Genomic DNA, 57,671 nt, shown 5'->3' with positions numbered 1-57,671 from the left:
AGGCCGTCCTCGTCGTGCACAACGAGACCTCGACCGGCGTGACGAGCCGGGTCGCCGAGGTGCGGAAGGCGATCGACTCGACCGGCCACCCGGCACTGCTGCTCGTCGACACCATCTCGTCCCTGGGATCCATCGAGTACCAGCACGACGCGTGGGGCGTCGACGTCACGGTGGCCGGCTCCCAGAAGGGCCTGATGCTGCCGCCCGGGCTCAGCTTCAACGCGGTCAGCCAGAAGGCACTGGAAGCGTCGAAGAGCGCGCGGCTGCACCGGTCGTTCTGGGACTGGCAGCCGATCATCGAGGCCAACAGGCGCGGATTCTTCCCCTACACGCCGGCCACCAACCTGCTCTACGGGCTGCGGGAGGCGCTGCGCATGCTCGACGAGGAAGGCCTGGCCAACGTGTACGCCCGTCACCAGCGGCACGCCGAGGCGACCCGACTGGCGGTCCGCGGCTGGGGCCTCGAGGTGCTCTGCGCGGACGAGCGCGAGCATTCGGGGTCGCTGACCGCCGTGATCGTCCCCGACGGGTACGACGCCGACAAGATCCGTGCCGTCATCCTGGACCGGTACAACATGTCGCTGGGCGCCGGTCTCGGCAAGCTCGCCGGACGGATCTTCCGGATCGGCCATCTGGGTGACTTCAACGATCTGATGCTCGCGGGCACCCTCGCCGGCGTCCAGCTGGGCCTCGTCGCCGCCGGGATTCCGATCGACACCACCGGGATCAACGCGGCTCTCGACCGCCTGCAACGTCCCTGAGTCGGGCGACACGGACTTCAGAGAGGACAGGGCCTTGACCATCAGTCAGAACCGTCTCGGCAGGGACGTCGAGGAGCTCGGCAGGGACCTTGCGCGGGACCTCGAGCGTGCCCTCGATGGCGAGACCGGCTTCGATGCGTACACCCGCCACCTGTTCTCCCGGGACGCGAGCATGTACGCGATCCAACCGATCGGCGTGGTGTTCCCGCGACACGCGGACGACGTCGCGGCGGCCGTCTCACTGGCCGGGAGGTACGGCGTACCGGTGGTGCCGCGCGGCGGTGGCACGAGCCTCGCCGGGCAGACGATCGGCCCCGGCCTGGTGCTCGACCTGTCCCGGCACATGCACCGCATCCTGGACATCGACGCGGACGCCCGGGTGGCGCGGGTGCAACCCGGGGTCGTGCAGGACCAGCTCAACGGAGCGGCCGCCGCGCACGGCCTGATGTTCGGCCCGGACACGTCCACCAGCAACCGCGCCACCATCGGTGGGATGCTCGGCAACAACTCCGCCGGTAGCGGGTCCGTCCGCTACGGGATGACGATCGATCACATCCGCGAACTCGACGTCGTGCTCGCCGACGCCTCCCGGGCCCGCTTCGCCCCGCTGGATCCGGCGGAGCGGACCCGTCGCGCCGCCCTGCAGACGCTTGAGGGGAGCCTCTACCGGCAGTTGCCGCACCTGCTGGAGACGTACGCGAGCGTCATCTCGACGGACTTCCCGGCGTACTGGCGACGGGCCTGCGGCTACCGCCTGGACCGGCTCGCCGGCGACCCGTCGTTCAACCTCGCCCCGTTCGTCGTCGGGTCGGAGGGAACCCTCGTGATCGCGACCGAGGCCCTCGTGGACCTCGTGCCCAAGCCGCGCCGGACGGTGATCGCGGTCGGCCACTTCACGTCGGTCCTCGGCGCCATCGAGGCGACCGAGGACGCCCTGGCCTGCGACCCGGCGGCCGTCGAGATGATGGACCGCACCATCCTCGACCTGTCCCGACAGAAGATCGAGTACGCCGACCTCGGGCGAACCCTCGAAGGCGACCCGGAGGCGCTGCTCTTCGTCTCCTTCAGCGGGGACGACGAGCGCCAACTCGTCGGTCAGCTCGATCGCCTGGCCGCGCTGTGGAGCAGGCACGGCCACGGGTACCACACGCTGCGCGCCGAGACGCCGCAGCAGCAGGCACCGCTGCTCAAGGTACGCAAGTCCAGCCTCGGCCTGCTGATGGCCGCCGGCAGCGGGACCCGGCGTCCGCTCGCGTTCGTCGAGGACACCGCGGTCGACCCGAAACACCTCGCCGACTACACCAGACACTTCCGGGAGGTACTCGACCGGCACGGCCTCGAGGCCGGCTTCTACGGGCACTGCTCGGTCGGTTGCCTGCACATCCGGCCGTTCGTGGACGTCAGCAGACCCGAGCAGGTCCGCGCGATGCGCGCGGTCGCGGAGGAGATCAAGGATCTTGTCCGGGAGTACGGCGGGGTCAACTCCAGCGAGCACGGCGACGGCCTGGCCCGCAGCGAGTTCAACCGGGAGATCTTCGGCGAAGAGCTGTACGAGGCGATGCGAACCGTCAAGCGCATCTTCGACCCGGAGAATCTCATGAACCCGGGCAAGATCGTCGACGCGCCGTCGATGACCGAGAACCTGCGTGACGCCGCGCTCCCCCCGGCGCCGCCGATCCGGACGCGGTTGACCTTCGACGTTGTCGGGGGCATGCGGGGGGCCGCGGACCGGTGCATGAACATCGGGCTGTGCCGCAAGAGCGCGACCGGTGCCATGTGTCCGTCGTACATGGCGACCCGGCAGGAGGAGCACGCCACCCGGGGACGGGCGAACGCGCTGGTCAAGGCGCTCTCCGAGCCGGACCCCGCGGCGGCGCTCGGTGACGAGCGGCTGCACGAGATCCTCGACCTGTGCCTGATGTGCAAGGCGTGCAAGAGCGAGTGTCCGCTCGGGGTGGACATGGCGTCGCTCAAGGCCGAGGCCCTCGCACATCACCACGACGTTCACGGCGTACCGCTGCGCTCGCGGCTCTTCGGCGCCATCCGGCTGCTCAACCGCCTCGGCTCGGCCGTGGCTCCGCTGTCCAACCTGCCCGGCCGTGTCCGGCCGCTGCGCGGGCTGATGGACCGAGCGGCCGGCATCACGCCGCACCGTCCGTTGCCCGCCTTCCAGCGGCGAAACCTCGTCCGCTGGTTCCGCCGCCACGCCCGCCCGGTGGACGGGACGGCGCCGCTGGGCGAGGTGACCCTGCTCGCCGACTCGTTCACCACCTTCACGGAGCCGGGAATCGGCCGGGCAGCGGTGGAGCTGCTGGAAGCCGCCGGCTGGACGGTCCGGCTGGAGAGCGGGGGATGTTGCGGTCGGGCCAGCTTCTCCAAGGGCCTGCTCGACGACGCCAGAAGAATGGCGGGGTCGCTGGCCAGCAGGCTGGTGCGCTCGTCGGCGCCCGGATCTCCGATCGTCGGGTGCGAGCCCTCGTGCATCCTGACCCTGCGCGACGAACACCGGCAACTGCTTCCCGACGACCCCGACGTGCGGGATGTCTCCGGCCGGGTGCGTCAGGTCGAGGAACTGCTGGTCGAGGCCATCGACTCCGGCCGGCTGCGGCTCGCCGAGTCGGAGCTGTCCGGCCGACGCATCCTCTACCACGGGCATTGCCACCAGAAGGCCGAGGTCGGTACGGCCGCCACCGTGGCGTTGCTGCGCCGCATCCCCGGCGTCGAGGTGGTCGAGCTGGACGCCGGATGCTGCGGGATGGCGGGTTCGTTCGGGTTCGAGTCCGAGCACTACGAGCTGTCGATGGCGGTGGGCAACGACCGGCTCTTCCCGGCCGTTCGGGCGGAGTCACCCGACACCGTGGTGGCTGCCACGGGCGTGTCCTGCCGCCAGCAGATACGGCACGGCACGCAGCGGGTCGCCTGGCATCCACTCGAGCTGGTCCGCCAGTCGTTGGCCGCGGGCTGACGATCGGCAGCCGGTGCCCCCGGTGCGCGGCCGCCCCCGGCGGCGCTGCTGTCGCAGCCCCGCCGGGGTTCAGCTGCACGTGCTCACTTCTGGGAGGAAACCTGGTACGCGGGAAGGGTGAGGAAGTCGGCGTAGTCGTCGGCCAGAGCGACCTCGAGGACCAGCTGCCGGGCCTGGGCGAACCGCTCCTCGTCGAACTGCTCCTTCCCCAGGGCGTCGCGGATCGTGGCCAGCTCCTCGTCGAGGATGCGCTCGACCAGCTCGCCGGTGACGGTCGTACCGGTGTCGAGCTCGACGTGGTTGTGCACCCACTGCCAGATCTGCGAGCGGGCGATCTCGGCGGTCGCCGCGTCCTCCATCAGGTTGTTGATGGCCACCGCGCCGTTGCCGGCCAGCCACGAGGCGAGGTACTGCAGCGCGACGCTGATGTTGTTGCGCAGCCCGGCCTCGGTGACGGCGCCGGGGGTGCTTCGCACGTCGAGCAGCTGGTCCGCGGTGATCGAGACCTCCTCGCGCAGCCGGTCGAGCTGGTTCGGCCGGTCGCCGAGCACCCGGTCGAACACCTCCTGGCAGACGGGCACCAGGTCGGGGTGCGCGACCCACGAACCGTCGAAGCCGTCCCCGGCCTCCCGCTCCTTGTCCTCGCGGACCTTCGCCAGCGCCACCTGGTTGACCTGCGGATCACGTCGGCTGGAGATGAAGGCCGCCATCCCGCCGATCGCGAACGCCCCGTGCTTGTGGCAGGTGCGCACCAGCAGTTCGGTGTAGGCGCGCATGAAGGGGGCGGTCATCGTCACCGAGTTCCGGTCCGGCAGCACGAAGTCGGCGCCGGAGTCGCGGAAGTACTTGATGATGCTGAACAGGTAGTCCCACCGGCCGGCGTTGAGGCCCGACGCGTGCTCCCGCAGCTCGTAGAGGATCTCCTCCATCTCGAACGCCGCCGGCATCGTCTCGATCAGCACGGTCGCGCGGATCGTGCCGTGGGCGATGCCGAGCCGCTGCTGCGCGAAGGTGAACACCTCGTTCCACAGCCGCGCCTCGAGGTGGCTCTCCATCTTGGGCAGGTAGAAGTACGGGCCACTGCCCCGGCGCAGGAGTTCCTCGGCGTTGTGGAAGAAGTACAGGCCGAAGTCGACCAGGGCGCCCACGACCGGCCTGCCGTCGACGAGCAGCTGGGTCTCGTCGAAGTGCCAGCCGCGCGGTCGCACCACGATCGTCGCGAGCCGCCCGTCCTCGCGCAGCGCGTACTCGCGGCCGTCCGGGGAGGCGAAGGAGATCGTCCGGCGCACTGCGTCGTACAGGTTGAGCTGCCCGCCCACGACGTTGCCCCAGTGGGGCGTGTTCGCGTCCTCGAGATCGGCGAGCCAGACCCGGGCGCCGGAGTTGAGGGCGTTGATCGTCATCTTGCGCTCGGTCGGTCCGGTGATCTCCACCCGGCGGTCCCGCAGGTCGTCGGGGGCGGGAGCGACGGTCCACCCGGCCTCCCGCACCTCCCGCGTCTCGGGCAGGAAATCGAACCGGTGGCTGCGGGCGACCGCGGCCCGGCGCTGGCGGCGCAGGTCGAGCAACTCGTCGCGGCGGCCGGCGAACCGCTCCTGCAGCTCGGCGACGAAGGCCAGCGCCTCGGGGGTGAGAATCTCCTCGCCGCGCGCCACCGGGCCGCCGGTCACGTCGATCTCGGGCATCCGGATCACCTTCTCCTGTCTCCCGCGGCCATCTGGCCGAAGTCTTCGGCGCGGCAAGAGCCGACGCATGGACGCCGGTGCCACCTCCAGTGGCACCCCGCCGGGCGCCGATCCGCGCCCTTTCATCATTGTGGATAATAATTTCCGCTCTACGGAAGTCAAGTGGAGAGCCGCGCGGAGGGTCCCCGGTCGCGCCGGATAGACTTCTGCGATGCGGAAATAGCGCGGCGTGACCGGTGACCCTCCCAGGCGCATCCGGGCAGAAGGAGGATCTGAGTGACCGAGTCGACCCCGGACCTGGCTGCCGACGGCACGCAGCCGAGAGGTCGGGTGCCCGGTGGCGTCCAGTCGCTGGAAAGAGCTTTCGAGCTGCTCGAGATAATGGCGGACGCCGGTGGCGTGATCGGACTGTCCCGGCTCGCCCAGGAGTCCGGGCTCGCGCTGCCCACCATTCACCGGCTGATCCGTACCCTGGTCGACCTCGGCTACGTCCGGCAGGAGCCGTCCCGGCAGTACTCCCTGGGTCCCCGCCTGATCCGGCTCGGCGACAGCGCGAGCCACCTGCTGGGCACCTGGTCCCGGCCGTACCTGTCCCGGCTCGTCGACGCCCTCGGCGAGAGCGCGAACCTCGCGATGCTGGACGGTGACCGCGTCGTGTACGTGGCGCAGGTCCAGTCCCGGCAGTCGATGCGGATGTTCACCGAGGTCGGACGGCGCGTCTATCCGCACTGCACCGCCGTGGGGAAGGCCCTGCTCGCCCACCTGCCGCCGAGCGACGTGCATACGCTCCTCGAGCGCACCGGCATGCCGGCCCAGACCGAGCACACCATCACCGAACCACGCCGGTTCGCCGAGGAGATCGACCGGGTACGGGCCCAGGGCTACGCCATGGACGACGGCGAGCAGGAAATCGGCGTGCGCTGTGTCGCCGTACCGGTGCTCGGCACCTCGAACCGGCTCGCCGTCTCGGTCTCCGGGCCGGCGCCACGCATGACGCCCGACGTGGTCGAGCGGGCCGTGCCGCTGCTGCGTCAGGCCGCCGCGGACCTGGCCGACGAACTCAGCGTCCCGCGTACCGCGACAGCGGATCGCATCGCCGGCTGACCCGCCCGGCGTGCTCGTCAGAGCAGGGACATCGCTGCGGCGTGCGCACGGGCGCGATCCGCGTACCCCTCGGCGTCGCGCACGATGCTCGCGCGTTCCTCCGCCGTGAGGTCACGCCGCACCCGGGCGGGCAGCCCGGCAACGAGCGAGCCGGGCGGAACCACCGCCCCCTCCAGCACGACCGCGCCGGCGGCGACCAGCGAGCCGGAACCGATCCGTGCGCCGTTGAGGACCACGGCTCCCATGCCGATCAGGACGTCGTCCTCGATCGTGCAGCCGTGCAGCACGGCGCGGTGCCCGACGGAGACCCCCGAACCCACGACCGTCGGAAAGCCCGGATCGGCGTGCACGACGCACCCGTCCTGGATGTTGCTGCCGGCGCCGATGCTGATGTCCGCGGTGTCGGCGCGCAGCACGCAGCCGTACCAGACGCTGGCACCGGCCGCCAGCCGTACGGAGCCGATGATCGTGCAGCCCGGGGCCGCCCATGCCGCGGGGTCGATCTCCGGCCTGCGGTCGCCGAGGTCGACGACGAGCGGTTGCGTGCTCACGATCGGGGCCTCCAGGTCTACGGTGCGGTGTCGGAGCGGGAACGGCCGAGCCGTTCCAGCCAGGCCTCCGCCTCGGCCGAGCGGCCGTCGAGTGAGTGGCCGAGTTCGAGGACGAAGGTGTGCTGCCCATGGTCGGTGAGCACCTCGAGGGCCTCCTGCGGGTCCCCGCGCTCCAGGGTCTCCAGGATCGCGCGGTGCCGTTCGACAATTCCCCACAGCCCCTCGCCGGCCACCCTGGCCCGCTGGTTCATGCCCATGCAGAGCCGCATCTGCAGAGACAGGGAGCGGTAGGACTCCTCGAGCCTGCGGTGGCCGGCCAATCCCACCACGGCCAGATGGAAGTCGAACGCGCGATCCGTGACGGTCGCGGCGTCGCCGGCCCGGGCGGCATCCTCCAGGTCACGTAGCGCCGCCCGGCAGCGCTCGAGACGATCCGGCGATCGCACGGGTACGCCGAGCTCGACCGCCATCCGCTCAAGCTGATCGCGGAGCGTGAAGATCTCGTAGACGTCGTGCAGGGTGATCGGGACGACGATCACCCCGCGCCGGGGCTGCTGGACGAGCAGGCCCTCCTGCTCCAGCACGCGCAACGCCTCGCGCAACGGCGGCCGGGACACCCCGAGCTGGTGGGTGAGCTGGTTCTCCACCACGCGGTCACCCGGCTGCAACTCGCCCGTGAGGATCATCTTCCGCACGGCGTCCGCGGCGAGCCGCGCCAGGCTCGGCGGGTGCGCTATCCGGCGGGCCGTCCCGTCCGGCCTCGTCACCGTCGTCCGCTCCGCCATCGGAACTCCTAACTACGGGCTTGTCTTCTGTAGACAACGGTTAAACTCTACCGGTAGCTTTCCCATCCGAACACCCTGTGCTCCCCCGTGCGGCACGGGTTGTCCCGCGATCACGTACCGGCGCCGATCACCCCGGAGGCAGGTCGATGACCAACGAACGCACGCCGCCCCTGACCGGAGTGACCGTGTTGGAGATCGGGGCGTTCATGGCGGCGCCGTTCGCCGCCCTGCAACTCGCCGACCTCGGTGCGAACGTCATCAAGGTCGAGCACTCGACCGGCGGTGACCCGGTACGCCAGACCGGTCCGTTCCTCGGGACCGAGAGCTCGCCGTTCGTGCGCATCAACCGCAACAAGCGCTCGGTCGCCCTGGACCTCAAGTCGCCGGATGCGCGGTCGGCGTTCCTCCGACTGGTCGAGCGGGCCGACGTCCTCGTCGAGAACCTCCGTCCCGGCGCCATGCGCCGTCTCGGTCTCGGTTACCAGGACCTGCGGGAGATCAACCCCCGCCTGGTGTACGCCTCCGCCTCAGGCTGGGGGCAGGACGGGCCGCTCGCGAATCTGCCGGGGTTGGACATCATGGCGCAGGCGCGGAGCGGGCTGATGAGCATCACCGGCCACCCCGGCGGTCCACCGGCGAAGGTGGGCGTGCCGATCTGCGACCTGGTCTGCGGCCTCTACCTGGCGCTCGCGGTCACCGCCGCGCTCAGGGAGCGGGACCGCTCCGGAGCGGGGCAGCACATCGACGTTTCGCTGTTCGAGGCCGGAGTGTCCTTCGCCGTCTGGGAGGCGGGAAAGTACTTCGCGACCGGCGAGGTGGGCGGCCCGATGGGCTCGGCGCACCAGAGCAACGCTCCGTACCAGGCGGTGCACAGCAGCGACGGCTACGTGACGATCGGCGCCACCACCCCGCGCAACTGGCAGGCGTTCTGTGAGGCCCTCGGGCTGACCCGGCTGCTCGCGGACCCGCGCTACGCGGACGCGTTCTCCCGGCTGGAGAACCGCGCGGAGCTGATCGAGAGCATCGAGACCGTGACGAGCACAATGAGCACGGCGGAGATCATCGAGCGGCTCAACAAGGCCGGCGTGCCGTGCGCCCCGATCGCCGACTACGGCGAGGTCTTCACCGACGAGCACCTTGCGGCCCGCGGCTTCTTCTGGGACGCCCCGCACCCGACCCTCGGGTCGGTGCGCCAACTCGGCTCGCCGATGCGCATGTCCGAGACCCCGGTCCAGCGCGCGGGCGCGGGCCCCGTCCTCGGCGCCGACACCCGGGAGGTGCTGCTCGCCGCCGGTTGCGGCGCGGCGGAGATCGATCACCTCGTCGCCTCCGGTGCCGCCCTGGCCGCCGACGTGGGCGGCGCCACGACCACGAGCTCCGCCGCGACAACGACGACCAGGAGGTAGGCCATGCCCTCGTCGCCCGATTCCCGCTCCGAGGTCCTGGTGGAACAGCAGGGCCCGGCCCTCGCCGTGACCTTCAACCGACCCCGGCAGCGCAACGCGATGACGTGGGCGATGTACGACGGCCTGTACCAGGCGTGTGAACGGGCCGACGCGGACGACGACGTGCGGGTGCTGGTGCTGCGCGGGGCGGGCGAGGACGCCTTCGTCGCCGGCACCGACATCAGACAGTTCGCGGACTTCACCGGCGGCGCCGACGGGGTCGAATACGAGAAGAAGATCACGCGGGTGCTGGACCGGCTGGAGGATGTCAACGTACCGACGGTCGCGGCCATCCGCGGATACTGCGTCGGTGCGGGCCTGGCGATCGCCGCCGTGTGCGACCTACGACTCGCCACACCCGACGCGCGGTTCGGGATTCCCATCGCCAGGACCCTGGGTAACTGCCTGTCGATGCCCACCTATGCGCTGCTGCTGCACCACCTCGGGCCGGCCCGTACCCTGGATCTGCTGCTCAACGCGACGTTCTACTCCGGTCGGGAGGCGCACGCGGCCGGGTTCGTGGCCGAGTCCACGGAGGATCTCGACGCGGCCGTCCAGCAGACCGTCGACCGCCTGGCCGGGCATGCCCCGCTGACCATGTGGGCGACGAAGGAGGCGATCCGACGGCTACGCAGGGGCCGCGCCGACGGTGACGACATCGTCTCCCGGGTCTATGGCAGCGACGACTTCCGGGCCGCCGTCCAGGCCTTCACCGCCAAGCAGCCGACGACATGGACGGGACAATGACCACGATGCGACACGGGAGCGAATCCCTGCTGCTGCCGGCCTTGTCCGGCGCGTTCGGTGACGACGCGGACGCGATCCGGGTCGGGGACCAGCGGGCGTCCCGGGAAGCGGTGTTGTCCGCCGCCACCGCCCTCGCCGACCGCATCGCCGGCAGCGACGCGGTGGCGATCTGGGCGACCGCCAGCATGGAGACCGTGGTGGCGGTCGTGGCCGGCCTGCTCGCCGGGGTACCCGTCGTGCCGGTGCCGCCGGACTCCGGTCCCGCCGAGCGGGACTACGTGCTGCGGGACTCCGCCGCCTCGCTGTTGCTCGTCCCCCCGACCAGCGAGGGCACCGCGCCGCTGGCGGAGGTGCGGGTCCCCGTCGCCGCTGTCGACCTGAGTGCGCGCTCGGCCACCAGCTGTCCCGAACCCGCGCCGGAGAGCACCGCGCTGATCCTCTACACCTCCGGCACCACGGGAGCACCGAAGGGAGCCCTCATCCCGCGGCAGGCGATCGCCGCCGACCTGGACGCGCTCGCGGACGCATGGTCGTGGACTCCCGACGATCTGTTGGTGCACGGTCTCCCCCTGTTCCACGTGCACGGCCTCGTACTCGGTGTCCTGGGAGCACTCCGGGTCGGGTCCCGGCTGGCCCACACCGGCCGACCCAGGCCGGACGCCTACGCCGCCGCCGCCGGAACCCTGTACTTCGGCGTCCCGACCGTGTGGTCGAGGGTCTGCGCCGATCCGTCCGCCGCCCGAGCCCTGTCGTCGGCCCGGCTGCTGGTCTCCGGCAGCGCACCGCTGCCCCTGCCCGTCTTCGAGCAGCTCGCCGAGCTCACCGGACAACCGCCCGTCGAGCGCTACGGGATGACCGAAACGCTGATCACCGTCAGCAGTCGCGCGGACGGAGAGCGCCGGCCCGGGTTCGTCGGCACGCGACTTGCCGGGGTGGAGAGCAGGCTGGTCGGCGAGGACGGCACCCCGGTCGCGCCCGACGGTGAGTCCCCGGGCGAACTCCAGATACGTGGGCCGATGATGTTCAGCGGGTACCTCAACCGGCCGGAGGCCAACCGGGAGTCGTTCACTTCCGACGGCTGGTTCCGCACCGGGGACGTCGCCACCATCGACCCCGACGGGTGGCACCGGATCATCGGCCGCGCCTCCATCGACATGATCAAAAGTGGCGGGTACCGGATCGGCGCGGGCGAGGTGGAGAATGCGCTGCTCGCCCACCCCGCGGTCCGGGAGGCCGCGGTGATCGGCGCGCCCCACCCCGACCTCGGGCAACAGGTGGTCGCCTACGTGGTCGCCGACGCGGTGACCGAGGCGCAGCTCATCGAGTTCGTGGCCGGTCGGATCTCCGCGCACAAACGCCCGCGACAGGTCCATCTGATCGAGCAACTACCTCGCAACGCGATGGGCAAGGTGCAGAAGAAGCTGCTCGCCGGCGGGTGAACGCGGCCACGGCGCGGCCGGTCATGACGGCACGGTCACGGAGATGTGTGCCCACGTCTGGGTGAACCAGAGCTCGTCGTCCACAGTGAGCGGGCGCATGCCGGTCGGATCGGCGCCGGAGAGCTCTTCGGACAGCTCCTGCTCGATCTGACGAGCGACGTCGCCAGCCGTACCGGCCTGCTCGAGCCAGGGACGAAGCGGACGCTCGACGTCGAAGACGTCGGACGTCTCGACCGCTGCCCCGGCCGACGTGAGCAGCCGGACGATGGCCTCGGCACCGAGCATCGCGCCGTGGGACGGGTCGCGCAGCCGCTCCACCCGGTCGGGGTCGCCGGGCAGCTCCGGCTTGATCACCATGTCGGCAACCACCACCCGCCCGCCGGCGCGGCACACCCGGACCATCTCGGCCGCGACCTTGTCCGGCTCGGCCACGTGGTGCAGCGAGAACCTGGAGATCACGAGCGAGAACGAACCGTCGAGGAAGGGCAGTCGCGCCGCGTCGCCCCGCTGGAACACCACGTTGGACATGCCTTCGGCGTCGGCCCGCGCCTTGCCCGTCTCCAGCATCTCGGGAGTGGCGTCAAGCGCGGTCACGTGCCGGGTGCGCACGGCGAGCGCGCGGGCGACCAGTCCGGTGCCGCAGGCGACGTCCAGGCAGACGTCCTCGGGGTCCGGCCCCGCGAAGTCGACGAGGCGCTGAAGATGTCTGGTGAAGGCGCCGTTGAGGCGCGCGTCCTCGAAGGTGCCAGCCTGCCGGGCGAACTCCCGCAGGATCAGGTCATGGCGTACCACGTCGTTGTCTCTTGACCGCATCGCAGACCCTTTCTCACAGGCCGGAACGAGACCTGAGACCTCACGGTACCGACGTTCACAAGGTCCAGGTCCGGCGCCGCGGCGTCAATGCGACGGGCCGAAGACGAGTCCGTGTGCACGCCCCTCCCCACATAGGTCGGCCGGCCAGGCGAAGGAGGCCGCCGATCACCGCTCGGCCGCCACCCGGTATTGTCGCCGGTCGTGCGTTGGCTGCCGGTTGCGGTGTGGTGGCTGTTCTGGTCATCGGCCGGAGTAGCCGCGATCGCCGCGCCCGACCAGGATCGACTCATCACGTTCAGTGCGGCCCATGGTCCGGGCACGCTCGACCTCATCGGCGCGACCGCGTTGCTGGTCGGGGCGCTCGGGCCGTGGAGCTACCTGTGGCGCGGCCGGGCCGTGCTGCGCGGATCAGGCAAGCGCGTCACGGCGTGCCTGACCTTCGCCCTCGGGCTCGGCGTGGGCCTCCTACTGGCTTCGGTCTTCGGCGACGTCGGCGCGTGGTGGGCGGTCGGAACGGGCCTGCTCACCCTGGTACAGGCAGCCGCTTTCGCCGCCATCGCTCGCGATCGCGCGACAGCGTGAGCCCGCGTACCCTCATGCTGTGACCTATCGGCGATACAGCCGCATCGCGGCGGTCGTGTTCCTCCTCTTCACGGCGTATCCCGTCGTCGCCAAGCTGACTGATGGAGGGTGTGCCACTGCTGGCTGGTTGGCTTGGCGATCCTATGTGGTATTTCCGGTCGCTGGTGGCCATGTTCGCCGGCCGGATCTGCGGGATCCGGTCCCGTATGGTGAAGCATCGACTGTTGGTAGCTGCGGGTAGGGGTGTGGGGCAGTGGCTGGCGCGTGGTTGACGTCGACCGCGACGTGCACCGCGTACCGGGCGGTGTGCGGCGGTAAGCCCGACGTGCCCGGAGCTCAGAGGCCTGTGGCGCGGGTGTTTGCCGAACGGGTGGGGTGGCTGGCGGACCTGGTGCGGGGGATGGCCGATCAGGTGATCGCTGTGCATTGGTCGGATGCTGATCTTGCGGTGCTTGCCGGTGGGGTCGGCGCTGATGGGAGGCGTCTGCCGGCCAGTGGGTGGATGGCGTTGCGGCGGCTCGGTTGGGGTGCGGTGGCGGCGGCGGGTGTGGTGGTGTCGGACCGGGTTCGTCGCATCGCCGAGGAGGAAGCCGCCCGCGCTCTGCGGCTGGGATGTCACCGTCGTGCGGTGGTTGCCGCGCTGCTCGCGACGTGGCCGGCCGATCCGGTCGCCCGGACCGGTGAGGAATGGTCGGCGTTGCGGGCGGCGCTACCCGAAGGCACCGATAACGCGACGATCCGCAACCGCACCCGGCAGATCACCGCATACGTGGGCGTGCATGGGCGGCTGCCGGCGGGGTTGTGTGAGTTGGAGGGTCCGCCGGTTGTGGCGCGGCAGGTGAGCCTGGCCGCTGCCGATCGGCAACAGGTCGTCGTCGACCGGGTCGACGACCGCATGATGCGGGTGTGGTCGCAGCTTCCGACATGTGCGGCGCCGGCCTCATACCGCGACTGGGTGTGGCATGCCTTCGAGGTGGTGCTGCCGGCCGCCGTGCCTGCCGGGGTGAAGGTGTGCAGCCCGACGTTGCGGCCCCGCGACGGCAGGGTTCGGGTCGACCTGCCCTGGCAGACCCCCCACACGCCGCCGCCGGTGGACGGGCACACGCGTGGGCTGGGTGTCGACTGGGGGGTGAACACCCTGCTGACCGCCACCGTGGCCGACCTCGACCAGGACGGCTCCGTCGTGGTGGACGGGCGTCCGTTGCGGTTCGACGCGACCGGCGTGTCGGCGAGACTGGTGCGACTACGCCGCCACCGCGAACACCTCAAAACCAAAGCCGACCACCTGTCCCGGCTGCGTGACGGCCGGCCCGCCGACGCCCCCGCCGACCCGGCCCTGACCGGCAAGCTTGCCTGCTTGGAGGCTGAGCATGCGGCGGTGTGCGCCCGGATCCGGCATCTCAACCACGCGCTTGCCTGGTCGGCGGCGCGGTGGCTGGTCGACCACGCGACCGCGGTCGGCGCCACCGTCATCTACGTCGAGAACCTCGCCACGCTCGAGGCGGGTGGCCGGTCACGCAGCCTCAACCGGCGACTGTCCGGTGCGGTGCGCGGCACGGTGTTCACCGCCGTCGCTCACCTCGCCGCGCAAGCCGGTACCGCAGTCGTGACTGTTCCGGCGCGTGGCACGTCGTCGGGCTGTCCCCGCTGCGGCGCTGCGGTCACGCACGTCAAAACCCCACAGGGGCGCGTGGCCGGGTACCGGTGGGCGATTTGCTCGTGTGGCCTGTCACTGGACCGCGACCACGCCGCCGCGGAGCGCATCGCCGCCCGAGGTCTGGCCAACCAGACCAAAACCCGCCGCGACCGCAGCGGCAACGCCGCGATCCGCACAGCCACCGACACACCAGTCCGTCAGCGCACACGTCGACCAACCCCAGCCGCGACGACCAGGCCGGTGCGGGACCGATGCAAGACCGCACCCACCCGCAAGCAGACCCGACCTACAGGTGCCAAAACTGCACGCCTGCTGCCCTTGCGACGGCAGGTTCCCGCCCCGACAGACGCCCCCTTGCGATCTGCCGGCAAGCGTCCGGCGGGACGGACACCCCAGGAGACCAACCCGCCAAGGACGGTCCGCCAGGTGCCGCACACGGTTCCCACCACCGCCCCGCGACACCCCCACCGGGTCCGCGGGGCAATCCTCGGCCGCGGCTTCCACCGCCACGTACACGCCACCCCCATCACCCACCGGGACGGCGGTACAGGCGGGATGTCCGGCTCGATGAGGATCACATAGGAAACCAGAGACGCTGGCCCACGACTGGTTGCACAGCACACTGCACCTTGCCTCGGCCCTCGCCGCGATCTACACCGGCTGGGTGGCACCGAAAGAGCTCCCGGCCAGGATCTACACCTGGGGTATCGGGCTGATCTACCTGGTCCTCTGCGTAGTCGGGTGGTTCATCGAAGGGCTCTTCCTCGACTCGCACCTGGCGGTCCCGCTCGGTCCGGTGGACAACGTCTTCCACCTCGGCCCGGGCGTCTTCGCCCTCGCCGTGATCGGAACGAACGCCGCGCGTCGACCTGCCGAAATGCCGACCGCGTGATCCGGTTCGACTCCCTCAATCGCTGACACGCTGGCGTCTACTACAGACGCTCAACGCTCGCTGCCGCCGCAGGTGTCCTGCCTTCCGCCCGGAGCACGCGATCACAACCCTGCCGCGCCGACATCTGCCGCTGTGTCATGTCCCACCGGGTGGGGTCGTGCACGAGGCGGGGACTCGTGAGGGGCGCTCGCCGGCCGCGGACCTCCAGCTCAGAGGCGCCGGCCGCCAGCACGCTCCTCGCCCAGTCGGTGAGCCCGTGGGTCAGGGCGGCGACGTAACCGTCGGACGTCCGCAAGATGTTGATCGGCGTGCGGTACTCGCGACCGGAGCGGCGGGCCCGGTGGATGATGACGCCGAAGCCGGGCAGCCACCCGGCCAGCGGACCGGTCAGACGGTTGGTGACGACCCGGTTGAACCACGGTCGCTGCCCCGCTGACGACCTCCGACCCCAGGCACCGGCGCTTCTGCAGTCCTGAGCACCCCTCGCCGGGTTCGGCGTGGTGTCCGGGGCGGCGGCCCACCCCGGACACCACCATGCGGGTCACGCCGTACGCAGCCAGCCGAGGGTCTTCATGGTGGAGAGGCTGGTCGCCTTGAGGCCGGCGTCGGAGACGGTCCAGAGCACTCCGTCGACCACCAGTGACCGGCGGATCGGCGCCAGATGCTCGGGACGCCCCGTGCGCAGCGTGTGGTCGACCGTGCCGACCTCGGTGAACCCGCCGTCTCCGACCCGCAGAGCCACGGCCACGTTGGTCGGCAGGCCCGGGCTGCCCGCGACTTTCTTGTCGTTCACCGCACCAGGGCTGCTCACGGCGCCCGTGCCGTAGACGGTCAGTGGGACCACTACCAGGCGTTCGGCCGGCCAGTAGAGGAACGCGTGCGGGTCGAACTCCGCCTCGGAGTGCCCCTGCTTGACGTGATACTGGGCGATCCGGGTCGGCTTGGTCGGATCGGAGACGTCGAAGAGCGAAAGCTGGGTGCCCTGGACACGGCCCCGGTCGGACGCCTCTTGCCCGACACCGAGCAGCCGTCCTTCGCCGGCCGGGTGCAGGTACGCCGAATACCCGTTGATCTTCAGTTCGCCGCTCACCTTCGGCGCCGTCGGATCACGCAGATCGACGGTGTAGAGCGGGTCGGTCTGCCGGAAGGTGACGACGTACCCGGTGCCGCCGACGAACCGTACGGCGTGAATCCGTTCCCCCTTGCCCAGTCCGGTGACCTTGCCGACCTGGGTCAGGCTTCTGCCGTCGGCGCGCAGGACGTACACGCTGGACGTCGAGTCGGGCTTATTGCCCCAGGTCCGGCCACTGGTGGTGGCCACTCGCAGGTGCCCGTCCCACTCCGACATGGCGTACTGGTTGATCAGCCATCCCGGTACGGACGCGGCGGCGACGTACCGCGGGGCGTCCGCCCCCGAGGTGTCGAACTGGTAGATCTCGGTGGTCTCGTCCTTGGGATCGGGTGCGACGTTCCGCGTGGTCAGCATCGGCAGCACGCGCCAGCGCTGGTCGTTGGCGACGTACAGCCGGGGTCCGTTGCTGTAGACGGTGTCGCCGTCGGCGATCACGGTGACCGGGTCGCCGGCGCCGAGCGTGGCCACACCGAGGTCGAAGCTGAGCACGGTCACCAGCGACGTGCCGGAGTAGCTGGCCGGCCGTCTCACCCGGTCGCAGCCGACCCGTCCGGTGCTGGTTCGTCCGCCGGAGGTGACCTCGTACCGGGGCAGCCAGTCGTCGGCGGTGGCGTTGTCGATGATCTCGCGGTTTGCGGCGGTGCGCTGCTCGTCGGTGGCCTGTTCCCGGTACGGCAAGTTCAGCCGCGGGGCGGAGCGGACCACGACGCGGACCGTCATGCCCACCTGGCGCGCGTCCACCAGATTGCCGTCGATTCGGTATTCGCCGATGACCTTCGGCGCGCCGGAGAGGTCGACCATGACCAGCCGGGGACCGACGATGTCGTCCGGCACCGGGGCAAAGCCCCCGTCCGGAGCGGGGCGCCCGCCTCCCTGCGGGACGGCGGGTTTCGCAATCCCGGCCCACCTCTCGCGGAGCAGCACCAGCGCCCGGTCACCCTGTAGCAGCAGGCTGTCTTCAGCCCCGCCGAACCCGTCGGCACCGGGTGCCAGTTTCAGTTCCCCGGTCAGCTGGCGGGTGGCCGGGTCGATGACGTAAAGCTTGCCGCGGTGGACGGTGACGATCCGCTTGCCGTCCGTCTTGACCAGGTCCGGTTCGTCGACCCCGGCCTCGTGCGTGTTGGTCCCCGAGTAGCTGGGGGCGGCAGCCCCGGCCGCCATGTCGCCCGGAGCTGGCGCGTTGCCCCCGGGCCCCGCATCCGCCCGCTTCGCTGCGGCCGGCGCCCCGGCCTGTTCCCCATTGTCGAAGGTACGGATGCCCCCGTTCGGCCCAAACCCCCAGGGCCCGACATACGCCTTGGCAGCCGTCTTGAGCTGCTGCAGCGCCTCCGCGCAGGAGTCGAACGCGACGAGCCGGAACCCGCCGGCCGGCACTCCCCGGTCACGTGGTGGCGCGGGGACCCGCTCCGCCGTACAGCCGCAGAGCAGGGCCAGGCTGACGACCAGGGCCAGTCCCATGACCCGCGCTGGAGTCATGACTCGGGGAACGCCGATGGCGTCCGTTCGACGGCGTGCGTGGACGCTGCTACCTGTCATGCGTCCTCCGACGTGTCTGCCCCGGCCTGGGTTCCCAGTCCCCGGCCACGTTGAGTGGTTGACCTGGCGTGCGGTGCGCGGGTCGGTCATCATCGGCCGGTGCGTATCGACACGTGGCGGAACAGGGAACGGGCACTGAAGGGAGGTTCGAGTCCGGCGCACGGTGACGCCAATCCGAACGCCCGCGAAGCCGGGAGGTGACCGCGCCGTGGCGTACGGCGGCCGCGTCAGACGTGCCGCCGAGCACGCGCGTCGGCCGCCAAACCGTCGTCACGGTCCGTATGACCCGGGTCCTTGATCGCGTGCGCAGATCTGCCGGTGAAAATGCACTGGCATCTGGCTGGCGCCAAGGGGCGTGAGCGACGCTTTCGGCATGCTTGAGCGTCGGCTCGAAGCGGAGGGGATGCGAATGCCCTTGGCCACTGGCGCCCAAGAAGAGCCCAGCTCCGGCCGGTGCCCCGGGCGGCGGTGACATGGACTTCTGAGTCCAGTCGTAAGAACGAGCGGGTCGCTGCGGCGGTCCGCCCGTTCTGTTGCGCGGTTCACACCCGGGCTTCGGCGGGTTTCGGGGCGTCGAGCGGCAGGTCGCGCAGCCGGCGGATCGGGGTCGACAGATAGATGATCGGGGACAGCACGGTGAGCGCCCCGAAGATCAGCAGAGTGGTGCGGGCACCGATCAACCCGGCCAGGATGCCGGCGAGCAGGCCGCCGAGCGGGATGGCGCCCCAGGAGACGAACTTGACCGTGGCGATCACCCGCGACAGGAGGTCTGGCGGGCTGGCGAGCATCCGGTAAGTGCGGGTGGTCACGCTGAGCACCACCGTGGAGCCGGCGAAGATGAGGTTGCCGGCGGCGAAGGCGAGGTAGGCGGCGGTGCCTGTGCCCAGCGGGATGATAAGCGCGCCGGCCACGCCGACGAAGGCCGCGACGATCAGGCCGCGTGCGGTGCCGACCCGATCGGTGAACCGGGTTGTCAGCGCGGCGCCGATGAGCGTGCCGAGGCCGTCGGCGGCGAGCAGCAGCCCGACCATGAGCGGCGACGCGTGCAGCTCGCGCACCAGGTAGTACGGGAAGAGGGCCAGCATCGCGCCGCAGACGAAGTTCGTCGCGGTGGCGTCCCACATAGCCGGCCCGATGATCGGGTGTCGGAGCACGAAGTGCCAGCCCTCGCGGATCATCGTGACCATCGGTGGCCGCTCGGCCGGTCGCTGCACCCGCCGGGCCGGAAGGGTGCGCAGCAGCACGGCGGAGATCAGATAGCTGACGGCGTCCACGAACAGCGTCGGCACCGCACCCAGCAGCTGCACCGCGAGTCCGCCCAGGGACGGCCCGCCCAGCTGGGTGGCGGCATGCGTGCCGGAGTTGAGGCTGTTGCGCGCCTGCAGCTGCGTGGCCGGCACGATCTCCGGCAGGAAGGTCTGGTTCGCCACGTCGAACAGCACGTTGGCGAAGCTCACGACCAAGGCGACCGCGACCAGCTGGGCCACCGTCAGGGCGTCGAACCACCAGGCCAGGGGGACGGACGCGATGGCGAGGGCCCGGATCAGATCCAGGGCGACCTGCATGCCGCGCAGCGGCACGCGCTGCACGATCACCCCCGCCGGCAGGCTGATCAAAAGGTACGCGAGATAGCCGGCCGCCGTGATCAGACCCATCTCGAAGGCCGACGCGTCCAGCACGGTCAGCGCGGTCAGCGGCAGGGCCACCCCGCCGACCGCCGAGCCGAGGTGACTGGTCGTGCCGGCGACCCACCAGCGCCAGAAGACAGTAAGTTTCATAATGGAACTGACTATAGTGGTGGGTGTGAGAAGAGTCGACCTCGCCGATGCGGACTGCGGCATCGCGCAATCCCTCGGCGTGCTGACCGACTGGTGGACCTTCCTGCTCATCCGCGACATCGTCGGCGGCGTGACCCGCTTCGACGGCCTGCAACGTGGGCTCGGGATGAGCCGCCGCGCCCTGACCGAGCGCCTCGCCGCCCTCATCGAGCACGGCGTGCTGCACCGCCGGCGGTACACGGATCGCCCGCCGCGCTACGACTACCTGCTCACGGACAAGGGCGCGGGTCTGCTGCCGGTGCTGATCGCGCTGCAGGAGTGGGGCGACCGGCACGTGCTCGGCGACGGGTCGCTTACCGCCACGGCGGCGGCCGGGTCGGCGGAGGCCCGCCGGGTCCACGCCCTCGTCGGACGCCGACTCCCCGAGCTGACACTGGTACGCCACGACGGCGTACCGGTTCCGCCCGCTGGCCCGGATGCCTGGACGGTGCTCTACTGCTTCCCCGGCGCGTTCGTACCCGGCGTACAGGGTCTCCCGCCGTACTGGGTGGACATCCCCGGCGCTCCCGGCTGCACGCTTGAGTCCAGCACCTATGCCGCATGGGCCGCCGATTTCGCCGCCGCGGGTGCGCGGATCCACGGGGTCAGCACGCAGCGTCCGGACCAGCTGGCTGCCTTCGCCGCGCACGCCGAGCTGCCGTTTCCGCTGCTCTCCGACGCCGACGGGCGGCTCGCCGCGTCGCTGTTGCTGCCCACCTTCCGAGCCGCTGGCGCTGACCGGCTCAAGCGGGCCACGCTGCTGCTCGACCCGGCCGCGACGGTGCGCGCCGTCCAGTTCCCTGTGACCGATCCGACCGGCTCGGTCAATGAGATGCTGCGCCTGGTCCGGGATCACGTTCCGGTCGCCGGATAGGGCGGCCACCGAGCGCGTACAGGATGCTGGGGAGCAGCAGAGCCCATGCCACTGGTGGCGGCCGCGACGATCAGGTTCTCGCCGGTGGTGAGCTTGCCTGCTGGGTCGCAGTCTTTGTGTTGAACGATCGCGGCGATCGTTCGCCGGCTGATCCGTTAGCCGCGGCAGCGTCGCACTGGCGCCAGCGCCGGGCTCTGCGTAGGAACCGTTACCCCTGCGGACAGGCGTTGATCTGCTCGGCCGGTGGGAGCCGCCGAAGGGGTTCGTCACCGATGGAGTAGACCTCCAGGCAGGACAGATAGCCCTCACTCGCCGTCGCTGATGTCAGCCGACACTGGCGCACTGGACAGCACCGGGGCCGGCCGTCGCGCTCGGGTGCGGCATGTCGAACGCGGAGATCAGCGCCGAGTTGGGCATGAGCAAACCGACCGTCAAAGGTCACGTATCCCGGCTGCTGACCAAACTGGAACTCAACAACCGCGTCAAGGTTGCCCTGCTCATCCACGATGCCGAGCTGCCCTGGTAGGCGCGGGGACGACACCGGAGGCGTCGTGTGACCGGACACTTATGACTGAGAGAAGTTCGTTGAGCTGCGGGGCGGGCTCAGCGCTCCCGCGCTGGGATCGTGGAAGGTCCTACGTGCCGATCGAGCCAGTCGCCGAGCGGCCGCGTTGTGTGCAGGAACTCCACGATCCGCCGCTTGGCCGCGGCCGTACCCAGCCAGCTGGCCACCGGCCACTGTTTCCAGGCAACCAGGCCCTTGTTGCGAAGCAGGTCGACCCGCGGGTGATCGCGCGGATATCCCCGCGGCGCGGTCTTGAGCGCCTCGTGGCCACCGACCTCGATCCGGTGACGCTCAATCTCCGCAATGATCCCTTGCAGGTCTCCGCCGCTGGCGTCGTCGGCCACCGCCCGGCGGTACCGCTCCAGCTGGTCGGTGGCCATCATCCACATCCCGTTGCCGGCGGCCAGGCCGTCGGCGGATAGCTGGACGTACCCGCGGTGCTCAAGCACCGCCCCAATCGCGGTCTTGTACGGTGATTTGTCGGCGTTGAACCGGACGTCTCGATTCGGCCGGAAGATCTTGCCCTTGCCGAACTCCGGCTCCAGCTCGGCGAGCAACTCCGTCATCGGAGCCCGCACCTGATCGTCGTAGATCGTCTTGTGCGCAGTCCAGTACGTCTTTGAGTTGTCGGCCGCAAGTCCCTCGTAGAACTCCAGCGCCTCGGCTGGCCATCCCTTGAACACCACGATGCCGAGGGTATCGCGCGGACCCGTAGTCGGCGGGATGGTTGAAGCGTGCGCGATGGGCGCCTCGGTGGTCCTCCGCACCACCCCTCAGCCGCCACGCGGTCACGTCGAGAAGGGGACGGACTCAACCCAGCAGCCGGCCAGCCAAGCGCTCACCAGTAATTCATTGGCAGCCGGCGTCGACGGAGGCGTTACGCGATCCGGGGCTCGGCCGCGACGATCGCTTGGTGCAGCCCCGGGAAGCGGGCCTCCAGGTCGTCGACGCGCAGCAGATTCAGCTTGGCGTTGCCCGCGTCCCACTGCCGCACCACGCCGGCCTCGCGTAGCATTCGGAAGTGATGGGTACGGTTGCTCTTCGCCAGCGTCAACCCGAACGAGGTGCAGGTGCGGCGCTGTTCGACGTCCGCCGCCAGCATCGCCACGATCCGGCGCCGGTGGGGATCGCTGAGCGCGTGCAACACAGCGTCCAGGCTCATCTGCGCCCGCGTCGGCTCCGGCAACCAGTCCCCCATCGCCACCCCATCCTCTTATGAAGGTTCGATGACTATCGCCGGGGCTCGGGGCGCCTTCGTCGCCCGGCCCGGCCAGCGGCTGCTTCCCGTGGGCCAGCCACCCGCGATCACCGGCCCCGACCTGCTCGACGTCGCCCGCCAACTCGTCGCGGCCGCCGGGCGCGGGAGGTGAAACATGCCGGAAGCTTTTCCATCGCGTTGCCCTCTAACATGCCGCCATGCCGACACACCTGAGCTTGGAAGATCACCTTGCGGCTCTTGTCCGCAGCGGCGCCGCCCTGCGCGAGGCGGCTGCCGCAGCTGGGTTCGATGCAACGGTCCCCACATGTCCCGGCTGGGATGTCACCGAGCTCGTGACCCATCAGGGCATGGTGCACAGATGGGCGGGGGCGAACCTGCGCGGCGACACCGACCACGACACCTCAGCTTCACAGGCCGAGGGCAAGGCCGCCGCCGATCTGCTCCGCTGGTACTCGGACGGCCTCGCCACCCTGGTCGATACATTGCACGCGAGGGCGGAGGACGCCCAGGCGATGGTGTTCCTCAAGGACGCCCCACCGCCGCGCCGATTCTGGGCGCGGCGCCAGGCCCACGAGACGACCATCCACAGCGTTGACGCGATCTCGGCCGTGCATGGACGGTGGCCGGGAGCGTCGGACGTGGACATCGATCCGGTGCTGGCTGCCGACGGGATCGATGAGCTTCTGACCGGCTTCATCACCCGAGGGAAGGGCCGGCTCCACTCGGTCGAGCCGTACAGCGTGATGGTGAGGACCGACGACACCGGTCACGCCTGGATGGTACGGATCAGCGAAGGCCCGATCGTGACGACGCCAGGGGAGGCGGAGCGGGCGGACGTGGTGTTCTCCGGCACCGCGGTGCAGGTCTACCTGAGCCTCTGGAACCGGGCGGACGAGCTCGCCACGGAGGGCCGATCCGACGTCGTCGACCAGTGGCGATCACAGATCCAGATTCGCTGGAGCTGACGTAACGAACGATCCCACAGCCGGCTGTCGATGCAGCTCGTCTGCCCTGTCGCCACCGGGTACGACGTGACCGCCACCTCGTACCAGGCGGCGGTCACGGTCGCCGCGCTACTGCAATGGTGGTAACCCTTTGACGGCACGCCTAATCGACGTGGTCTGCGTCGGGCGCGGTTCGGAGATAGAGGAAGCCCACCATGTTCCCCCAAGCGCGATCGAAGGCGTCGGCCATCGTCTACGAACGCACCTGAGGTGAATCGGCGCTGCATGCGGCATTGCTCAGGGGAAATTGGCAGGATGGGGCCATGGCCACGGTCGCGGTGATCGGTCTGGGTGGGATGGGTAGCCGGATGGCGCGCCGGCTGCTCGATGCCGGCCATGACCTCGTTGTCTGGAACCGCACACCACAGCGGGCCAGCGATCTTGTGGCGCGTGGCGCCGTCGCTGCCGGCAGTCCGGCAGAGGCTGCCCGCCGCGCCGACATGGTGATCACCATGCTGTCCGACCCGGCCGCGCTCCAAGAGGTGGCCCAGGGTCCGCAGGGCGTCCTCGCCGGTGCCACCGCGCCGACGACACTCGTTGAGATGTCCACGGTCGGGCCGGCTGCCGTGCGACGGTTGGCAGAGATGCTGCCGGATGGCGTTGCCCTGCTCGATGCGCCGGTGCTGGGCAGCGTCTCGGAGGCCGAGTCGGGTTCGCTGCGGATATTCGTCGGAGGGCCGGAGCCGCTTGTCCAACGGTGGATGCCGGTGTTGGGCGCGCTGGGCTCGCCGCTGCATGTCGGGCCGCTCGGTGCCGGCGCGGCCGCCAAACTGGTCGCCAATTCGACTCTCTTCGGGGTGCTCGCTGTTCTCGGTGAGGCGCTCGCTCTCGCGGACGGGCTTGGGCTGCCACGTGACATCGCGTTCGAGGTCCTGTCCGCGACTCCCGTGGGCTCGCAAGCGGATCGGCGGCGGCCAGCGATCGAGTCCGGTCAGTTCCCGCTGCGGTTCGCGCTGTCACTCGCCCGTAAGGACGTCGATCTGGTCGTCTCGGCCGCCGAGTCGGCAAGTGTCGAACTGCCGGTCGCGGCGGCCGCCCGGCAGTGGGTCGTGGCAGCCCAGGAAGCCGGCCTCGGCGACCGGGACTACTCGGCCGTACTCGCGCACATCACCGACACTGCCCGATCAGCCTGAAACCCGCCGTGCGACCGGCCCGTCAGGTGGCGGGTGAACTCCCGGCTGCACGGTTCAACGGGGTCGGCTCAGCCGCTGCCAGGCGCGGCGCAGGTCCGCCTGCACCGGGTTGTGATCCGCGTTCTCGACCTCTCCGGCCGGCGGGTCGTCGCCCGGTTCGTGCATCTCGGCACCGGGTACCGACAGCACGACGCCCCGCTCGTACAAGTCGGCGATCTGCTCCCGGTGGGCGAAGCGGTGGGACTGGTCCGGCCCGGGCGGTGCCACGATGACGCCGTGGAAGATGTCCTGCCGTTCGTCGGCGAGCACGTGCTCAACCACGCCGACGGGTGCCGAGTCGACGTCGTACACCCGGGTGCCGACGGCGAGCGCGAAGTACGAGACCTTCGCGCCGAGATCCTCCACGACGTTCACGGTACCCGCCGCCTGATCACCATGGGCCCGATCACGACGGCCGGTCTGGCCATGACCAGGCTGCCGACCGCGCCGATCTTCAGGCTCAGGCGGAGGCTGGCCGACCCATCTCGGCGAGGATCCCGGTGCCCTGCCCCAGCTCGATCAGATAGCCATCCGGATCCCGCAGGTAGCACCGGATCTCGACGCCATGATCCTTCGGCTCGGTCAGGAACTCCCCACCCCGTGACCGCCACTGCTCATAGACCGCTCGGACGTCAGTGACCCGGATGTTCATCGCGCCGCTGAGCGTGTTCGGATCCGGCGGCGCCTGTGCCCGTACGCCCGGCTTGTCGTCGGTCGGACCGCCTTCGCTGTTGATCACGATGTAGCTGTTGTGGAACCGCAGGATCGCCGGCTGGCGTTCCCGCACCACCGTCGCTCCCAGCACCCGCCGGTAGAACTCCCGTGAACGGTCCACATCCCGCACGATCAGCAGATGCGTGAGCACCAGCCCACCCTCGGGCTGGAAGTAGTCCGGCGCCTCGATCGCCATCCACGCCTCCCCCGGTCCCAGTCGGCTGCGGACCTCATGCCGCCGATCCGTAGCGGTGGTCGCGACGCAGTTTGGGTGCGGTCGGTACGGGAAGGCCGGAACCGGACCGCGGACCGAGACGTCAACAGGCGGGGACCCAGGCAATCCGGACAGGCGCTTTGCGAAGGGACCAGCGTATGCGGGCGATCACACTTCAGGAGCTTGGAGCGGCACCGGCCCTGGCCGGCGACCTGCCCCAGCCCGGCCCTCGCCCCGGTGAGGTGCTCGTGCGGGTGCGCGCGTCCTCCGTCAACGGTTTCGACAAGATGGCGGCGGCCGGAATGCTCAAGGGCAGGATGGAGTACCGCTTCCCGGTCGTGCTCGGCAAGGACTTCGCCGGCACGGTGGAGGCCGTCGGCGACGGGCCCACCCGGTTGGGCATCGGCGACACGGTGTTCGGGGTGGTCATGAAGCCGTACCTGCGAGACGGCGCGTGGGCCGAAATCCTGGCGGTGGGCGACCAGTACGGGATCACCTGGGTCCCCGAGGGCTTGGACCTGCCGATCGCGGGCGCGCTCGGGCTGGCGGGCACCGCCGCAGTCGACGCGGTCGACGCCGTCGCCCCCAGGCCGGACGAAACCGTCCTGATCGCCGGCGCGACCGGCGGTGTGGGGGCGCTCGCGATCCAGTACGCCGCGGCGGCCGGCGCCCGCGTCATCGCCACCGCTCGCCCCGGTGCCGCCACCGACTTCGTACGACAGCTGGGCGCTGCCGAGGCGGTGGACTACACCGCCGACCTCAGCGGCCAGGTCCGGGCGCTCGCCCCGGACGGCGTACCCGCGGTGGTGCACCTGGCCGGCGACGGCGCGCAGCTGGCCGGGCTGCTCACCCCCGACGGGCGCCTCGCCTCCACCATCGGCTTCGGCCCCGACCAGCACCCGGCCGCCACCTCGATCATGGCCAGCCCGGAGCCGGCAACCCTCGACCGGCTCGCCAGCGACGTCGTAGCCGGTCGACTGCGCGTACCGATCACCAGACGCTATGACCTGGCCGAGGTGCCCCAGGCACTCGCCGACTTCTCCGGTGCACTCGGCAAACTCGGCATCACCGTTCCCTGACCGAACGTCAGGGTCCGCGCCACGTCGACGTCAGTTCGCGCGAGCGGCGGCCGTACCGGTCTTTCAGTGGCCAGTTGGCGGAATCGCCGAAGGTTTGTCCGCATGCTTGGCCTTCTTCGCCGCCCGCTTTTCCTTCAAAGTCATGGCTGGCTTCTTCATATTGCTCTTCTGGGGAGACTTGTCGGACATATCGACCCTTCCCACACAACGTCAGGATGGCGGTCCGCTGCGGCGACTTCGGTGCTCTGCCAACCGCGATCCGCCGGACGAAACCATGAACAACAGGCGGTGCCCGCCGGTTGGCCACCCTGAGTCAAGAAACATGGTCAGACGACCACGTCCCCTAGCCTACTCCAACAGGACGTTGTGACCGTGGTCTTCGTCCACGCCGGGCATCGCGGTCACCAGCGCTTCCCCACGTTCCTCGGCTGGTCGATGCGATCCACCGCGCTACGGAACCAGACCAACCCGACGCGGCCAGCGACGTGACGGACAACCGACACGCCCGCGGAGTTGTCAGCGGCGCAGGCGGCGGGCGCAGGGGCCGTCGTGGTCGGCGCGGAGCAGGCAGCGCCGGCCGCCGGGCATCAGCAGGTCGCAGTAGACCCGATGGCGCACGTTCTGGTCGTCCTCGGCCGAGACGGTGGTCTCCCCCGGGTCGGCCTGCGGCAGGACGAGCAGCCAGCAGCCGACCACCCGGGCCAGGCGCTGCGCGGCGGGCAGGTCGTTCGCGACGACCGGCAGGTGGATGACGTACCGCTGGGTCACCGCTCGTTTCCCCGGGCGTCGCGGGCGCGGGCCTGGTCGGACTGCCAGCGGCGCAGCGCGTCCTTGATGACCGCGGTCTCCCGGCGGCTGGCGGCCAGGGCCGCGTAGACGGCGGCCAGGTCGCCGGCGACCCGGTCGAGGAAGGCGTACACGTCGTCGGGCTCCAAGCCGCGGCGTCCGAGCCCGGCCAGCTTGAAGCGGCGCTCGCGCACCTGCCACGGCAGCAGACTGGGGTACGCGCCGGAGCGGTAGGTCGCTGCGTTCCCCCGCGTCGGTCGCGGGTTGCGGACGCTCATTCGCTGGCCTGCCTCTCGTCGTGATTGGAAGGGGTGGGCCACCCGCCCTCCCCGCACGGGCGGACCCACCCCGCCCTGCCACCGCAGCTTCGATCAGCGGTACGGCACCAGGGCTGCTCATGGACTGTGCTTGTCGGTCCTGGTAGCTACCGTCGGCGCCGCACCGAGCCGCGTCCTTGTAGTCAGCATGTGACAGTGCGAAGTGGAAGCGCAACGTTCCACGGCAGAATTCTTGCCAGAAGTATTGACTTCTTTTACTGAAACCTGTACGTGTTGCAGAGCGGCGTCACGCAGTGTTGCAGGACGGAATCAGGGAGTGCTCGGATGGCAGAGGACATCGGATCGACCGTGCCGCGCCGGCAGCTCGGCCGGCTGCTGCGCCAGTTCCGCACCGAGGCCGGCGTGACCCTCGACGCCGCCGCCGAGGCGCTCGAATACAGCCGGCAAAAGATCTGGCGCATCGAGTGCGGCTTGGGCGCGGTCCGGGTGCTCGACGTCAAGGCGATGTGCGAGCTGTACAACGTGTCGGCTGAGATGACCGAGGCGATGCGCGGGCTCGCCGCGGAGACGAAATCGAAGGGCTGGTGGCACGCGTACGGGGACGCGGTACCGAGCTGGTTCGAGCTGTACGTCGGCCTGGAATCCGCCGCCGCCCATCTCCGCCAGTACGAGGAGACCTTGATCCCCGGCCTGCTCCAGACCCGCGAGTACGCCCTCGGGCTCGCTCGGCTCGACCGGCCAACCGCAAGCGAGGAGGATCGGGAGCGGGCGGTGGAGGTGCGGTTGCAGAGGCAGAGCCTGCTCACCCGCCGACTGCCCAAGCCACCCCGGCTGGACGCGGTGCTGTCGGAAGCCGTGCTTCGTCGCGCGGTTGGCAACCGCGGGGTCATGGTCGGCCAGCTCAGCCGGCTTATCGAGGCCGCCGGGCTGCCGAACGTGTCGGTGCGCGTGCTGCCCTTTGCCGCCGGGCCGCACTCGGGTGCAGTTGCGGGCTCCTTTGTGATCCTGGACTTCCCCGTCACGAAGGGCGGACGGGCCGGGCCGGAGCCGTCCGTCGCCTACAGCGAGTCGCTGACCGGCGCGCTGTACCTCGACAAGCCCGATGAGCTAGCGGCCTACCGGTCGGCGTGGAAGAGCCTGGAGACGCTGGCCCTCGATGAGGCACAATCGACGGACATGATCAAGCGGATCATCGGGGAGCTGCGGCATGACTGACCTGACCGGCGCCGTCTGGCGCAAGACCAGCCGCAGCGGCGGCAATGGCGGCAACTGCGTCGAGGTCGCCGATAACCTCCCCGGCATCGTCGCCGTACGCGACTCCAAGCACAGCGCCGGACCGGCGTTGGCCTTCCCTGCGGAGGTCTGGGGAAGCTTCGTCAGCGCGATCAAGGCGGAACGCTTCCACCCGGACGAGGCGCGCTCGTAGCGGCACCCGCCGTCGCCTCAGCGCGGTGACGCCGCTCAGCGCCCGTCAGAGGTGAACGTCAGGAACGGGCTGGGCGTTCCGCTCCATGACACGTGCAGGGCCTCTCGGGCTCGGGTGCTGGCGACGAATAGCAGGCAGCGCTCCCTGAGCATGTCGCTCTCGTGCTGCAACTGGTCCACCTCGGGCGGCGTGACCTCCTTCGCGAACGGGACCGCCCGTGCCGTGGCCCCGACCACCGCCACGCAGCGGAACTCCAGGCCCTTCATCGCGTGCATGGTGGCCAGCCGCACCCCGTCGATATCCGCGCCGGGATGGTCCCGCACCCAGACCGATGGGATGCCGGCGGCGATCAGCTCGTCGCGCACGGTGCTCAATGTCGTGTTGAAGCGTGCGCAGACGGCGATCTCGCTCGGCCGGACGTCCTGCCCCATCCACTCCCACACTCGGGCCACGAGCGCCGCGACCTCGGCCTGGCTCGTCGGGTAGCCCTTCGCCTGCGGCCGCTTTCCGTGCAGCAGCGAACGGTGTCCGGTGAGGCTGTCCTCGCCCTCGCCGGCGAGGTCGTCGACCCGCGACCCGACCAGCACCCCCGTGGACCAGGACAGGATCTCTTCCGTGCTGCGGTAGTTGATACGCAGCCGGCTGCTACGCCCCGCGACGGAGATGCCGAGGGAGCTGAGCGACACCCGGGAGTCGTAGATCCGTTGGTGCGGGTCGCCGGTGATGAACAGGTCGTCTGCGCCGGGCTTCACCGCGGCGCGCAGCACCCGCCACTGGGCCGGGTGCAGGTCCTGTGCCTCGTCCACCACCACGTGGTCGAAGCCGTGGACGCCGAGGTCGGCTTCCTCGAGCAGCTGCGCAGCTCGCGCGCACACCTGGAGGTGGGTGATCGTGCCGGCCGCCGCCAGCTCGGCCGAGAACATGTCCACCGCCTCCCACACCCGGTCACGTTGTCGCGGGCCCAGCGCTGACCCTCTCCCCCGCCGGCTGACGTCGCGGTACTCCTCGCGGTCGTGCACGTCTTGAGCGAGGATGACGTGCCGGTACTCTTGGGCGAGGAACTGCTCGGTCCAGGGCAGGGTCAGCCGGCGGCACACCCGTCGCCAGACCTGCCGCTCGTCCACGTCCCCAATCGGGGTGGGCACTCGCCCGGCGAGGGTGCGCACGGCGCGGTTGGCGAAGGCGTTGACCGTGGTCACCTCCACCCGCGCCAACTGCTTCTCGTCGCCGAGGAGCAGCGCCAGGTTCTCCCGCAGGGCGGCGGCCAGGGCATTGGTGTACGTGGTGAGCAGCACCCGGCTGTCGGCCGAGCGGGACAGCAGATGCTTGACCCGGTGCAGGGCAACCACCGTCTTCCCCGTTCCCGGTCCGCCCGTCACCTGCGCCGGCCCCTTGTGCGACACCCGGTAAGCGAGGCGCCGCTGCGACGGATGAAGGAACACCCGCCACGCGGCGAACGGCTTGTCGAGGATCTCGGCCAGCTCGTCGGGCCGGGTCACCAGCATGATGCGGCTGGTGGTGTTGGCGATCGCCGCCGCTAGGCTCTCGCTCGGCTCCGGTGTCGCGGCAGCCGGCCGGCGCTCAACGACGAGGTCGCGGTAGACCTCGTCGGGCGAGAAGCCCTCGGCGAGGTACTGCAGGACTTCGAACTGGTCCTCGGGCAACAGCGTACCGAACGCCTCGAGCTGCGGCTTGTCAATGATCGTGCGGACCGCCCGCAGCACCTGGTCGTCGATACCGAGGTCACGCAGCACCCTGTCCGAATGACGGGCAAAGAGCAGCGTCGGTGCCTGCGCCGCCGCCTTCTCCAGCGCCGGCGTGAGCTGTTCGATGGCGGCGACGTTGCGGACCTCCAGGGCCCGCGTCGCCGTGTTGACCGTGTAGAGGCGTTTCGCCGCCCACGTGTACGCGCCGTCGTGCGACACCACGCTCAGCAGCAGGAAGGTGTCGCTGCTGTCGTCCGGCGCCAGCACGACCCCGCGCCAGAAGTCGTTGATGCGGATGGTCCGCATCCTCGGGTCCCGGGCGTTGTTCACCGACTCCAGGTGCAGGCCCTTGTCGGCGTGCAGCTCGGCGATGGTGAGCTGCTGGAACTTCTCCATCGCCTTGCGTACGCCGGCCTTGACCGGCTTCTCTAGGACGTCGAAGCTCTGCCAGAAGCTGTTGGCGAAGGCGAGCTGGGGCACGAGGGGTCTCCAACGGGTGGCGCGCGGTGGAAAGGGCGAGGCCGAAGGATAGGGCGAGAGTCAGACCTCGGGATGCACGGCCTGCCCGTAGAACCAGCGGAGATGCTCGGTGAGCGCCTCGCGAGCCTTGACGTTGACGAGGACGTCCAGGGGGAAGCCGGGGCGGAGCGCGAGCTTGGCTGCCGCGATCTTCACGCCCGGCAGCTCGTTCAACCGCTGGCGGAACTGCTCTCGGAGCGCGATGTCGTCGAACGGCGGCCGGGTGCTCAGGTGCTGGAACACGATCTCAAACTTCCCGCTCGGGTAGATCGTCGCGGGCCAGATGTTGCCGAGCTCGTGGTCCTTTCCGCGCGCCATCAGGAAGCACGAGGTCTCACCGCCGGAGCCGTAGAGCGGCATGCCGCCCATGCCGGCCCAGGCTTCGAGTACCGCGACCGTGCCATGCGCGACCTGCGCATCCTGAAGGTCCGTCAACTGCTCGAGGAACCGGTCATCCAGCGAATTGTTACGACGGGATCGTGGTCGAAGAAGCTGGCCGGACTCGTCCTGCTGCGGCATGCCGGCAAGTTGGGCCAGTTCCTCGACACCGATGCGCTGAGCCTGGCTGGCCCGGCCGTACTTGTCGAACTCGACACCTTCTTCGCGCAGCAGGTCGTGCGGGTCGTCGGTGCGGGACGGGTCGAGCCAGCGGAAGTTCGGTGCGACCACGCCCTCGGCCTGGAGCACCCGGTGCGCGTTCGGTGCGGGATGGTTGGCCAGCCGGGCACCGACGGAGACAGGGTGACTGCCGATCAGCGCGGCCAGATCACCGTACGCGGTCCAGGAGCCGGCGGGCAGCGCGGCGAGGGCCTTGTTCATGACGTCCCAGGGGACCTCGGACCGGTTGCCCGCCTCCTCGGTGGGCCCGGGCCAGGTGGCGATGATCCGTTCCGCGAGCGCATCCGCACGGGCGTGGATCTCAGGACGTCCCCAGCGCTTCTGGCCGGCGATCTCCCGGTTGAGGGCAATCCCGCTCTTGCCCAGTTGTGCCCGCTTGACAAGGAAGGAGCTGTTGCTCAGTTCCGCGTTGTAGCCGGTCAGGGTGAGGTTCCCCAACGTGTGGACCAAGGCCTCGTGCGCCTCGGCGAAGCTTTCCTCCCCTTGGAGGTCCTCGCTCAGCATCTGCCGCCATTCCGCGGTCGGGCTCTGCGGCATGACGTGTTCAATGGTCAGCGACCCAGGCGAGACCGGTTCCTTGCTGCCGTACGACTCCTCCAACCACTGAAGCACCAGCTTGCGCTGGGTCGCGCGCCCGTTGAGGTAGAACGGGATTGACCGCACCGCCTCCCGAACGCTGGCGTCGGTGGCGTAGTGCTTCCGGCCGACCGACAGGTATGACCGCACCGCCTCGTCGACTGGCAGGTCCTTACGCATGTCGGTCACGATGCGCAGCAGGATCCGGTTGATGCTCGCAGTGGCTCGGCCGATCAGCAGGCGCCGGATGAAGTAGCTCTCGACGTGCAGCATCGCCGAGGCGATCTGCTCCGAGGTTGCTGTCCCCTGCTTGCGGCGGTCCAGCAGGTGCAGCAGTAGCGGCAACACGGTGGTCGTGTCCCAGGCGTTGAGCCGGGCCAGACGCCGCCGTACCTCCGGGTCGTGCTCCTCCTCAGGGTGCAGGATGATCCGCAGGAAAGCGCCGAGTCGGCAGAATCGACGTACCTCGGCCTCAATCTCCGCCTCGGTGTGCAGGCCGTTGAGCCGCGCCTGCTGGCCGGTGTAGGTGTCGGTCTGCTTGACCTCCGGGCTCCGGTGTACCAGGTCGAGCCAGAACAACTGCTCAAGCTCCCCGGAGTCCAACTGCTTCTGCAGCGGGAACCACAGTGAGTCGTACACGGCCTCGCCACGGTTGGGCAGCCGCATGAAGAGGTAGTTGCGCAGCAGGTCAGCCTGGGTGAGCTTCAGGCCGGTGTTGTTCAGCGACTCGAAGATCCGGTAGACGTTGTCGCCGACCTGCGCGACGACCGACACCAGCGCCATCCCCGAGATGACCGCGTCCTCGATGCGTTCGATGTCCAGCGGGTCGTCCGGGTCGTCGACAGTGGCGAGCTCGGCCATGAAGAACCGGTACGCCGCACCGACCTGGTCGCTCCCGCCGGCCTGTGGCGTTGCCTCCAAGCATGCCTCGTAAGCGGCGCGGTCGGCTTGGGTGGGAACGAGCTTCAACCGATGAGCCGGCTTGTACTTGTTGATCAGGTATTCCTGATCGATGCGGTCCCGGTGGTCCGGGTTCTCGTACCGCGCCCGGTGATCGCGGATGGCGCAGAGCAGAATGGACAGCGTGGTGAGCCGCTGCTGACCGTCCACCACCAGGAACTCGGAGACCGAGGGCCCGTGCGTGGGGCTGGGCGCTAGCACCAGCGAGCCGATGAAGTGCGTGAGGTTCCGGTTCTCGATCCGCTCCTCGGCCAGCTTGCGGATGTCCTCCCACAGGCGTTTGAGCTGGGAGTCCGTCCACGAGTACGTCCGCTGGTACAGCGGCACCCGATACTGCTTCGCGCCCTCGAGCAACTCCCGCAGCGTCGTCTCGTGTGCCGCAACCATGTGTACTCCCCGTTGTCCCCACGTGTAATCCGGCCAGCCAACCAGACGCTCGGGACGAATCAGCGATTCAGTCAGAAACGCGACTCCTCAGCCTTCCTCCGCCGCCGCGTTTTGGGTGCGGGCCGAGGGACCTCCGGCTCAGATGCTCCATTGACACTTCGAAGCTTCTCGATCACTCTGGGTGCTCGGGCTCATGCCGTACGTCAGCACCGGGGGTGGGCGTGGACATCGAGTTGCTCGTACGATCTCTCAGCCAACCGTCGAGACTGGTCGTCGAATCCTCCGCCCAGGTTGTCGACGCTGTCGAGAAGTACGCCAAGGACGCCGCCGCCAAGAACGACGCGTACCGGTACGGGAAGGCTCCCTTCCCCGTGACAATCGGCCCGACGGTGGGGACCAGCCCGGCGCAGGTGCTGCACGAGCTCGGGGTGGCGACCACGCTGTTGACCGCGTCGCCGTTGGCCCAGGTGGCCAGGCACTGGGCGCACGTCCGCTACTGCGCGACGCTGACCCGGCAACGCGGCATGCTCGGGCTGACTCCGTCAGCCCATAGCCTTGTGTACCACCACAAGGTGACCCAGTCCGAGCAGCTGGGCATCGGCCTGGCCCTGGTGGTGGCCAAGAAGGTGCTGCAACGGCAATATCGCCAGTGGACCTTTTTCGCGGTCGACGCGGAGGTGGCCCTGAAGGCAGGGTTCATCGACGGGGTGGGCGCGGTGGAACGCACCTCGAAGAGCCAGAAGCGTCCGGACTACTTCCTGGTGGGACACCACAGCTCGGGTCGCCGCAGCCGGATGAAGATCGTGGTGCTGGAATGCAAGGGCACCCATCAGCCGCCGAGCTTCGCCTACGGTCAACTCGCCCGGGCCGCCGTGCAGGTGAGGACGCTGAGCGTCGGTGGACGCCGCCCGCCGTCACTGATGGTCGCCTCGTGCCTGGCCGGGCGTCAGATCACCTCGTACGTCCTCGACCCGCCGGGAGACGACGAGTTGTGGGACGGCAACCCCGACGACTTTGACGAGTTGCTGCACTCCCGCCCGGAGGACCATCACTGGCGGACCCGGCCGGCCGCGGCCGACGAGGCGCGGACGTGGCCGGCGGCAGCCGCGGACGCCGCGCCGGCCGGCACCGCCGGTCCGGCCTCGGCCGACGAGTTGCCGCCGGGAGCACCCGAGGTGTTCGACGTGCCCGAGGAACGACGTGGCTGGTTCACCCAGATCCTGACCCGCGCGGTGGCGGCCACCGCACTCCTTTTCGCCGGCGACAGCGACACCGCCCGTCATTACGCGACGCCACGGCAACGCGGAGACGAGGAGCCCCACTCCGGCCAACTGAGGCTGTTCGAGCTGGACCCGTCGTGGGCGACGAGCACCGCCACGTCCCAGCCGGTGGCGGACGGCCTGGACGCCCAGGGCACCCTCTACCGCGCGCCGCTGCCGGACGGCAAAGCCCTGGAGGTGTTCCGCGGCGTGGAGAGCAGCCTGTACCGCCAGCTCGCGGAGGGTCAGGTCGCGGCCTACCTCCGGGCTGCGCCGCTGATCAGCCGCCGATGGTCGAGGTCCCGGCCGCGCGACGGGGTGGTGTCGCTCGGCCGGGACGGCACGGTCCTCACCATCCGCGTCACCGACCGGCGCCGCTGAGGCGCCGAGGGCCGTTCCCGCCCCTCAATGCTCCGAGGCGGCCGCCCGGACGAAGGCCGCCCAGGAGTCGGACGTGAAGGTGAGCGTTGGGCCGCCGCGGTCCTTGCTGTCGCGTACGGCGACGACGCCCGGCAGGTTGTCGGCGACCTCGACGCAGTTGCCGCCGTTGTCGCCGCTGCGGGTACTGGTACGCCACTGGGCGCCGGTCAGCTCAGCCATGGTGAATCTCCTGGGAGATCTTCGTGATCAGGTGTCGGGACTGCCCCTCGTCCAAGGCCAGTGAGTCGAGGCTCGCCCAGACCCGCTCGTAGGCGGCCAACTCCTCCTTGCGGTCGAGGTAGAGCGCGCCGGTCAGCGACTCGCTGTAGACGACCGACGGCTCGGGCTCCACGCGGTTGCCGGGCGGAAAGTCGAGCAGCACGAAGGCTCCCGCGACGGCCCCGAAGTGCAGGCCGGCAGCCAGCGGCACGACCCGGATCGAGACGTGCGGCAGCCGGCCCAGCTCCACCAGGTGCCGGAGCTGCTCCGCCATCGTCGCCGGGCCGCCGACGACCCGCAGCAGCACCGCCTCGGAGAGCATGACGTCGAGCCGGGGCGGCGGGGGCAGCCGTCGTCGCAGCAGGGCCTGCCGTTGCAGCCGCACCTCGACCAGGCGCTCCCGCTCGTCGTCGGTCATGCCCGACCGGTGCTGACAAACTGCGGACGCGTAGCCCCGGGTCTGGAACAGGCCAGGCACCAGCGTGTCGTCGTGTTCCCGCAGCCGGCCGGCGGCGGACTCCAGGCCGACGTACAGCTCGAACCAGTCGGGGACGGTGTCGCCGTAGGCGTGCCACCAGCCCCTCGCCCGCGTCTCGCCGGCCAGGCCGGTCAGCGCGCCGGTCAGCTCGCGCGTCGCCCCGTACAGCTCGCACATCGCCCGCACGTCGAGCCCGCGCACCGCGTTCAGGCCCGCCTCGATCCGCCACACCTTCTGCCGGCTGCACTCCAGCGCCTTCGCCGCCCCGTCCAGCGTCATCCGCGCCTCGGTCCGCAGCTCCCGTAACGCCCGACCGAGCTGCCGCCGGGGCACCGTCGACCCGATGTCGTCAGCCATCCGCTCGTCTCCTACGCCTGCCGGAAGTCAGCGCCGCCTCCGGTTTCGCTCGCCGGGGTGACGGGCCATAGCGCTCTACGCGCTGGTCCGCCGCGCCGGTAGCCCGCCGCTGCTCGGGCCACTCGTAGACGAGCGCGCCGCCGCACCGCGAGGTCACCAGACCATCGGGTACGACGTCCTCGACCGTCGAGCGCCGGAACCGCCCCGCCATCTCGCCTGGCACTACTTGGCCGGTCAAATCGACCGCCACCCTCCCCGGCCGCAAGAACCACTTCCACCGCCTACCCACGTCCCCTCCCCTGCCCTTCCGATGACGAGCCTACATTGTTTCCTAGCTTTCCTAGCAAACCTAGGGTTACTCGTCTACCCGGCAGGCTGCGGTGATCCCATCAGGACATGCCGTACGCCGCACCGCTGTGGAGATCCATCCGCGATGATCTCCGAGCCAGAGTTAAGGCGGGCTTGCTGAAGCCGGGCGAGAAGATTCCGACGACACAGAACTTGATGAAGCAGTACTCAACAAGCTCCGCGACCGTCCGGAGAGCCGTCGACTCGATGATCGAAGCTGGAGAGCTTGTCGGCAGGCAAGGTTTGGGCGTTTTCGTCGCTGACCCCTCAGAACAGGATTCGTAGGCGGCGCGGACTTCCCGGCCTGGGGGAACCTCGCCCAGAAGGTCTTCGGTCTCTGACCTCGCAGGCTGCGGTGACCGGCTTGACTTCCAGGCCGGTCACCGCAGGGGTCTGGCAGCAGGCACGCAGGTGCCGTTGCCGTGAGGGTCGGCGCACACCGTTCCCTTCCAGCCGGTGTCGTGCCACGGCACGCGGATGGAAATGTGCTCGATCGGCGAAGCCGTGTCACCCATGACGCTCTCCTCAGTCAGCGCCGCCCCCGGCGGCGATCACGTGGTCGATCGGTGCTGCGGTGCCTTCTGCCGTGCAGCGGGTTGGATCATCGGGAGCGGGGCCGACGCAGGCCCGACAGCAGGTCGGCGATCTCCATGGTGCTGGGATGCGTGGCGCTGTTGAGCCGGGTCAGGTCCGCGAGGAGACGTGTCAGCGTCTGCTCGGCGGCGTGCCGTAGACCGGCGCCGAGCTGAAGGAGGCCGATCTGGCGGCGCAGTTCCAGCGTGCGCGGGTCGTCCGCGCCGAACGCCTCGGTCTCGTCCCGTACAAGCGCTTCGAGCTGCCGCAATGCCTCGCTCGTCTCGCCGAAGAGGGCGCGGCAGGTGGCACCCCTGAGCCGGCAGTGCAGCGCGAGATCGGCGTGCGGCCCCTGCTTCCGCGCGACGTCCTCGGCGAGTTCCTCGTACGCCGGTGCGGCCCGCCGGTAGTCGCCCTCTTCGAAGAGTGCGTCGGCCAGTTCGAGCCGGACGCGCACCACGTCCTCGTCCGTCCTGCCGAGGGCGGTGATCGCCGGCGCGACCGCGGCGGCAAGCACTTCCGCCGCCTGGCCGTAGCGGGACGACCCAACCAGCCGGCTGGCTTCCGCTCGTGCCCGCCGTAGATCCGTCCGCCCCACCCCCGGCTTCTCATCGGGCCGCCGCTGGGGCGGTGCCGGCGGCTGCGCGGGCTCACCGGCGGACGCCGGCGGCACGATCGGCCCGGCGGGCGACGCCGGAGGGGCCGATGTGAATACCCGCCCCAGCATCGAGCCGTACATCCGGGCAGGGCTCACCGTCGACGGCGCATGGAGGATCCCCGGGATCGGGCCGAGGTCCGTGGCGAAGGGCAGCAGACGGTCGTAGACGACCTGGGCGCTCTCCGGCCGATCCTCGGGCTTCTTCTGCAGCAGGTGCAGCAGCAGGTCCTCCAGGCCGGCGGGCACGTCGTCCCGTACGCCACGCACCGGCAGCGGCTGGTGGGTGACCTGCTTGCTCCACACGTCGTAGGAGGTGGACCCGGTGAAGAGTCGCTCCCCGGTCAGCATCTCGTGCAGGGTGCAGCCCAGCGCGTACAGGTCGGTGGCGGGGCCGCTGATGTTGGTCTCGATCTGCTCAGGCGCCATGTAGGCGGGCGTGCCGGGCGGCAGCCCGGTCGCCGTGATCTTCGAGAAGTCGGAGAGGGTGGGTGCTGCGGCGAGTCCGAAGTCGAGCACCTTGACCGCCCCGTCGGGCTGGAGCATGAGGTTGCTCGGCTTGAGGTCACGGTGCACGAGCGAGGCCTGGTGGGCGGCGGTGAGGACCGCGCAGACCTGGGCGGCGATCCCGGCCGCCCAGCCGATGGGCAGCGCACCCTGCTCGGCCACCAGGTCGGCGACGCTGATCCCGTGGATACGCTGCATGACGAGGTAGGGGCGGCCTTCGTGCGACCCGACGTCGTAGACGGCCGGGACACCCGGGTGCTCCAGCCGGGCGGTGATCCGCGACTCGCGGACGAACCGGCGGATGTAGTCCTTGTCCTGCTCACCGTTCGGGAAGCGGATGAACTTGACCGCCACGTGCCGGTCCAGTTTGGTGTCGTGCCCCAGCCACACCTCGCCCATGCCGCCATGGCCGATAGGCAGGTCGTCCAGCTCGTACCGGCTGTTGATCAGCATCCCCACCGCGGCAGCCCCCTCCGTCCTTGATCCCCCAGCATGGGCAGGCTAGTCCGCCACCGTCGCCGGCCGCAGGCTCCCGTCTCCGAGACCGACGAACCCGCGCTCGACGAGCTCCTCCCCCAGCGCCGTCGCCTTCCGCAAGCGCGCCTCGAAAGCCATCAGCCGCCTGAATGCCTCCCCGATGCTGCGCTGCTCGGAGAGGGGCAGCCGGGGTATGCGGGTCCGCCGGATGTCGAGTCGGCCGGCGAGGGATGAGCCGCTGGAGCCGCCGCGCTGCGCGGTCCGCAGGAAGCCGGCCAGGAAGTACGGGTCCAGCTGCTCCGGGTCGACCCGGAGCAGGTAGAGCCGCGGGCCGAGCAGCGGGCCGCCGTCGGTGACGACGTGCACGGCGGGCGCACGCGGCGCGAGCGGTGTCACCACGTCGCCTGCCCTGAGAGTGACCGCACCGGGCAAATCCACGGCTGTCCCGGATGCGGGGCGCCCGAGGCGTACGTCCCGAGCGGTGAGCACCGGCGTGGGTCCGTCCTCGTCCGTACCCATCTTCATCGGAGCCTGTCGGATGGTGACCGCGCCCGTCCTGACGAGCTCGCCGATGGTGGTCATCACCGGGGCATCGGGCGACGGGATGTCGGTCAAGTCCGGCAGGGTCGGCACGAGGGCATCGACCGCGGCGCACAGCGACGCCAGAGCGGGTGGGAAAGCTGAAGAGGGCCTGCCGGCGGCGGCCAGGTGGCGGGCCGGGGCGAGGTCCACGTCGTCATCCAACAGGTCGATGATCGGGACCGCCCGGCTCCCGGCCGGCAGTTCGGACCCAGCGGAGAAGGCGGCCCAGGCCTGTATGGCATGGGCGGGTTCGGAGCTGGCATCGACCATGAACACCTCATCGGGACGCCGCGTCCCGTCGGGGCGCCGCATCAGCCACAGATCCGGCGCCACCGCCCCGGTCGGTCCGGTCGGCGGCAGACAGATCACCGCGCGCAGCACCCCGGCTCGGAGCAGGTTGCTCCGGATTCGTCGGCCCGAACGCCTGCTGGCGGCAGCGGCCGGCATGAGAACCGCGACCCGCCCTCCGGGCTTGACGTGCCGGAGACAGTGCTGCACCCAGGCCAGTTCCGGTTCCCCCCGGGGCGGCAGGCCGTACTCCCAGCGCGCGTCGCCGGCCAGCTCGTCATGCCCCCAGGACCGGTCCGCAAAGGGCGGGTTGCACACCACCGCGTCGAACAGGGCCCCCGGGTACACGTCGGATCGCAGCGAATCCGACACGGTGACTCGGGCATCCCTGGCGTGCAGCAGGAGCCGGGCGGAGGCGATGCGGGCTGGCGTCCGATTCACCTCCTGGCCGCGCAACTCCTGGACGGAGCGCCCGGCGGCGGCGAGCAGCAGGGTGCCGATCCCGCATGCCGGATCGAGAATGGTTTCCGCCTCCGACGCGGCCAGAGCGACCATGACGGAAGCGAACGCTGCGGGTGTGACGGTGTGACGGCGGGAGTGGACTTCCAAATACCGCTCGCAGAGGAAGTCGAAGACGGCCCGGGGTCCCTCCCGGTCGGCCGCCTCGGCGGCCAGTCGGACAATGGCCACCGTGTCCGGGGCCGGCACGTCGGTGATGAGGTGCCCGAACTCCGGGACGACCGTCCGAATGGCCTCGGCCAGCCGATCCTCCACCACAGCGTCGGGCTGTTCGGCGAGGGTCTTCCATCCCGCCGGATCCCGCTCGAGGAAGACCAGAAAGCCACCGAGGTTGCCGATTCGATCGCCCAGTTCCAGGTCACTAGCGGACCCTCTCAGCGATTGCCATACCCGGTCAACGGGGGTGAGCCGGAACGGTTTGTCGTGTCGGCTCAGCCAGGCCTCGACCTCCCCCACCGCGAACAGAGGGCTCGCGGAGCTGCCGCCGACGGGCTGCGGGAAGTCGGGAAAGCGCCGCCGCCAGTTGCTGACCGCTGCCCGCCCGACGCCCGCCAGCCGGGCGATGTCGCCGGTGGCGACGGTGGCCCCGTCCGAACCCAGCATGTTCACCACCCCTGCGCGGACGTCCGGAGCCGGGCCAGCACCCCGCGGGTCTGCAGCTCCGCGATGTGCTCAGCCGCTCGCTGGGGTGCCGTGCCGCCGCGTACCAGCAGCCCCGCCTCGATGTTGCGGTTGACACCGGACTGGGTGAGGTTGGCGCTGGACACCAGCAGCACCCGGCGATCGGCGACGGCGATTTTCGCGTGCATCTTGGCGTGATCCTCGGTCCGCCGCTCGACCGGCCAGTGCCATAACTGGACGCCGGGCAGGTTCGCGAAGGCAGCGGCGGGTTCCGCGCCGTTCAGCGCTCCGCCGGCTCCGGCCAGTGTCTCGACGACGACGGTCACGGCCACTCCGCGGGCGACCGCCGTCGTCAGCGCCGCCAGCAACGGTGGGTAGGGCTTGGCGGAGTACGTCATCAGCAGCAGCTCGGCGTGGGCCTCCGCGACCAGGTCGACCAGCACCTGGGCGGTGGCGCGGACCGGCACCGGATGGGTGCTCGGCCCGCTCCACACCGACTCGATCCGTACCGCCGCCGACCGCTGCGCGTGCCCGGCGGCCAGCCCTCGCAGGTAGGCCGCCGCCTCCACGCCTGGCAGCCCCGAGGCGCGCTGGGCGGCCAGCACCGCCCCGGCCGCCTCGGCGAAGCCGGGCACCGGGACGGCGTGCCGGACGGCCTGTTCTGGCGAGCCGTCGCCGAGGCGGTCGGCCAGCACCCGCAGGTGTCCCGGACCCAGCCGGTTCACCGCGGCCTCGGCCGCCGCCTCGAAGGCCGGGTGCCAGGTCATGGCAGCTCGGGGAAGAGCGCCAGGTCCGGCTTGTCGATCGGTACGACGAACCGCCGGTCCAGGAACCGGTTGCCGCGTTCGCAGGTCGTCTCGGAGACGAAGAGGCAGACGTGGCAGGCGGCACCGTGGAGGAAGTCCGCCGGGTCCTGGGGCAGCCGTTCGGCGCAGAGCGGATCCGACGAGCAGTGCCTGGCGTCGGCGAGCGCCCGTCGGGTGAGCCGGACCAGCGAGTCGTGCTCGGCGAGCGACACCAACCCACCGAGCGTCCCCTCGGCGTCCGGCACCGCCGTGTAGACGAGGATGCCAGTGCGGGGGTCGTCCGGCGTGCCGGCGTAGATACGCTCCGACAGGCTGGCCGAGCTGTAGCCGCATTCCAGGGCGATGGTTCGGATCAGCAGGTGCGACAGGGTGTGCAGCGCGATGTACCGCTCGCCCGGCCAGTGCTTCATCGGCTCGAACGCCCCTGAGATCCGCCCGGAGTAGCGGTTCTGCCGGAACCGGGCGTACGCGTCGCGGTGCTCCTGCATGCACTCGGTGTCGGTGACCCGCTCCTCCCACTCGGACAGCAGGTTCTCGGGCAGGCGGAGGAAGATGCCCTCGCCGCGTACCTCGCTGGCCGGCACCCAGGTCGGGGTGGCCTTGCCCAGCGGCGCCCGGGTCACGAGGTCGGGGTCCATCGGGTCGGGGGCGTCGAGCCGGGTAAAGCCGACCAGCGCCCGGACCTGGCGCAGCCGCTCGGCCTGGATCACGTCGGCGTAGAGCTCCTTCAGCTCCCCGGGCACCCCGTTCGGGTCGCGGCGCAGCGTGAAGTCGTCGGTGGCCGGTGGCAGTTGCGCGGCGGAGAAGATCTCCCACTCCGGGGTGTGCAGGTCAGGGTAGCCCTTCTGCTCCTCGTCGCCCTTGGGACCTTCGCGGTGCCGCTCGATGGCGGCCCAGATCTCCTGGTCGGTCCACCGATCGAACTCCCGCAGCGCTGGGACGACGGTCCGCAGGTAGGGCAGCATCTCGACGCCGGGAACGCCTTCCAGGGAAGGCTTCCAGTGCTGCTCCACCTTTGCCTGCAACTCGCTCGCGCCGGTGCGCGGCACGGCCAGCGCGGAGAGCGTCTGCGCGAACCACTGGTTGGACGCGCCGACGATCAGCAGCTTCAGCTCCGCGGTGCAGCCCGCCTCGAAGCTGCCCAGGTGCGCGTGGCGGCCCCGGCAGCGCGGCAGCTTCTCCGGACCGCGCGGGCCGAGCACCTCCTTCATGTTGCGGCGGGCGCCGCAGGGCACGCACTTGATCTCGACGTTGGCGCCGAGGTTGCCGCCACGGTCGTCCATCTTCAGCTTCGGGTGGCTCGCGTTGGGGCAGGTGCCGCCCTGGTGGACGAAGTGGGCGTACGGGAAGTCGTCGAGGTGCCCGGCGGTGCAGGCGAGCACGAACCGGGCGGCCACGGCCATCGGCTTGCCCGACTTCTTCCGGGTGCACGAGGTGTGGAAGAACTTGGCCTCGTGCGGCTTGCGGGGCTTGGCGTTCTCGAAGCCGAAGATCGTCGACTCGATCGGCGCCAGCTCGTCGCAGATGGTGCAGCGCAGCCAGCCGGGGAACGGCACGATCGGCACACCGACCTTGGCGGCCGGTCCGTTCGGGTCCTGGTCGACGCCGTCGATCCAGGGCGCGGGGCGCAGTTCCTTGATGGACGGCTTGCCCAGCAGGTTCTTGACGGCCGCCAGCAGCCGGGGTTCGACAATCGGCACCCAGTCGGGGACGGCCGAGTGGTTCCAGTCGTCGAGCCCGCGTACGAGGACCGAGAAGTTCGGCAGGTCGACGATCGCGCCGACGCCGGTGGTGAACATCAGGTGGCTGGGTCGCACCGAGCCGACCCGCCGGAAGTGTCTGCCCGCCATCAGTTCCCCTTCCCCGCGAGGGTCGACTCGCCCATCTCGTCCCCGTCGGGGAGGTCCTCGTCCCTGGTGTCGTCGGTCGGCGCCCCGAACGACCAGTCCGGCGCGCCGTACTGCGCGGTGAAGAGTTCCCCGCCAGCCGGCAGCACCAGGTTGATCTCGTTCTCGGTCTCCCGCATGGACTGCCCGACCGTCAGGTCGGTCCACCGCTCGCCGCTCGCCTTGACCAGCAGGCCATTGAGCTGTTGTTGCTTGAACGTGCCCTTGTCGTAGCCGAGCCGGACCGCGCCAGTCTTCCGCTCGTTCCACAGATCCTTGAGCCGGTTGATCCGCTCCTGGAGGTAGTCGCGGCCCCGCTCACCGGCGATCGCCTCGGCCCGCTTCAGGAACCGGTCGAAGACCTGCTGCACCTCCGGCCCGTCGAGCGGCACGTCCTGGGCGTCGGTGTTGCGGGAGAATGCTTCCTCCGCGTTGCGCATGGCCGCGACCAGGGTCGCGGTCGTGCTGCGGTCCAGCGACCGCCGGGTGTACGGGGTGACCGACAGCGCCTCCACCTGGCGGTAGAAAGTGGCGTGGTAGTACTCGAAGTCCTCGTAGTGGGCGAGGTCCCGGGGCCGGGTCCAGTTGTAGAGGGTGATCACCAGACCGGGTCGTTTGGCATCCCGGCCGACCCGGGAGGACGCCTGGATGTACTCGGCGGTGTTCTTCGGCTGCCCGGTCACCACCATCAGGCCGAAGCGGGACACGTCCACGCCGACCTGGAGCATCGAGGTGGCCAGCACCGCGTCGACGGGAACCTGTCCCTCGTTCTGCCGCTTGTAGAACCGGTCGCTGACCGGGTGCAGCGCCGGCCGTGGGTTGGACGCCGTCTTCGACTTGTACGCCTCCCGCGCGTCGTCGAGGATCGCCCGCCGGCGGGCGGAGGTGTCGAGCTCCGGGTCGAAGCCGATCTCCAGCCGCTTGAGCACGTCGCTGATGTCGCCGGAGGAGATCCGGGAGGTCAGCTCCTGGACGTTGAGCATCTGGGTGCCGACGAGCCGGTCGGAGAGGCCCTTTCGCCGGCCGTGGGAGCGGACCCGGGTGGCGACCTGGTCGTCGAGGATGCGCCGCATCCCGGCGAGCTCGCGGGTGGCGTTGAAGTAGCCGACCGTGGTCAGGTACGGGTCGGCCGGCTGGCCGTACCGGTCGATGAGGGTCTGCCCGGCGAGCAGCAGGATCTCCGCGATCCGGATCTCGGCGGACTTCATTCGGATGCCATGGGCGCAGACGCCCAGGTAACGGCGGCCCGGGTTGTCGACGGTGACCGGCACCTGCCGGCTGAAGAACGTGTCGGTGATGTCGATGACCGGCGGCGGAAAGACGGCCAGGTCACGGCCGAAGACCCCGAGCACCTGCTCGCGAGCCCGCTTGGTGGTCGCCGTAGAGGCGACGATCTTCGGCCCGGCCTCGCCGCCTCCGGGCAGTGGCCAGGTGCAGAGTTGGTCGACGGCCGCCTCGAAGAGGCCGACCGTGGTGCCGAGCGCCCCGGAGATGAGGTGCAGTTCGTCCTGGATGATCAGATCCGGCGGCCGCAGCCGGATCACCGGCCGGCTGGTGGCGGCCTCCAGCTTGCCCTTCTTGTTGTGCCGGGCGCCGCAGCCGGTCCGGGCGTCGAGGTCGTCGTGCCGGTAGCCGTGCCGGGGGCAGCGTTCGCGGACCCGGCCGAAGAGCAGGCCGGCGAAGCCGCGCCACGGCAGCTGGGCGAGCTTGTCGACGGTGGCGATGACCAGGCTGGGGGCGTACCGGTAGATCTCCTCGTCGACGGTGAGGATCGGCAGGCCCTCGGGCGAGCGGGTCCGGGAGAACGGGCACGCGTCGGTGCCCTCGGCCTCGGGGCAGTAGAGGAAGACGCGGCGCAGGTCGTCCTTGCTGACCAGGTCCCGCTCGGCGCGCAGCTTGGAGCCGCACCAGGGGCAGCTCAGGGTCTGGAGGACGTTGGTGAACTTGCCGTTGCCCGCCTCGCGTGCCTCGGCGATCTGCTCGGCGGCGTCGTTGTACCAGTTCGGCGACACCCCGCCGCCGACCCAGAGGCCGATCCGGAACGGCTCGGTCCCCCAGCTGCGTTCGTTCTTGCGGCGCAGCACCTCGGCGGCGCAGACCAGGGCGGCGGCCCGCTGGAACTGCTGAGCGGTGAGCAGCCGCAGCGTGTAGCGCATGAGCACGGCGACGCCGGCCTCACCGCTGCGGGCGTCCGCGCCAGCGCCGATCACGCCCTGGCGTCGGCGGATGGCGAAGGCGAACGCGGTCAGCCCGAGGTACGCCTCGGTCTTGCCACCACCGGTGGGGAAGAACAGCAGGTCGACGGTGGCGTCCCGGTTAGCAGCCCGCTCGGGGTGCGCCGGATCGGTGATGGACGGCAGGTTGAGCAGCACGAACGCGAGCTGGAAGGGACGCCAGGAAGCGGCGGCCGTGCCGCGTCCGTCGATGGCGGCCTTGGCCTCGGCGTACGACAGGCCCTTGTCCTCGCGGAGGCGGCCGACCTCGCTGTGCCGGCGTTGCAGCGCCATCGCCTCGTTGGCGAACCGGAACGCGGCGAGGGCGTCGGCGTGCTTGTCGGCCTCCGGGTTGGTGAGCAGCGCGATGCCGGCGCGGATCCGCTCGGCGGCCCGACGCGCGGTGAACACCGCAGCCTCGGCAGCGTTGCGGAGCGGCTCCGGCAGGCCGGGGATCTTCGCTTCCTCGTCGTCCAGCCATGCCTCGTACCCATCGGCCAGCGGCGCGAGCCCGGTGCGCAGCCGGTCGATGTCGGCGGCGGCGAGGGCGTCCATGGACAGCTCCACGCCGGCCAGGCCGGAGCCCTTGCCGACCTGGGCGACGGTCGCCGGCACGTTGTAGGTGGGCAGCCAGGTGGTGACGAGCTGGTGCGCCCACCGCTCGCCGTCACGCACCGATGGGTGCACGGCCACGTTGCGGCCTGCGGCGTAGCGGCGCTGCGACCGGTAGAGCAGCCGCAGGTGCGTCTCCTCCTGGTCGTCGTCAACGCCCCGCACGCCGTCGAGCGGGTCATCAATCGGCAGGAAGACGGCGGCGTCGCCGTCCAGCGCGGTCACGGTGAGGGCGGTCTGGAAGAGCCAGGCGGTGTCGCCGTTGCTGGTCGCCTCCATCTGCGTATTGATCAGGGCGAGCTGCACCACCCGGCCGCCGTTGCGCGGCCGGACCTCGACGGCCAGGTGCACGCCCGGGTCGTCCTCGTCGGGGACCGTCAGCGGCATCCGGTAGGACGTCTCGCCGTCGAGGCGGACTTCCTTCCGGTACGACACCGGCTCGCGGAACCAGACCCGGCGCTTCTTGCCCTTCTCGTCCTCGGACTCGCGCAGGTCGTAGCGGCCCCAGTCGGCGGTCACCGACAGGACGTCGACGTCGCCGGGAACGGCGAACGACAGGCCCATGGAGGAGGCCCACATCTTGCCGAGGTTCTGCGGGGTGACGACCTCAGGCAGCTCGGCCTCGCTGCCGTCGCCCTGGACGGCGGCGTCCACGTCCGCGACCTCGGCCGCCTCGCGGCGGTCGGAGCGCGGGCGCTGCTTCGGGCCCAGCATGCCGACGAGGTAGCGCTCGCGCGGGCCCATCGCGCCGGGGCGGAACTCCTCGTGCTCGCCGTCCCACGGCCCGAGCAAGTCCCGCCCGATCAACTCCTCCAGCTCATCCCGCACCTGGTACGAGGTGGCTTCGGGGAACGTCTGCGGCACGTCGAGCGGCTGGATCAGTGCCTGCTGGTCGGCGTCGTCCCTGCCGGGCATCGTGAGCGCCTGCTGCTCGCCGCGCGGATGCGGGAAGAGACCTCCCTGTACGTCGACCATCAGAACAACGTCCCTTCCGCGGCCTTCGCCTTGCGGCCGGTCTTCCTGTCGTGCAGGCCCTTTTCGACTTCCTCTGCGTAGCGTTGATGGTTCAGCTCCAGCAGCCGGTCGAGAATCTCGCGCTGAACGGCAGGGCCAACGGTGTAGCGGGTGTAGGCGCCGGCCTTGTGGAATCCGTGGTCGAGCCCTAGCGCAACCAGGTCATCCCACCCATAGGCGCAGCAGACCGCCTCGTCGATCTCACGGTGCGCGCGCCGCAGCTCCACGATGTCCTCGTCCCGGCATCCCGGATCGAAAGCCAGATTGTAGGTCGCCGTCAGGCCGGCGTGCCGGCTCAACATCACGTCCCGGCGGTACGTGTCCAGCCGATCCCCGAGTTCGCGCATCTCTGCCGTCAACTCTGGCAACGCGAACGTCTCGAACACGTCCGATGGTGTGTAGCGGAGATCCGCCTTCATCGACGACGCCCGGCTGACTGCCCACCAATAGTGGGGCGCACTCGACAGCAATGCCAACATCGCCGCGTCATCCGTCGCGAAGACGTTCAAGTCGATGGAGAAAACTTGACCGGTTCCCACAAGCACGGGCATGACGGTCTTGCTCACCCGAGCGATGGCAACAACTCGCCCAAGACCCGCGATCGAGGAATACAGTTCAGGCGCGGGGCGCGTGAAGCGCCACCAAATCTCGCGACGCCGCCTGTCATTGTTCCGTTCGCGCTCAGGCTTAACGAGCCGTACCACCTGGTCGTAGCAATCGACATACGACTTCGCCCTGTCTTCGCTCCAGTCATGAAAGTTGATTACCCAGCGACTTGCCGAGCAGTCGGGGCGGGAGTTTAGATCCTGCCCATTCAGATAGGGGAAGAGAACGTCCTCATTGCGCTTGTCTCTTCCAATCAGAGCAGCAGCAGCAGGCGGCTCCATAGTGAAACCCATGCCAAGGATGTACGAGCCTACGAATGCCATCGCCGAGTTGGCGGCAAGCCGGTTCGGGTTACCCGCCACACGGGAGGCGGGGTCAAGCGAAGGAGTAATTCCCGCAACGACGATCCCGTTGGAACGATGCTCGGCCCTTTCGTCGAGCCGGCGGCGACTTGTCCATATGGCGCAGTACTCCAGCACTGCCGATTTGGACGGCCAGGGCTTGCTCTTGATCGCCTGCCGAATGGAAGTTCCGTCAGCAACGACCTGGTCGAGGCCCACCTCGCGCGTGTCGCCTTGTGCAAGCGTGTTGGTGGCGATAAGGCCAGTCTGGCCCGAGGGGTTGAGGAGGTCGTGGGCCCGGAGGACGAAGTAGGCGACCAGGTCGGCGCTACCCCGGGCGCCGCGGCCGAGCCCGTTGACCAAGAGCTCGCGGTAGGCCGTACCCAATGCGCCGGTCAACTTCTGTCCGCCGAGGAACGGCGGGTTGCCGATGATCGCATCGAAGCCGCCGCGCTCGAAGACCTCAGGAAAGACGAGCGGCCAGTGCAGGGGCCTGCGGTCGAAGGAGCCCGGAACGTGATCGGTGGCGAGCCATCTCGTCCGCTGCTCCTCGACTGGTTGCTTGCCAGAGCCGGAGGCGACGTCGTTGGCGAGCTTGGCGGCCTCGACAGCTCCCGCGCCGAGGCCTCGCTCGCCCCTGCTGGCGTAGGCCAGCACAGCACCGACCGTCAGGTCCGCGAAGAGACTGAAGGGCTCCGCCTTTGCCTTTGCGATCTCAAGCAGCTCGCGCTTCTTGCTGAGCGCTGCCATCGGATCATCGCCGAGGGTGATCCTCCCGATGGCGCGGCGGTCGTCGGCGACCTCGGCCACGAGGGACCGAACTCCAGAGGTGAAACCGTGAAGAGTGTCCTCGTGCAGCGCCCGCCCCTTCTTGGGGTCCAGGTGCATGTATTCGAGCTGCTCAAGCGAGGTGATGCCAAGGAGCGAGTCGCCGGCGACCAGGCGGTCGTCGAGGAAAGTGAAGGGGCGTTGTGGGTCCATGGAGACCAGCCAGAGCGACAGCTTCGCCATCTCGACGGCCATGGGGTTGATGTCCACCCCGTACAAGCAGTGCTCGATGATCTGCCGGCGCGCCTCGATGACCAGCGGGTCCTCGTCGGCATCCACCGGCCGGTCGATCCCACGCTGCTGGTGGGGGAGCGCCCGGTCATCCCCCTCCCGCGACCACGCCTCGATCAGGTGCACGGCCAGGTAACGGGCCGCAGCAACCAGGAAGGCCGCGGACCCCATGGCGATGTCGGCGACGTTGAGCGCGAGGATCTCCTTGCTGGACTTCGCCTTCCACTGCGACTTGTCGGCGGTCTGCAACGGGCCCGGCTCGTAGACCAGCGGCTCCAGTGCACCTTCCACAACATCCTGCGCAAGCTTCCGAGGGGTATAGTGGGTGCCGGTGTTTTTTCGCAGGGCGGACTCCGTGACGAAGAGCGCCCCGGGCAGGATCGCCACAGGCAGGCCCCGCAGGTCCTCACGGATGATCCCGACGAACGGCAGCAGTCGTTCGGAGAGCGGGTAGTCGCCGCCGGTGACGGCGAGTAGCTTCTTGCGTGCCTCCTCACGCTCCGGCCCGTCGAGCGATGCCAGCCGCTTGGTCAACGCCGCGACGGAGCCGATCTTCGAGTCCTTGTACTTCTCAGCCAGCGCCTTGGCCAGCGCTGGCACGTCGTCAACCTGCCAGGCGATAGCCTCCAGGTCGGCGAGCCGGACCTCCTCCTCCAGCCCTTCCTTGCCGATCAGCCCGACCGTCACGTCCTCGGCGCGGAAGCCCTCGAAGGAGAGCAGGCCCTCGTAGACGTACCCGATCTGCTCCACGTCGAGGGCGCGGAAGCTGAGCGTACGGCGCTCCCGCGACTTACCGGTGCCGATCTCGACGTACTGCACGGCTCGGAGCATGTGCAGCACGGTGCGGTCATCAATGGTCAGTGGCAGCCAAGGCGTGGCGCCCGGGTCGAAGAGCGACCCGTCGTGGCCGTGCATGGTGAGCCGGGGGTGGTCAACGCCCCGGTAGACCGCGTTGAACAGGGCGAGGAGCCGGTGCCAGGCGGCGGCGCTGTGCTCCAGGTCCTCCTCGCTGCCCTCGATCACCCGCTGCTCCAGCTCGGCGCAGAGCCGCCCGGCCGAGTACGCCGTGGCGTACAGCTCGTTGTCGGCGGGCAGGAGCTTGCGCTCCTCGGCGAAGAGCAGGAAGACGATCCGCATCATCACCGCGACCGCACCGCGGTAGACGTCGTGCGCGTCGACGTCCTGGAGGCCGCGCCCGCCGAGTTCCCGGTCCCGGACGTCGATGCGGCCCATCGCCGCCACCAGCAGCTCGACGGCCCGGCGGACCTGGACACCGAGCGCCTCGGTGATCTCCTCCTGGCTGCCAAGACTCGCCCGCAGCAGCGGGACCAGCCGCTCGTCGTCGGGGACGCCGAAGAAGCGCTGCCGGGACAGCAACGATACGAAGGCGCGGACCACGTCACGCTCGGCCGCCTCCGGCCAACCAACCACGTCGAAGACCGCAGTGGTGGTGACGCCGCCGCGCGGCGCCCAGACGAATGTCCACCAGCGACCGTCGGTGGCGAGGCCCAACTCGATGTTGTGATGCCGGCACAGGTGGGCGAGCCGGTCGACCGGCGTCGCGGCCCACGCCGAGTCGCGGATCCGGGCGGTCGGCTGGCTGCCGGCCGGGCAGACCACACCGAGCAGCCGTACGGTGTCGGACTTGACCTCCTCGCCCGGCTCGACCAGCGCGAACGACGGGCGCAGCTCGGTGTCGTGCTCGGCGACGGTGTGCGCGAGGGCGTCGAGGGCGTCCTCGTGCAGGGTGTCGCCCCAGCCGAGCAGGTCGCGCAGCACGTACCCGATCCAGGTCTGCTGGCCCATAGCGGTGTCGGCCTGCCAGGTGGCGTGCTCCTGCCGCAGCCGCTCGCGCTGCTTCTTGTCGAGGGTGTCGAGGGTCGGCCAGGTGGCGCGGAGCACCGGCAGGCTGAGGAACGGGCCGCTGACCTCGACCAGGCTCAGCCAGTTGCGGTGCTGCTCGGCGCCGTCGGGGGCGGGCGGGCGTCGGAAGTTGCGGCTCATCGGGTCGCCTCCCGCTTCGGTACGACGAAGACCACGGCCACCGGGAACCGGTGCGGCTTCGGATCGCGGTAGCGGGCGGCGACGGCGTCGAGTTCGCGGTCGCGCTCGGCTTCCAGGGCCGGCAAGCGTTCCTCCCAGGATTGACGGTCCTTGCGGTACTGGGCCAGTTCTTCCTTGCTCTTGCTCATCGCGTCGAGCTGAACTCGGGTGAAGAAAGACTCTTGACCCTCATCGCCTTCTTCTGGGGCCTCGGGTGCCTTGAGCGCGCTCTCCAGAGTTGCGGCGAACTGGTCGAGGTTGTGCTTGATGCGCTCTTCTTCGGCCTTCTGCCGCTGGTCGAGCTTTCGCGCCAACGCCTCCTGCCGGGTGTTGGAGCGCCAGTCGATGGCGGCAACAAGGCCGTCGGCGATCCGCGGCCACCGCTCGGCGAGACGGGCCTGGACCAGTGGGGATGCTGAGGTGCTGCTGGTGAGGGCCCGGTCGAGGATGCCGCCGAGGGTGCCCAGGTTCTCCAGCCGGCGGAACCGGCCCTGCTCGGGTGCCCAGCCGCCGGCGTAGAGGACCTCTTCGTGCAACCGGATGCCGTCGGCGCCGACGAGCACGAACCGCGAGTACGCCCCGACCAGGACGTCCTCCAGCGCCGGGTCGTCGCTGACCACGGCGGCGACCCGGTGCAGGCCGATGTCGGGGTTGGAGACGGCGGCACGCAGCAGCCGGGTCGACATGGCGACCAGCGGGTGGTTGAGGTGGGCCAGCACGATGTCGTCCTCGCCCTTGGCGACCATCGAGTCGAAGGTGACCGGCAGTTGTCGGGGCGGCTCGTCGTCGCGCTGCAGCTTGGCGGTCAGCCCTGCGGTGGCCCGCTGCCAGGAGCCGGTGAGCGGCGGGACGGTGTAGAGGCCGTCGACCAGGTGCTTGTCGTCGAGGTGCCGGGTCAGCGGCTGCTGGCGGGCCAGTTCCAGCGCGGTGTCGACGACCCGTTTGACGGCGACCGGCGTGATGCCCAGTTCCTCGACGGTCTTGTCCAGGTCAGCGCGGAGCCGGACGACCTGCTCGCGCAGGTTGGCCTCCGTGGGGAGGCTGCGGCTGTTCTTACTCTTGCCTGCCTTGTCGACGTCCACGTTGACCTGCTCGCCGAGCATGCGGCGCTGCACGGCCTCGGCCAGGACAGCGTTGACCGAGCCGAGGTCAGCCTCCATCCGGGCGACCTTGGTGGCGACCCGGGACAGGAACTCCAGGTCCGCCTCGTACGAGTCGACGGCCCTGCCGAAGCCGGTGCCGACGAAGTGCCGGATGTCGGGGGCGGTGGTCTGGCCGTACCGGTCGACCCGGCCGATGCGCTGCTCCAGCTTGTTCGGGTTGAACGGGATGTCGTAGTTCACCAGGCGGTGGCAGTGCTTCTGCAGGTCGATGCCCTCGCTGGCGGCATCGGTGGCGAGCAGGATGCGTACCGGCTGCTCGGTGGGGTCGGTCTGGAAGGCCAGCCGGAGCTGCTCCCGGTCGTCGGTCGGCGTTCCGCCGTGCAGCAGCGCGAGCGCCGTCCCGGCCAGGCCCTCCTGGCGAAGGAGCTCGGCCAGCCACATCTGCGTGTCGCGGTACTCGGTGAAGACCACGACGCGCTCGTTGGTCCAGTGCCGGCCGTCCGGCTTGCAGACCGCGGTCAGGTAGGTGATCAATTCGCGGGCCTTGGCGTCGGGCTGCGCCTCGTGTGCCTCGGCCCACTGGAGCATCTTCTCCAGCAGAGCCATCTCGTCGGTTGTGGCGTCCGGCTGCATCGGCCGGGTCCGGCCGATCGCGTCGTCCTCGGCGTCGGCGAGTTGCTCGTCGTCGTAGGTGGCGACGTCGTCGAAGAAGTCCTCCATCCACTCCGGCACGTCGTCACCGCCGGGCAGAGAGGCGGGAGCCTTGCGGCTCTTCAGCGTCTCCAGGTAGACGCTCACCGTGTGGGCGAAGGCGGCCGGGCTGGAGAAGAGTCGCTTCTTGAGCAGCAGGGTCACCAGGTCTGTGGCCTTGCGGCCCCGCTGGGAGTGCAGCCGCTTACGCCGCAGCTCGGCGAACTCGGTCAGCAGAGCGTGGATCTGCCGCTCGCTCTCGGGGTAGGCGACCGGGATCGCAGAGGCGACCCGCTCCACGAAGCGGGGCGTGCCGTCGGCGTTGACCACGTCGCGCTTGAGCCGGCGGACGACGGTGTCCTTCACCGCCGACTGGTCGGGCTCCACGCCACGGGCGAACCGCTGGTTGTCGAGGATTTCCAGCAGGGCGGTGAAGGACGCCTGGTAACCGTTGTGTGGGGTGGCCGACAGGAAGAGCCGGTGGGTGAAGTGCGGCGCGAGTCGGCGGATCAGCTTGGTCTGCTGCGAGTCGACCGCGTAGATCTGCTTCGGCGCGGCGGGAGCGACGTGGTGCGCCTCGTCGAGAATGAGCAGGTCGAAGGTGCGCGGGTAGGTCGGTTCGTCCGCGGGCAGCACCTCGTCGAGGAGGCGCTGGGCCTTCTGCCCGCGCAGCCACGGCAGGCTGACGATGCTCAGCGGGTAGACCTCGAACGGGTTCGCCGCGGAGCCGTGGGTCCGGCGGACGCTGGCGCAGAGCGCGGCGTCGATGACGGTGAAGTCGAGGCCGAACTTCTCCGCCATCTCGTCCCGCCACTTGATGGTCAGACCGGCCGGGCAGACGATCATGATGCGCCGGGCGCGGTGGCGCAGCAGCAGTTCCTGGGCGACCAGGCCGGCCTCGATGGTCTTACCGAGGCCAACGTCGTCGGCGAGCAGCAGGTTGACCCGGGGCGCGTCGACGGCACGGGCGACCGGCTCGAGCTGGTAGTCCTCGATCGCAACACCGGAGCGGAACGGCGACTGCAACGTCTTCACGTCGGCGGAGGTGACCGCCGACCAGCGGACGGCATCGAGGAACGCGGCGAGCCGCTGCGGCGAGTCGAACTTGCCTTCGATGACCTCGGGTAGCGAGCCGCTGGGCAACACCTGCCGCCCGGGCTCGACCTCCCAGATCACGTCGAGGGTGTGGCCGTAGCGGCCGTCCTCGACGCTCTGCAGGCTGGCCAGGCTGCTGTGCTCGCCGTCCTGGACGTCGCTGACCACCCACCGCTGGCCACGCACCGCGACCAGGTCACCGATCCTCGGCTTCTCCGTGGTAGCGCTCGGCACCGTACCTCCCCCATTGATCCGGCTGCGTCGACCGAAGGCCGCCCGAGCACCCTATGTACGGCACTGACGGAACCGCACTCCTCCGAAAGGCCTGTGTTCTCGATTCACAGCCACCCTCTTGTCGAAACCGAAGGGGGAAGGCGCCACTTTGTGGCGAGTGCTGGCCTTCGATACCTCGTCATCCCGCCGGCGCGTGTCGGCAGGCGGTCAGCCGTTCGCCCCTTCGCGCTCCGCCACCTGCTTGGCGACCTCGCCCACACGTCGGACAACCACCTCGACGGCCGACATTGTTAGCAGCTCAGCAAGCCCGCCCTCTTCGAGGACGGACCGAGCCGGAAGCTCATACCTGTCGAGAGCAGCGTCCTGCTTTGCGAGCGAGCGGAGGTCGGATGGCATGAACGTGAGCGCACCCGTGCTGCAATAGCGGACCGAGGGGTCAACCCGAGCGTCCTCAACGAGCTCACCGTCGAACGAAATCCGGTAGCCGTCCGGCTCGAGCCCGCCGTCGGCGACAACCCGCACCCGCGGTACTTCCCAGGAGAGCCGCAGGCGCAACTCTGGCAGGTGCCGCACAAAGAGCACGTGGTCGTTGACAGGATCTTGGGAGTCCTTGAACCACGAACTGGGGAGTTCGAGCACAATCTCGGGCGCCGCGTTGGGAGACTCGACGGCAAACTCTCCCATATCGAGCCATAGAAGTACGTTCCTTGCCGACGTGGTATACCGGGGATCCTCGGCCAGCTTGACCAGGACGTCGGCAACCGGCCGAAGCTGAGAGGAGGTGGCCTTCGCCTGCTCTTTCAGAAGGGTGTCCACCTGGTAAGGCACCTCGTCGATCAGCCGGGCAAGAAGAGGAGCCGCGTCTGCATGCATCCCCGCCCACGACAGAGTAATCACCTCCGCCGCCATCGCCTCCAGTCGCCGCTGCGCGGCAAGATTACGCAGGTGACTGCGAATGCTGTCCACCTCGTAGGCGAAGTCCGAATCGACCTCCGCCAGCACCTCGACCGTACGTGATTCGTCACCTTGCGCCAGGCAGAGCAGAGCACTAGCCAGCTTTCGGGCGTGAGCGACGACCGACGGATCAGCGAGGGCCGCCGGGGCAGATGCCAACTCCACGAATGGATCGGTAAGTTTTTGCAACTCCATGCGTCTCTTGGTAACGATCGGTTCGAGTGACTTCAGGTCGCCGAGGTCGACTCGGTGACAGCGCGCCAGCGCCTCGAGTCGCGGACGTTCCACCCGCACCCAGTCCGCCAGGGGACCGGCGCGATATGACGACAACCCCTGTCCCAGCAACTTCAGGCCAGCGTCACGCTCGCCACGCAGCAGAAGCGTCTGGCCGAGGCTCGAGGCTTCGTCGCCTCCCCCGAGATCCGGTCCCAGCTCAAGCAATCGCTCGCCGAGCTCGGCAGCACGCTCAAATCGACCCCTGAACTGCTCCAATTGAGCCAGCGTGTCCAAAAAGTTGTGTTCATCGATCCGATCGACGATGCCAGCCATAGCGACCTCGCCTTCGGCGACGGCCTCCTCGTACCGATTTTCCAGCAGCAATGCGGTCAAGAGGGCGTGCAGCGCCCAGCCCCAGGCGGGGTCGATGGTGACAGCACGGAGAAGGTGAACCGTCTCTCCCGGATTGCCCTGCCGCAGCAGGAGGTAGCCGCGGACGCACTCACTCCATGGGTCCGTCGCCCCGCCCAAAAGCTGCATCGCCTCCTCGATGCGACCGGTGTTGGCGAGGGCTGGAATGTGATACGGCGCGCCTGCCTCAGGGTCGAGTTCTCGCATGTGCCGGGCGAAGACCTCTGCCATGTGGTCGCAACGCAACGCCCTAGCGGCTTCGGCCAGCGTGCCCCATCGCTGCGGTTGGGCTGGCGCGAGCGCGACGGCGCGAGTCGCGGCGAGAAGCGCTCGCCAGATCTGGTCTATTCCCTCCGCCTCCGCCGACCGGGCCAGGTTGAGGCGCAGATCAGCCTCGGTCAGGTAACTCCACGCCTCGGAGATCGCTAGGTCGTCGAAAGCTCTTGCCTCGGTCATTCGCTGCAGGGCGTCGTCAACCTCCGAGCGAACCAGCCGCAACGGCTTGAGTGCGGAAGACACGGACACGGCGTCGGCGAGGCGCATCGCCGCGGAACTCTCCAGTCTCCGCTCCTCATCGCTGCCTTCCTCACCCGACGCCCCCTCGAGATCGATGCCAACCGCCTTCTCGAAGTTGTTTCGGGCCCGCTCGACGTCACCCGCGGCCAGGCGGTGGTCACCGGCACGGAGCAGCCGGCTCAATCCGTCGATACGTGAGATAGCCACCTCCGCCTGACGCTCGGCGATGGCGGCCCGTAGCTCATGCTCTTCCCAGGTGGCTAGCCTCTCCGCCTCCTCAAGGGCCCGCACTGCGAGGTCGGGCATGGCCTCTCGCAGCCCTCGGTCGGCTACCGCGATCCACAGCTCGGCGGGCGGCGCGAGCAGGCGTCCGAGGTCGCTGTCGATGTCCAGCAGCGATGGAAGGGCCGCTACACCGACTTTGGCAACCTCTAAGGCCGCATCGAACTGGCTGCCCTCACGGGCCTGTTGGACCAGCTCGACAACGACGTCGAGGTCGCCCTGGTCGAAGTCCTGCGCCCTCGTGAGGAGCGAACCCGCCTCTTCCTTGTCGCCAACAAG

Annotated in this window: 43 protein-coding genes and 1 pseudogene (2 of these 44 only partly in view); 19 read left to right on the top strand and 25 right to left on the bottom strand. The window is 69.8% G+C overall.

Annotation, left to right across the window (positions count from 1 at the left end; translation table 11 throughout):
- Positions 1-761: the 3' portion of a pyridoxal-phosphate-dependent aminotransferase family protein gene (locus tag EV384_RS20265; protein ID WP_130335598.1), read on the top strand. It extends 403 nt beyond the left edge of the window; 761 of the gene's 1,164 nt are visible here — the last part of the coding sequence; its start codon lies off the left edge, out of view; the stop codon is at positions 759-761.
- 34 nt (positions 762-795) lie between these two features.
- Positions 796-3,726: an FAD-binding and (Fe-S)-binding domain-containing protein gene (locus tag EV384_RS20260; RefSeq protein ID WP_207232385.1), complete on the top strand. Its 2,931-nt coding sequence runs from the start codon at positions 796-798 to the stop codon at positions 3,724-3,726.
- Positions 3,727-3,809: 83 nt separating this feature from the next.
- Here EV384_RS20260 and aceB read toward each other — a convergent pair whose 3' ends face one another.
- Positions 3,810-5,411 (bottom strand): malate synthase A, encoded by a 1,602-nt coding sequence (gene aceB / locus EV384_RS20255; protein WP_207232384.1) that lies wholly within the window; start codon positions 5,409-5,411, stop codon positions 3,810-3,812.
- 276 nt (positions 5,412-5,687) lie between these two features.
- On the opposite strand from aceB, the gene EV384_RS20250 reads away from it, so the two are divergent.
- Positions 5,688-6,515: an IclR family transcriptional regulator gene (locus tag EV384_RS20250; RefSeq protein WP_278045615.1), complete on the top strand. Its 828-nt coding sequence runs from the start codon at positions 5,688-5,690 to the stop codon at positions 6,513-6,515.
- A 17-nt stretch (positions 6,516-6,532) separates the two neighbouring features.
- Here the strand turns inward: EV384_RS20250 and EV384_RS20245 are convergent, their stop codons facing one another.
- Together EV384_RS20245 and EV384_RS20240 are read right to left on the bottom strand one after the other, a co-directional pair.
- On the bottom strand, positions 6,533-7,066 hold the full coding sequence (locus EV384_RS20245) for a gamma carbonic anhydrase family protein (protein WP_130335596.1): 534 nt from the start codon (positions 7,064-7,066) through the stop codon (positions 6,533-6,535).
- A 17-nt stretch (positions 7,067-7,083) separates the two neighbouring features.
- Positions 7,084-7,851, bottom strand: coding sequence for a GntR family transcriptional regulator (locus EV384_RS20240; RefSeq protein ID WP_130335594.1), 768 nt, complete (start codon positions 7,849-7,851; stop codon positions 7,084-7,086).
- 146 nt (positions 7,852-7,997) lie between these two features.
- Here EV384_RS20240 and EV384_RS20235 point away from each other — a divergent pair, with 146 nt between their 5' ends.
- From EV384_RS20235 to EV384_RS20225, 3 genes are read left to right on the top strand one after another with little or no spacing between them, the layout of a single operon-like run.
- Entirely contained in the window at positions 7,998-9,257 is a 1,260-nt protein-coding gene (locus EV384_RS20235) for a CaiB/BaiF CoA transferase family protein (protein ID WP_130335592.1), read from the top strand.
- A 3-nt stretch (positions 9,258-9,260) separates the two neighbouring features.
- Positions 9,261-10,043, top strand: coding sequence for an enoyl-CoA hydratase/isomerase family protein (locus tag EV384_RS20230; RefSeq protein ID WP_130335590.1), 783 nt, complete (start codon positions 9,261-9,263; stop codon positions 10,041-10,043).
- 5 nt (positions 10,044-10,048) lie between these two features.
- Positions 10,049-11,482 carry an acyl-CoA synthetase gene (locus EV384_RS20225; protein ID WP_130335588.1) on the top strand — a complete coding sequence of 478 codons (1,434 nt, stop codon included), beginning with the start codon at positions 10,049-10,051 and terminating at the stop codon, positions 11,480-11,482.
- Positions 11,483-11,503: 21 nt separating this feature from the next.
- Here EV384_RS20225 and EV384_RS20220 read toward each other — a convergent pair whose 3' ends face one another.
- A complete protein-coding gene (locus EV384_RS20220; protein WP_130335586.1) occupies positions 11,504-12,295 on the bottom strand; it encodes a class I SAM-dependent methyltransferase in 792 nt (263 codons plus the stop codon).
- Between the two features lie 201 nt (positions 12,296-12,496).
- Between EV384_RS20220 and EV384_RS20215 the strand changes: the two genes are divergently transcribed.
- The 3 genes from EV384_RS20215 (at position 12,497) to EV384_RS20205 (ending at position 15,426) form a co-directional block, all read left to right on the top strand.
- Positions 12,497-12,877: a hypothetical protein gene (locus EV384_RS20215; protein ID WP_130335584.1), complete on the top strand. Its 381-nt coding sequence runs from the start codon at positions 12,497-12,499 to the stop codon at positions 12,875-12,877.
- A gap of 400 nt (positions 12,878-13,277) precedes the next feature.
- The gene (locus tag EV384_RS20210; RefSeq protein ID WP_130335582.1) at positions 13,278-15,116 is read left to right on the top strand and encodes a zinc ribbon domain-containing protein; all 1,839 of its coding nucleotides are present in this window, start codon (positions 13,278-13,280) and stop codon (positions 15,114-15,116) included.
- 28 nt (positions 15,117-15,144) lie between these two features.
- Positions 15,145-15,426: a DUF4383 domain-containing protein gene (locus tag EV384_RS20205; RefSeq protein WP_165439996.1), complete on the top strand. Its 282-nt coding sequence runs from the start codon at positions 15,145-15,147 to the stop codon at positions 15,424-15,426.
- A gap of 541 nt (positions 15,427-15,967) precedes the next feature.
- On the opposite strand, the gene EV384_RS20200 is transcribed toward EV384_RS20205, so the two are convergent.
- Both EV384_RS20200 and EV384_RS20195 read right to left on the bottom strand, forming a co-directional pair.
- Complete coding sequence (locus tag EV384_RS20200) at positions 15,968-18,016, bottom strand: beta-propeller domain-containing protein (RefSeq protein WP_242624172.1); 2,049 nt, start codon at positions 18,014-18,016, stop codon at positions 15,968-15,970.
- Positions 18,017-18,636: 620 nt separating this feature from the next.
- Complete coding sequence (locus EV384_RS20195; protein ID WP_130335578.1) at positions 18,637-19,872, bottom strand: MFS transporter; 1,236 nt, start codon at positions 19,870-19,872, stop codon at positions 18,637-18,639.
- Between the two features lie 25 nt (positions 19,873-19,897).
- Here EV384_RS20195 and EV384_RS20190 point away from each other — a divergent pair, with 25 nt between their 5' ends.
- On the top strand, positions 19,898-20,785 hold the full coding sequence (locus tag EV384_RS20190; protein WP_130340697.1) for a winged helix-turn-helix transcriptional regulator: 888 nt from the start codon (positions 19,898-19,900) through the stop codon (positions 20,783-20,785).
- Positions 20,786-21,146: 361 nt separating this feature from the next.
- Positions 21,147-21,311 (top strand): annotated as a pseudogene (locus EV384_RS20185) (response regulator transcription factor); the annotation flags it as partial.
- A gap of 77 nt (positions 21,312-21,388) precedes the next feature.
- Here the strand turns inward: EV384_RS20185 and EV384_RS20180 are convergent.
- Together EV384_RS20180 and EV384_RS20175 are read right to left on the bottom strand one after the other, a co-directional pair.
- Positions 21,389-22,117 (bottom strand): DUF2461 domain-containing protein, encoded by a 729-nt coding sequence (locus EV384_RS20180; protein WP_242624171.1) that lies wholly within the window; start codon positions 22,115-22,117, stop codon positions 21,389-21,391.
- A gap of 110 nt (positions 22,118-22,227) precedes the next feature.
- Entirely contained in the window at positions 22,228-22,548 is a 321-nt protein-coding gene (locus EV384_RS20175; protein ID WP_130335574.1) for an ArsR/SmtB family transcription factor, read from the bottom strand.
- 28 nt (positions 22,549-22,576) lie between these two features.
- On the opposite strand from EV384_RS20175, the gene EV384_RS34935 reads away from it, so the two are divergent.
- The 3 genes from EV384_RS34935 (at position 22,577) to EV384_RS20165 (ending at position 24,706) form a co-directional block, all read left to right on the top strand.
- The gene (locus tag EV384_RS34935) at positions 22,577-22,720 is read left to right on the top strand and encodes a hypothetical protein (RefSeq protein WP_165439995.1); all 144 of its coding nucleotides are present in this window, start codon (positions 22,577-22,579) and stop codon (positions 22,718-22,720) included.
- A gap of 46 nt (positions 22,721-22,766) precedes the next feature.
- A complete protein-coding gene (locus EV384_RS20170) occupies positions 22,767-23,534 on the top strand; it encodes a maleylpyruvate isomerase family mycothiol-dependent enzyme (protein ID WP_130335572.1) in 768 nt (255 codons plus the stop codon).
- Positions 23,535-23,836: 302 nt separating this feature from the next.
- Positions 23,837-24,706, top strand: coding sequence for an NAD(P)-dependent oxidoreductase (locus tag EV384_RS20165; RefSeq protein WP_130335570.1), 870 nt, complete (start codon positions 23,837-23,839; stop codon positions 24,704-24,706).
- Positions 24,707-24,760: 54 nt separating this feature from the next.
- Here the strand turns inward: EV384_RS20165 and EV384_RS20160 are convergent, their stop codons facing one another.
- Both EV384_RS20160 and EV384_RS20155 read right to left on the bottom strand, forming a co-directional pair.
- Positions 24,761-25,111, bottom strand: coding sequence for a PRC-barrel domain-containing protein (locus tag EV384_RS20160; protein WP_242624170.1), 351 nt, complete (start codon positions 25,109-25,111; stop codon positions 24,761-24,763).
- A gap of 94 nt (positions 25,112-25,205) precedes the next feature.
- Positions 25,206-25,655 carry a VOC family protein gene (locus EV384_RS20155; RefSeq protein ID WP_130335566.1) on the bottom strand — a complete coding sequence of 150 codons (450 nt, stop codon included), beginning with the start codon at positions 25,653-25,655 and terminating at the stop codon, positions 25,206-25,208.
- 176 nt (positions 25,656-25,831) lie between these two features.
- Here EV384_RS20155 and EV384_RS20150 point away from each other — a divergent pair, with 176 nt between their 5' ends.
- Positions 25,832-26,752, top strand: coding sequence for an NADP-dependent oxidoreductase (locus EV384_RS20150; protein ID WP_130335564.1), 921 nt, complete (start codon positions 25,832-25,834; stop codon positions 26,750-26,752).
- A 516-nt stretch (positions 26,753-27,268) separates the two neighbouring features.
- Here the strand turns inward: EV384_RS20150 and EV384_RS20145 are convergent.
- Positions 27,269-27,520, bottom strand: a complete 252-nt coding sequence (locus EV384_RS20145; RefSeq protein WP_130335562.1) for a hypothetical protein — start codon at positions 27,518-27,520, stop codon at positions 27,269-27,271.
- Positions 27,517-27,816, bottom strand: a complete 300-nt coding sequence (locus EV384_RS20140) for a DivIVA domain-containing protein (RefSeq protein WP_130335560.1) — start codon at positions 27,814-27,816, stop codon at positions 27,517-27,519. The genes EV384_RS20145 and EV384_RS20140 overlap by 4 nt, the downstream gene beginning before the upstream one ends.
- Before the next feature lie 324 nt (positions 27,817-28,140).
- Between EV384_RS20140 and EV384_RS20135 the strand changes: the two genes are divergently transcribed.
- Positions 28,141-29,031, top strand: coding sequence for a helix-turn-helix domain-containing protein (locus tag EV384_RS20135; protein WP_130335558.1), 891 nt, complete (start codon positions 28,141-28,143; stop codon positions 29,029-29,031).
- Positions 29,024-29,242, top strand: coding sequence for a DUF397 domain-containing protein (locus tag EV384_RS20130; protein WP_130335556.1), 219 nt, complete (start codon positions 29,024-29,026; stop codon positions 29,240-29,242). Before EV384_RS20135 ends, EV384_RS20130 begins: the two co-directional genes overlap by 8 nt.
- Before the next feature lie 35 nt (positions 29,243-29,277).
- On the opposite strand, the gene EV384_RS20125 is transcribed toward EV384_RS20130, so the two are convergent.
- Together EV384_RS20125 and EV384_RS20120 are read right to left on the bottom strand one after the other, a co-directional pair.
- The gene (locus EV384_RS20125; RefSeq protein ID WP_130335554.1) at positions 29,278-31,428 is read right to left on the bottom strand and encodes a UvrD-helicase domain-containing protein; all 2,151 of its coding nucleotides are present in this window, start codon (positions 31,426-31,428) and stop codon (positions 29,278-29,280) included.
- Between the two features lie 60 nt (positions 31,429-31,488).
- Entirely contained in the window at positions 31,489-34,008 is a 2,520-nt protein-coding gene (locus EV384_RS20120) for a GmrSD restriction endonuclease domain-containing protein (RefSeq protein ID WP_130335552.1), read from the bottom strand.
- A 221-nt stretch (positions 34,009-34,229) separates the two neighbouring features.
- On the opposite strand from EV384_RS20120, the gene EV384_RS20115 reads away from it, so the two are divergent.
- Entirely contained in the window at positions 34,230-35,648 is a 1,419-nt protein-coding gene (locus EV384_RS20115; RefSeq protein WP_130335550.1) for a hypothetical protein, read from the top strand.
- 24 nt (positions 35,649-35,672) lie between these two features.
- On the opposite strand, the gene EV384_RS20110 is transcribed toward EV384_RS20115, so the two are convergent.
- Both EV384_RS20110 and EV384_RS20105 read right to left on the bottom strand, forming a co-directional pair.
- Complete coding sequence (locus tag EV384_RS20110; RefSeq protein ID WP_130335548.1) at positions 35,673-35,867, bottom strand: DUF397 domain-containing protein; 195 nt, start codon at positions 35,865-35,867, stop codon at positions 35,673-35,675.
- Positions 35,860-36,741 carry a helix-turn-helix domain-containing protein gene (locus tag EV384_RS20105; protein WP_130335546.1) on the bottom strand — a complete coding sequence of 294 codons (882 nt, stop codon included), beginning with the start codon at positions 36,739-36,741 and terminating at the stop codon, positions 35,860-35,862. The genes EV384_RS20110 and EV384_RS20105 overlap by 8 nt, the downstream gene beginning before the upstream one ends.
- Before the next feature lie 396 nt (positions 36,742-37,137).
- On the opposite strand from EV384_RS20105, the gene EV384_RS20100 reads away from it, so the two are divergent.
- On the top strand, positions 37,138-37,374 hold the full coding sequence (locus EV384_RS20100; RefSeq protein ID WP_130335544.1) for a GntR family transcriptional regulator: 237 nt from the start codon (positions 37,138-37,140) through the stop codon (positions 37,372-37,374).
- Positions 37,375-37,469: 95 nt separating this feature from the next.
- On the opposite strand, the gene EV384_RS36785 is transcribed toward EV384_RS20100, so the two are convergent.
- The 9 genes from EV384_RS36785 to EV384_RS20060 form a co-directional block, all read right to left on the bottom strand.
- Complete coding sequence (locus EV384_RS36785) at positions 37,470-37,604, bottom strand: hypothetical protein (protein ID WP_278045613.1); 135 nt, start codon at positions 37,602-37,604, stop codon at positions 37,470-37,472.
- Positions 37,605-37,690: 86 nt separating this feature from the next.
- Positions 37,691-39,277: a serine/threonine-protein kinase gene (locus EV384_RS20095; RefSeq protein ID WP_130340695.1), complete on the bottom strand. Its 1,587-nt coding sequence runs from the start codon at positions 39,275-39,277 to the stop codon at positions 37,691-37,693.
- A 48-nt stretch (positions 39,278-39,325) separates the two neighbouring features.
- On the bottom strand, positions 39,326-41,293 hold the full coding sequence (locus EV384_RS20090) for an N-6 DNA methylase (protein WP_130335542.1): 1,968 nt from the start codon (positions 41,291-41,293) through the stop codon (positions 39,326-39,328).
- 2 nt (positions 41,294-41,295) lie between these two features.
- Positions 41,296-42,078 carry a DISARM system phospholipase D-like protein DrmC gene (gene drmC, locus EV384_RS20085; RefSeq protein WP_130335540.1) on the bottom strand — a complete coding sequence of 261 codons (783 nt, stop codon included), beginning with the start codon at positions 42,076-42,078 and terminating at the stop codon, positions 41,296-41,298.
- Positions 42,075-43,967 (bottom strand): DUF1998 domain-containing protein, encoded by a 1,893-nt coding sequence (drmB, locus tag EV384_RS20080; RefSeq protein ID WP_130335538.1) that lies wholly within the window; start codon positions 43,965-43,967, stop codon positions 42,075-42,077. The genes drmC and drmB overlap by 4 nt, the downstream gene beginning before the upstream one ends.
- Positions 43,967-47,803: a DISARM system helicase DrmA gene (drmA, locus tag EV384_RS20075; RefSeq protein ID WP_130335536.1), complete on the bottom strand. Its 3,837-nt coding sequence runs from the start codon at positions 47,801-47,803 to the stop codon at positions 43,967-43,969. The genes drmB and drmA overlap by 1 nt, the downstream gene beginning before the upstream one ends.
- On the bottom strand, positions 47,803-51,852 hold the full coding sequence (locus EV384_RS20070; RefSeq protein ID WP_130335534.1) for an Eco57I restriction-modification methylase domain-containing protein: 4,050 nt from the start codon (positions 51,850-51,852) through the stop codon (positions 47,803-47,805). Before EV384_RS20070 ends, drmA begins: the two co-directional genes overlap by 1 nt.
- The gene (gene drmD / locus EV384_RS20065) at positions 51,849-55,013 is read right to left on the bottom strand and encodes a DISARM system SNF2-like helicase DrmD (RefSeq protein ID WP_130335532.1); all 3,165 of its coding nucleotides are present in this window, start codon (positions 55,011-55,013) and stop codon (positions 51,849-51,851) included. The genes EV384_RS20070 and drmD overlap by 4 nt, the downstream gene beginning before the upstream one ends.
- A 207-nt stretch (positions 55,014-55,220) precedes the next feature.
- Positions 55,221-57,671: the 3' portion of a tetratricopeptide repeat protein gene (locus EV384_RS20060; RefSeq protein WP_130335530.1), read on the bottom strand. 678 nt of this gene lie beyond the right edge of the window; the window shows 2,451 of its 3,129 coding nt (coding positions 679-3,129); the start codon falls outside the window, past its right edge — the gene reads right to left on this strand; its stop codon occupies positions 55,221-55,223.

Source organism: Micromonospora kangleipakensis, from assembly GCF_004217615.1.
In the GTDB taxonomy this organism is placed as follows: domain Bacteria; phylum Actinomycetota; class Actinomycetes; order Mycobacteriales; family Micromonosporaceae; genus Micromonospora; species Micromonospora kangleipakensis.
This window is presented reverse-complemented; position numbering and strand designations above follow the sequence as displayed.

What these genes read in the sequence shown, in the direction of transcription:
- EV384_RS20210 (WP_130335582.1), top strand. Translation starts at nt 13,278, where the DNA reads ATGGCCGATCAGGTGATCGCTGTGCATTGGTCGGATGCTGATCTTGCG.
- EV384_RS20230 (WP_130335590.1), top strand. Translation starts at nt 9,261, where the DNA reads ATGCCCTCGTCGCCCGATTCCCGCTCCGAGGTCCTGGTGGAACAGCAG.
- EV384_RS20150 (WP_130335564.1), top strand. Translation starts at nt 25,832, where the DNA reads ATGCGGGCGATCACACTTCAGGAGCTTGGAGCGGCACCGGCCCTGGCC.
- EV384_RS20135 (WP_130335558.1), top strand. Translation starts at nt 28,141, where the DNA reads ATGGCAGAGGACATCGGATCGACCGTGCCGCGCCGGCAGCTCGGCCGG.
- EV384_RS20195 (WP_130335578.1), bottom strand. Translation starts at nt 19,872, where the DNA reads ATGAAACTTACTGTCTTCTGGCGCTGGTGGGTCGCCGGCACGACCAGT.
- EV384_RS20140 (WP_130335560.1), bottom strand. Translation starts at nt 27,816, where the DNA reads ATGAGCGTCCGCAACCCGCGACCGACGCGGGGGAACGCAGCGACCTAC.
- EV384_RS20175 (WP_130335574.1), bottom strand. Translation starts at nt 22,548, where the DNA reads ATGGGGGACTGGTTGCCGGAGCCGACGCGGGCGCAGATGAGCCTGGAC.
- EV384_RS20200 (WP_242624172.1), bottom strand. Translation starts at nt 18,016, where the DNA reads ATGGGACTGGCCCTGGTCGTCAGCCTGGCCCTGCTCTGCGGCTGTACG.
- EV384_RS20240 (WP_130335594.1), bottom strand. Translation starts at nt 7,851, where the DNA reads ATGGCGGAGCGGACGACGGTGACGAGGCCGGACGGGACGGCCCGCCGG.
- EV384_RS36785 (WP_278045613.1), bottom strand. Translation starts at nt 37,604, where the DNA reads ATGGGTGACACGGCTTCGCCGATCGAGCACATTTCCATCCGCGTGCCG.
- EV384_RS20090 (WP_130335542.1), bottom strand. Translation starts at nt 41,293, where the DNA reads ATGCTGGGTTCGGACGGGGCCACCGTCGCCACCGGCGACATCGCCCGG.
- drmB (WP_130335538.1), bottom strand. Translation starts at nt 43,967, where the DNA reads ATGGCGGGCAGACACTTCCGGCGGGTCGGCTCGGTGCGACCCAGCCAC.
- EV384_RS20095 (WP_130340695.1), bottom strand. Translation starts at nt 39,277, where the DNA reads ATGCTGATCAACAGCCGGTACGAGCTGGACGACCTGCCTATCGGCCAT.
- EV384_RS20130 (WP_130335556.1), top strand. Translation starts at nt 29,024, where the DNA reads ATGACTGACCTGACCGGCGCCGTCTGGCGCAAGACCAGCCGCAGCGGC.
- EV384_RS34935 (WP_165439995.1), top strand. Translation starts at nt 22,577, where the DNA reads ATGACTATCGCCGGGGCTCGGGGCGCCTTCGTCGCCCGGCCCGGCCAG.
- drmA (WP_130335536.1), bottom strand. Translation starts at nt 47,803, where the DNA reads ATGGTCGACGTACAGGGAGGTCTCTTCCCGCATCCGCGCGGCGAGCAG.
- aceB (WP_207232384.1), bottom strand. Translation starts at nt 5,411, where the DNA reads ATGCCCGAGATCGACGTGACCGGCGGCCCGGTGGCGCGCGGCGAGGAG.
- EV384_RS20170 (WP_130335572.1), top strand. Translation starts at nt 22,767, where the DNA reads ATGCCGACACACCTGAGCTTGGAAGATCACCTTGCGGCTCTTGTCCGC.
- EV384_RS20100 (WP_130335544.1), top strand. Translation starts at nt 37,138, where the DNA reads ATGCCGTACGCCGCACCGCTGTGGAGATCCATCCGCGATGATCTCCGA.
- EV384_RS20235 (WP_130335592.1), top strand. Translation starts at nt 7,998, where the DNA reads ATGACCAACGAACGCACGCCGCCCCTGACCGGAGTGACCGTGTTGGAG.
- EV384_RS20070 (WP_130335534.1), bottom strand. Translation starts at nt 51,852, where the DNA reads ATGAGCCGCAACTTCCGACGCCCGCCCGCCCCCGACGGCGCCGAGCAG.
- EV384_RS20110 (WP_130335548.1), bottom strand. Translation starts at nt 35,867, where the DNA reads ATGGCTGAGCTGACCGGCGCCCAGTGGCGTACCAGTACCCGCAGCGGC.
- EV384_RS20120 (WP_130335552.1), bottom strand. Translation starts at nt 34,008, where the DNA reads ATGGTTGCGGCACACGAGACGACGCTGCGGGAGTTGCTCGAGGGCGCG.
- drmC (WP_130335540.1), bottom strand. Translation starts at nt 42,078, where the DNA reads ATGACCTGGCACCCGGCCTTCGAGGCGGCGGCCGAGGCCGCGGTGAAC.
- EV384_RS20155 (WP_130335566.1), bottom strand. Translation starts at nt 25,655, where the DNA reads ATGGCGATCGAGGCGCCGGACTACTTCCAGCCCGAGGGTGGGCTGGTG.
- EV384_RS20165 (WP_130335570.1), top strand. Translation starts at nt 23,837, where the DNA reads ATGGCCACGGTCGCGGTGATCGGTCTGGGTGGGATGGGTAGCCGGATG.
- EV384_RS20225 (WP_130335588.1), top strand. Translation starts at nt 10,049, where the DNA reads ATGCGACACGGGAGCGAATCCCTGCTGCTGCCGGCCTTGTCCGGCGCG.
- EV384_RS20105 (WP_130335546.1), bottom strand. Translation starts at nt 36,741, where the DNA reads ATGGCTGACGACATCGGGTCGACGGTGCCCCGGCGGCAGCTCGGTCGG.
- EV384_RS20220 (WP_130335586.1), bottom strand. Translation starts at nt 12,295, where the DNA reads ATGCGGTCAAGAGACAACGACGTGGTACGCCATGACCTGATCCTGCGG.